This is a genomic window from Chryseobacterium sp. CS3K3.1 (assembly GCF_059515165.1).
The window spans coordinates 1-57,671 of sequence record NZ_JCAKRV010000007.1 but is presented as its reverse complement, the minus strand read 5'-3'; the positions used below and the strand labels follow the sequence as shown (position 1 = coordinate 57,671).

Annotated in this window: 48 protein-coding genes, 8 tRNA genes and 1 other RNA gene (1 of these 57 running past the window's edge); 39 read left to right on the top strand and 18 right to left on the bottom strand. The window is 36.9% G+C overall.

The genetic code is table 11. From position 1 onward, the window contains the following. The 3 genes from AC5YGI_RS08550 to AC5YGI_RS08540 form a co-directional block, all read right to left on the bottom strand. Window positions 1–562, bottom strand: partial view of a M12 family metallopeptidase gene (locus AC5YGI_RS08550; protein WP_496167992.1) — the start only. 770 nt of this gene lie to the left of the window's left edge; the window shows 562 of its 1,332 coding nt (coding positions 1–562); it begins with the start codon at window positions 560–562; its stop codon lies beyond the left edge, outside the window. A gap of 501 nt (window positions 563–1,063) precedes the next feature. Further along, window positions 1,064–2,818 carry an aspartate--tRNA ligase gene (gene aspS / locus AC5YGI_RS08545; protein WP_454511231.1) on the bottom strand — a complete coding sequence of 585 codons (1,755 nt, stop codon included), beginning with the start codon at window positions 2,816–2,818 and terminating at the stop codon, window positions 1,064–1,066. Window positions 2,819–2,956: 138 nt separating this feature from the next. Continuing rightward, a complete protein-coding gene (locus AC5YGI_RS08540) occupies window positions 2,957–3,319 on the bottom strand; it encodes an ankyrin repeat domain-containing protein (protein ID WP_227944170.1) in 363 nt (120 codons plus the stop codon). Between the two features lie 112 nt (window positions 3,320–3,431). Between AC5YGI_RS08540 and AC5YGI_RS08535 the strand changes: the two genes are divergently transcribed. Beyond that, the gene (locus tag AC5YGI_RS08535) at window positions 3,432–4,826 is read left to right on the top strand and encodes an MATE family efflux transporter (RefSeq protein ID WP_496167991.1); all 1,395 of its coding nucleotides are present in this window, start codon (window positions 3,432–3,434) and stop codon (window positions 4,824–4,826) included. A gap of 225 nt (window positions 4,827–5,051) precedes the next feature. Then, window positions 5,052–5,171 (top strand): 30S ribosomal protein THX, encoded by a 120-nt coding sequence (locus AC5YGI_RS08530; RefSeq protein ID WP_065119703.1) that lies wholly within the window; start codon window positions 5,052–5,054, stop codon window positions 5,169–5,171. A 58-nt stretch (window positions 5,172–5,229) separates the two neighbouring features. On the opposite strand, the gene AC5YGI_RS08525 is transcribed toward AC5YGI_RS08530, so the two are convergent. The 3 genes from AC5YGI_RS08525 to AC5YGI_RS08515 all read right to left on the bottom strand — a co-directional run bounded on the left by AC5YGI_RS08525 (window position 5,230) and on the right by AC5YGI_RS08515 (window position 7,737). After that, window positions 5,230–5,886 (bottom strand): DUF937 domain-containing protein, encoded by a 657-nt coding sequence (locus tag AC5YGI_RS08525; protein WP_330743822.1) that lies wholly within the window; start codon window positions 5,884–5,886, stop codon window positions 5,230–5,232. Between the two features lie 80 nt (window positions 5,887–5,966). Beyond that, window positions 5,967–7,226, bottom strand: coding sequence for a protein O-mannosyl-transferase family (locus AC5YGI_RS08520; RefSeq protein WP_496167990.1), 1,260 nt, complete (start codon window positions 7,224–7,226; stop codon window positions 5,967–5,969). Window position 7,227: 1 nt separating this feature from the next. Next, window positions 7,228–7,737 (bottom strand): DUF2480 family protein, encoded by a 510-nt coding sequence (locus AC5YGI_RS08515; RefSeq protein WP_110008267.1) that lies wholly within the window; start codon window positions 7,735–7,737, stop codon window positions 7,228–7,230. A gap of 78 nt (window positions 7,738–7,815) precedes the next feature. Here AC5YGI_RS08515 and lpxB point away from each other — a divergent pair, with 78 nt between their 5' ends. The 12 genes from lpxB to AC5YGI_RS08455 all read left to right on the top strand — a co-directional run bounded on the left by lpxB (window position 7,816) and on the right by AC5YGI_RS08455 (window position 27,917). After that, window positions 7,816–8,919 (top strand): lipid-A-disaccharide synthase, encoded by a 1,104-nt coding sequence (lpxB, locus tag AC5YGI_RS08510; protein ID WP_330743818.1) that lies wholly within the window; start codon window positions 7,816–7,818, stop codon window positions 8,917–8,919. Between the two features lie 40 nt (window positions 8,920–8,959). Continuing rightward, window positions 8,960–10,051, top strand: coding sequence for a glycoside hydrolase family 99 protein (locus AC5YGI_RS08505; protein ID WP_496167988.1), 1,092 nt, complete (start codon window positions 8,960–8,962; stop codon window positions 10,049–10,051). 141 nt (window positions 10,052–10,192) lie between these two features. Further along, window positions 10,193–11,965, top strand: coding sequence for a ComEC/Rec2 family competence protein (locus tag AC5YGI_RS08500; RefSeq protein WP_330743814.1), 1,773 nt, complete (start codon window positions 10,193–10,195; stop codon window positions 11,963–11,965). Window positions 11,966–12,110: 145 nt separating this feature from the next. Continuing rightward, complete coding sequence (locus tag AC5YGI_RS08495) at window positions 12,111–12,773, top strand: succinate dehydrogenase cytochrome b subunit (RefSeq protein ID WP_062675783.1); 663 nt, start codon at window positions 12,111–12,113, stop codon at window positions 12,771–12,773. Between the two features lie 15 nt (window positions 12,774–12,788). Then, on the top strand, window positions 12,789–14,801 hold the full coding sequence (locus AC5YGI_RS08490; protein WP_110008262.1) for a fumarate reductase/succinate dehydrogenase flavoprotein subunit: 2,013 nt from the start codon (window positions 12,789–12,791) through the stop codon (window positions 14,799–14,801). Window positions 14,802–14,825: 24 nt separating this feature from the next. Next, on the top strand, window positions 14,826–15,593 hold the full coding sequence (locus AC5YGI_RS08485; protein WP_062675785.1) for a succinate dehydrogenase/fumarate reductase iron-sulfur subunit: 768 nt from the start codon (window positions 14,826–14,828) through the stop codon (window positions 15,591–15,593). A gap of 309 nt (window positions 15,594–15,902) precedes the next feature. After that, window positions 15,903–17,444 (top strand): TlpA family protein disulfide reductase, encoded by a 1,542-nt coding sequence (locus AC5YGI_RS08480; protein WP_227944177.1) that lies wholly within the window; start codon window positions 15,903–15,905, stop codon window positions 17,442–17,444. 108 nt (window positions 17,445–17,552) lie between these two features. Continuing rightward, window positions 17,553–18,965 (top strand): 23S rRNA (uracil(1939)-C(5))-methyltransferase RlmD, encoded by a 1,413-nt coding sequence (gene rlmD, locus AC5YGI_RS08475; RefSeq protein WP_330743805.1) that lies wholly within the window; start codon window positions 17,553–17,555, stop codon window positions 18,963–18,965. A 30-nt stretch (window positions 18,966–18,995) separates the two neighbouring features. Continuing rightward, on the top strand, window positions 18,996–19,472 hold the full coding sequence (locus tag AC5YGI_RS08470) for a hypothetical protein (protein ID WP_330743804.1): 477 nt from the start codon (window positions 18,996–18,998) through the stop codon (window positions 19,470–19,472). Next, window positions 19,438–20,103: a DUF6048 family protein gene (locus AC5YGI_RS08465; protein ID WP_330743802.1), complete on the top strand. Its 666-nt coding sequence runs from the start codon at window positions 19,438–19,440 to the stop codon at window positions 20,101–20,103. The genes AC5YGI_RS08470 and AC5YGI_RS08465 overlap by 35 nt, the downstream gene beginning before the upstream one ends. A 180-nt stretch (window positions 20,104–20,283) precedes the next feature. Further along, window positions 20,284–23,319, top strand: a complete 3,036-nt coding sequence (locus AC5YGI_RS08460; protein ID WP_330743800.1) for a reprolysin-like metallopeptidase — start codon at window positions 20,284–20,286, stop codon at window positions 23,317–23,319. A 167-nt stretch (window positions 23,320–23,486) separates the two neighbouring features. Next, complete coding sequence (locus tag AC5YGI_RS08455) at window positions 23,487–27,917, top strand: GEVED domain-containing protein (protein ID WP_330743799.1); 4,431 nt, start codon at window positions 23,487–23,489, stop codon at window positions 27,915–27,917. 138 nt (window positions 27,918–28,055) lie between these two features. Here the strand turns inward: AC5YGI_RS08455 and coaE are convergent, their stop codons facing one another. From coaE to ruvB, 4 genes are all read right to left on the bottom strand, one after another. Beyond that, a complete protein-coding gene (gene coaE / locus AC5YGI_RS08450; RefSeq protein WP_330743797.1) occupies window positions 28,056–28,685 on the bottom strand; it encodes a dephospho-CoA kinase in 630 nt (209 codons plus the stop codon). 9 nt (window positions 28,686–28,694) lie between these two features. After that, complete coding sequence (locus tag AC5YGI_RS08445; protein ID WP_110008254.1) at window positions 28,695–29,561, bottom strand: MBL fold metallo-hydrolase; 867 nt, start codon at window positions 29,559–29,561, stop codon at window positions 28,695–28,697. A 13-nt stretch (window positions 29,562–29,574) separates the two neighbouring features. Then, on the bottom strand, window positions 29,575–30,186 hold the full coding sequence (locus tag AC5YGI_RS08440) for an FMN-binding negative transcriptional regulator (RefSeq protein WP_330743794.1): 612 nt from the start codon (window positions 30,184–30,186) through the stop codon (window positions 29,575–29,577). A gap of 64 nt (window positions 30,187–30,250) precedes the next feature. Then, window positions 30,251–31,273: a Holliday junction branch migration DNA helicase RuvB gene (ruvB, locus tag AC5YGI_RS08435; protein WP_110008252.1), complete on the bottom strand. Its 1,023-nt coding sequence runs from the start codon at window positions 31,271–31,273 to the stop codon at window positions 30,251–30,253. Between the two features lie 177 nt (window positions 31,274–31,450). Between ruvB and hutI the strand changes: the two genes are divergently transcribed. The 4 genes from hutI to AC5YGI_RS08415 all read left to right on the top strand — a co-directional run bounded on the left by hutI (window position 31,451) and on the right by AC5YGI_RS08415 (window position 35,445). Next, window positions 31,451–32,674, top strand: coding sequence for an imidazolonepropionase (hutI, locus tag AC5YGI_RS08430; RefSeq protein ID WP_496167987.1), 1,224 nt, complete (start codon window positions 31,451–31,453; stop codon window positions 32,672–32,674). Window positions 32,675–32,688: 14 nt separating this feature from the next. Further along, complete coding sequence (locus tag AC5YGI_RS08425; RefSeq protein WP_330743788.1) at window positions 32,689–33,090, top strand: hypothetical protein; 402 nt, start codon at window positions 32,689–32,691, stop codon at window positions 33,088–33,090. 9 nt (window positions 33,091–33,099) lie between these two features. Then, window positions 33,100–34,014: a formimidoylglutamase gene (gene hutG / locus AC5YGI_RS08420; protein WP_446104816.1), complete on the top strand. Its 915-nt coding sequence runs from the start codon at window positions 33,100–33,102 to the stop codon at window positions 34,012–34,014. A gap of 138 nt (window positions 34,015–34,152) precedes the next feature. Further along, window positions 34,153–35,445, top strand: coding sequence for an aldehyde dehydrogenase family protein (locus AC5YGI_RS08415; RefSeq protein ID WP_330743784.1), 1,293 nt, complete (start codon window positions 34,153–34,155; stop codon window positions 35,443–35,445). A 234-nt stretch (window positions 35,446–35,679) separates the two neighbouring features. On the opposite strand, the gene pyk is transcribed toward AC5YGI_RS08415, so the two are convergent. The 7 genes from pyk to ssrA all read right to left on the bottom strand — a co-directional run bounded on the left by pyk (window position 35,680) and on the right by ssrA (window position 41,589). Next, window positions 35,680–37,125, bottom strand: a complete 1,446-nt coding sequence (gene pyk, locus AC5YGI_RS08410; RefSeq protein WP_110008248.1) for a pyruvate kinase — start codon at window positions 37,123–37,125, stop codon at window positions 35,680–35,682. Then, window positions 37,118–37,591 (bottom strand): IPExxxVDY family protein, encoded by a 474-nt coding sequence (locus tag AC5YGI_RS08405; RefSeq protein WP_110008247.1) that lies wholly within the window; start codon window positions 37,589–37,591, stop codon window positions 37,118–37,120. Before AC5YGI_RS08405 ends, pyk begins: the two co-directional genes overlap by 8 nt. After that, complete coding sequence (gene rnc / locus AC5YGI_RS08400) at window positions 37,569–38,333, bottom strand: ribonuclease III (protein WP_076594972.1); 765 nt, start codon at window positions 38,331–38,333, stop codon at window positions 37,569–37,571. The genes AC5YGI_RS08405 and rnc overlap by 23 nt, the downstream gene beginning before the upstream one ends. 9 nt (window positions 38,334–38,342) lie before the next feature. Beyond that, complete coding sequence (fabF, locus tag AC5YGI_RS08395) at window positions 38,343–39,587, bottom strand: beta-ketoacyl-ACP synthase II (RefSeq protein WP_002976350.1); 1,245 nt, start codon at window positions 39,585–39,587, stop codon at window positions 38,343–38,345. Between the two features lie 34 nt (window positions 39,588–39,621). Then, window positions 39,622–39,861: an acyl carrier protein gene (locus tag AC5YGI_RS08390; RefSeq protein WP_002976354.1), complete on the bottom strand. Its 240-nt coding sequence runs from the start codon at window positions 39,859–39,861 to the stop codon at window positions 39,622–39,624. A gap of 489 nt (window positions 39,862–40,350) precedes the next feature. Beyond that, entirely contained in the window at window positions 40,351–40,806 is a 456-nt protein-coding gene (locus tag AC5YGI_RS08385) for a hypothetical protein (RefSeq protein WP_330743564.1), read from the bottom strand. A 381-nt stretch (window positions 40,807–41,187) separates the two neighbouring features. After that, window positions 41,188–41,589, bottom strand: a transfer-messenger RNA (tmRNA) gene (gene ssrA / locus AC5YGI_RS08380). 268 nt (window positions 41,590–41,857) lie between these two features. Here ssrA and rpsU point away from each other — a divergent pair. From rpsU to AC5YGI_RS08330, 10 genes are all read left to right on the top strand, one after another. After that, on the top strand, window positions 41,858–42,055 hold the full coding sequence (gene rpsU, locus AC5YGI_RS08375) for a 30S ribosomal protein S21 (RefSeq protein WP_034693154.1): 198 nt from the start codon (window positions 41,858–41,860) through the stop codon (window positions 42,053–42,055). A gap of 79 nt (window positions 42,056–42,134) precedes the next feature. After that, complete coding sequence (locus AC5YGI_RS08370) at window positions 42,135–43,022, top strand: tyrosine-type recombinase/integrase (RefSeq protein WP_330747690.1); 888 nt, start codon at window positions 42,135–42,137, stop codon at window positions 43,020–43,022. Continuing rightward, window positions 43,019–43,309, top strand: a complete 291-nt coding sequence (locus tag AC5YGI_RS08365; RefSeq protein WP_002976393.1) for an HPF/RaiA family ribosome-associated protein — start codon at window positions 43,019–43,021, stop codon at window positions 43,307–43,309. The genes AC5YGI_RS08370 and AC5YGI_RS08365 overlap by 4 nt, the downstream gene beginning before the upstream one ends. A gap of 109 nt (window positions 43,310–43,418) precedes the next feature. Then, a tRNA-Thr gene (locus AC5YGI_RS08360) sits at window positions 43,419–43,492 on the top strand. A gap of 18 nt (window positions 43,493–43,510) precedes the next feature. After that, window positions 43,511–43,591 (top strand) — tRNA-Tyr (locus AC5YGI_RS08355). Window positions 43,592–43,679: 88 nt separating this feature from the next. Then, window positions 43,680–43,752: transfer RNA gene (locus tag AC5YGI_RS08350), tRNA-Gly, on the top strand. 89 nt (window positions 43,753–43,841) lie between these two features. Then, window positions 43,842–43,918, top strand: a tRNA-Thr gene (locus AC5YGI_RS08345). An 18-nt stretch (window positions 43,919–43,936) separates the two neighbouring features. Continuing rightward, window positions 43,937–44,017: transfer RNA gene (locus tag AC5YGI_RS08340), tRNA-Tyr, on the top strand. A gap of 85 nt (window positions 44,018–44,102) precedes the next feature. Continuing rightward, window positions 44,103–44,175: transfer RNA gene (locus AC5YGI_RS08335), tRNA-Gly, on the top strand. Window positions 44,176–44,216: 41 nt separating this feature from the next. Then, window positions 44,217–44,288, top strand: a tRNA-Thr gene (locus AC5YGI_RS08330). A 356-nt stretch (window positions 44,289–44,644) separates the two neighbouring features. Here the strand turns inward: AC5YGI_RS08330 and AC5YGI_RS08325 are convergent. After that, window positions 44,645–45,421, bottom strand: a complete 777-nt coding sequence (locus AC5YGI_RS08325) for a GLPGLI family protein (protein ID WP_202841478.1) — start codon at window positions 45,419–45,421, stop codon at window positions 44,645–44,647. A gap of 268 nt (window positions 45,422–45,689) precedes the next feature. On the opposite strand from AC5YGI_RS08325, the gene AC5YGI_RS08320 reads away from it, so the two are divergent. The 11 genes from AC5YGI_RS08320 (at window position 45,690) to nusG (ending at window position 57,649) form a co-directional block, all read left to right on the top strand. Then, a complete protein-coding gene (locus tag AC5YGI_RS08320) occupies window positions 45,690–46,370 on the top strand; it encodes a response regulator transcription factor (RefSeq protein ID WP_110008227.1) in 681 nt (226 codons plus the stop codon). After that, window positions 46,371–47,735: a sensor histidine kinase gene (locus AC5YGI_RS08315; protein ID WP_330743555.1), complete on the top strand. Its 1,365-nt coding sequence runs from the start codon at window positions 46,371–46,373 to the stop codon at window positions 47,733–47,735. A 215-nt stretch (window positions 47,736–47,950) separates the two neighbouring features. After that, window positions 47,951–49,192, top strand: coding sequence for a TolC family protein (locus AC5YGI_RS08310; RefSeq protein ID WP_330743553.1), 1,242 nt, complete (start codon window positions 47,951–47,953; stop codon window positions 49,190–49,192). A gap of 4 nt (window positions 49,193–49,196) precedes the next feature. Further along, on the top strand, window positions 49,197–50,282 hold the full coding sequence (locus AC5YGI_RS08305) for an efflux RND transporter periplasmic adaptor subunit (RefSeq protein ID WP_330743552.1): 1,086 nt from the start codon (window positions 49,197–49,199) through the stop codon (window positions 50,280–50,282). Window positions 50,283–50,351: 69 nt separating this feature from the next. Beyond that, a complete protein-coding gene (locus AC5YGI_RS08300; RefSeq protein WP_330743551.1) occupies window positions 50,352–53,450 on the top strand; it encodes an efflux RND transporter permease subunit in 3,099 nt (1,032 codons plus the stop codon). Window positions 53,451–53,609: 159 nt separating this feature from the next. After that, complete coding sequence (locus AC5YGI_RS08295; protein WP_330743549.1) at window positions 53,610–54,176, top strand: hypothetical protein; 567 nt, start codon at window positions 53,610–53,612, stop codon at window positions 54,174–54,176. 2 nt (window positions 54,177–54,178) lie between these two features. Beyond that, on the top strand, window positions 54,179–55,285 hold the full coding sequence (locus AC5YGI_RS08290) for an HTTM domain-containing protein (protein WP_330743546.1): 1,107 nt from the start codon (window positions 54,179–54,181) through the stop codon (window positions 55,283–55,285). A gap of 260 nt (window positions 55,286–55,545) precedes the next feature. Then, window positions 55,546–56,733 (top strand): elongation factor Tu, encoded by a 1,188-nt coding sequence (gene tuf, locus AC5YGI_RS08285; RefSeq protein WP_110008219.1) that lies wholly within the window; start codon window positions 55,546–55,548, stop codon window positions 56,731–56,733. Between the two features lie 64 nt (window positions 56,734–56,797). Continuing rightward, window positions 56,798–56,868, top strand: a tRNA-Trp gene (locus AC5YGI_RS08280). 12 nt (window positions 56,869–56,880) lie between these two features. Beyond that, window positions 56,881–57,087, top strand: coding sequence for a preprotein translocase subunit SecE (secE, locus tag AC5YGI_RS08275; protein ID WP_002976410.1), 207 nt, complete (start codon window positions 56,881–56,883; stop codon window positions 57,085–57,087). 19 nt (window positions 57,088–57,106) lie between these two features. Further along, complete coding sequence (gene nusG, locus AC5YGI_RS08270) at window positions 57,107–57,649, top strand: transcription termination/antitermination protein NusG (protein ID WP_002976412.1); 543 nt, start codon at window positions 57,107–57,109, stop codon at window positions 57,647–57,649. Window positions 57,650–57,671 lie beyond the last annotated feature (22 nt).

The window sequence follows — 57,671 nt, the reverse complement described above, 5'->3', positions numbered from 1 at the left end:
CGATAATGGCGGGATACGTGATATTATAAATCTTAATACCGTTAACTCTGTTTTGTTGCCATCCGAGTGGAGAACTGTTGGAAGTTGTATAAGTAAAGGTGATGTATTCTGTTTGATTGGTACGTTGAACAAACTGCATCGTGGTTTGAGACGAGATCATCTCAAACGCTTTGCTGATATTGGTAAGGAACGTATTGTAATTCTGAGTGCTCATAGTTCCCTGGCTGGGTAATGTGTAATAGACTGTAGCATTAGGCCAGGTTTTAATAAATGAACTAACGATAGTGCTTTTTTCAGCTGTGGATATTTCTGAATTGGCCAGGCTCTTTAATTTAGTAAACTGTTCGGTACTGATTGTTATATCATCTGCATAAAAATATTCACCATTGACTTCATTAACATACGTGTATTTTCCGTCAATTAATAATTTGTGAATCTTCGCATTGTCCTGTTTAGTCGTTGTAAGGTCTATTGAATCTGTTTGTGGATTTTCACTATCCGATCTACATGAATTCAGTGCCAGAACAAGGCATCCTGATAAGAGTAATAGTTTGCTTTTCATATTATTTAATATTGGTTTGGTTTACAATATGAACAGCTATATTATTATCATACGCATGAGATTATAAATACATCAATTCCTAAGTTTTGATTAAGTCTTCATTATAATTCAGCTGTGTAACGTAAATATATTAATAAAAATCATATTTACATATAACATAATATAATGATTGATTTGTTATTTTTTTATTTGAAAAATGTATTTATTTCGTTGATACAATTGTTTTAATTTAATTTTTACTATTAAATTGTAAATCAAGTTATTTCATGAATGTTTGATATAGTGCGTAAAAATGCATATTTTACTAGTGTAAAGTTTGTTTTGTTAATAAATTGATAAATTATATTGGGATTTGTAATGTTTTTTGATTCTAAATAATATTACTTGATTAAGATTTGTTTTTCAAAATAGTATTGTCAGTATAAAATATCAGGAAGTTCAAGGTGAACTTAAGGGCTGTATGAGAATATAAAAAAAGCGGGGCAAATACCCCGCTCTACATTATGCTTTTAAATTCAATTGTAATTCCAGTTCGTCGAGCTGAGCATCTGCAATAGAAGCAGGTGCGTCGATCATTACATCTCGTCCTGAATTGTTCTTAGGGAAAGCGATGTAATCTCTGATCACTTCATTTCCGTCAAGAATAGCTACCAGACGGTCAAATCCGAATGCTAAACCTCCGTGCGGCGGTGCACCATATTTAAATGCATTCATCAGGAATCCAAACTGAGCTTCTGCTTCTTCTCTGGTAAATCCTAATAAATCAAACATTTTAGACTGAAGATCCCTGTCAAAAATTCTGATAGATCCTCCACCGATTTCGTTTCCGTTCAGAACCATATCATAAGCATTGGCTCTTGCTTTACCAGGATCAGTTTCCAGTAAGTGGATATCCTCTGGCTTCGGAGAGGTGAACGGGTGGTGCATTGCATGGTATCTTTCAGTTTCTTCGTCCCATTCCAACAGAGGGAAGTCAACAACCCAAAGTGGTGCAAACTCATTTCCTTTTCTTAGTCCCAAACGGTTTCCAAGTTCCATTCTCAATGCGGAAAGCTGAGCTCTTACTTTATTTTCGTTTCCGGAAAGAATCAACATCAAGTCTCCTTCTTTTGCCCCGAATTTTTCGATGATTTTTGCTAAATCTTCCTCGTTGTAGAATTTGTTTACCGATGAGGTCTTCACTCCGTCATTCTGGAATTTTACCCAAACCATTCCTGAAGCACCAATTTGAGGACGTTTTACCCAATCCACAAGTTCATCAATCTGCTTTCTTGTATAGTCTGCACATCCTTCTACATTAATTCCTACTACTAATTCTGCATCATCAAATATTTTGAAATCTTTTCCTTTTACCAGCTCATTCAGTTCCACGAACTCCATTCCAAAACGGATATCCGGTTTGTCGTTTCCATATTTTCTCATCGCATCTGCGAAAGTCATTCTTGGAAAATCCCCGAATTCCTGACCTGTAATGTCTTTTAAAAGAGTTTTAGTCATTCCTTCAAATACATTCATGACATCTTCCTGCTCTACAAAAGCCATTTCACAGTCGATCTGTGTAAACTCCGGCTGTCTGTCTGCTCTTAAATCCTCATCACGGAAACATTTTACAATCTGGAAGTATTTATCCATTCCACCTACCATCAAAAGCTGTTTGAAAGTCTGTGGTGACTGTGGCAACGCATAAAACTGCCCCGGGTTCATTCTGCTTGGTACAACAAAATCTCTTGCTCCCTCTGGAGTAGACTTGATCAAAACAGGTGTTTCCACTTCAATGAAACCTTCGTCAGATAAATAATTTCTTACTTTCTGTGCCATTTTGTGGCGGAAGATCAGTTTATCTTTTACCGGATTTCTTCTGATATCCAGATAGCGGTATTTCATTCTTAATTCCTCACCACCATCCGTTTCATCTTCAATAGTGAAAGGTGGAAGTTGAGAATCGTTCAGAATAGTCAGTTTTTCTACCAGAATTTCAATTTCCCCGGTTGGAATATTAGGGTTTTTGCTTACTCTTTCAATAACTCTTCCGGTAGCCTGAATCACAAATTCACGGCCCAGTTTTTTAGCTTCTTCCATCAGTTGGGCAGAAGAGCGGTCCTGGTCAAAAACCAGCTGGGTAATTCCGTAACGATCCCGAAGATCTACCCAAATCATAAATCCTTTATCACGGATAGTCTGTACCCATCCTGATAGTGTAACTTCTTCATTCAGATTTTTCAGAGATAGCTCTCCGTTGGTGTGTGATCGAAACATAATTATTTGTTTAAAGTTCAATGTTTAAGGTTCAATTCGGAACCTTGAATTTTTCGTTGGCAAAGATAAGATTTTTGCAGGTTTTATAAATAAAAAAAACTCCCTTTCGGAAGTTTCATATATTGTTTTTAGATTTTTTTAAATTCTGTTACCACCTTTTGCGATCAGAATTCTCTTTACTTCTTCACTGCCTTTTGTTTCATCAGCTACTTCAAGAGGTGTTTTGTTCTGACATTTTTTATTCACATTAGCCTTATTGTCCAAAAGGAAGTTGATAATATTCTTTCTGTCAGACATTACACTGAAGCCAAGGGGTGAATAAAGTATATTTCCAACAAGGAAACATTTGTTGTAATCTCCCGGAGCAAACTGTTTTTTAAATGTTGCAATATCATCAGAATAAATGGCTTTCATCTTTTCCTGAGTCATCTTCTGGGCAGATAACATACTGCCAGACAGTAACATTCCAAATAGAAAGATAGTAGAGATTATTTTTTTCATAAGGATAATTTTTAAGAATATACAAATCTAAATTAAATTTTATTACCAATTGCTAAGTTTTTCTAATAATTGGATTTGTATTTTTGGAATTACATAAATTATTAATTGTGAAATGACACGATATATTGAATTTTTGAAAAAAGCATTCAGCGGTGAAGAAACTGATTTTACGAAAGTGAATATCAGAAGTGCTGTGCTGCTTTTAGCCATTCCCATGATGCTTGAAATGGCTATGGAATCTGTATTTGCGCTTGTGGATCTCTATTTTGTCGGCCATCTGAAAGAAAGCGGTTTTGCTATTCAAACGGTGGGACTTACCGAATCTGTACTTTCCATAATGTATTCTATTGCGATTGGGATGAGTATGGCAGCCACAGCACTGGTAGCAAGACGAATTGGTGAAAAAAATCCGGAACAGGCTTCCAGAAGTGCTGCACAGGTGTTGTTGGTTTCTTTTGCGGTTACTTTTATTTTAAGTTTACTCGGAGTCATATACTCGGAAGAAATCCTGATCCTGATGGGCTCAAAACCAGAGGCAGCAGCTTATGGGAAGGATTTTACCCGGATTATGATGGGAAGCAGTACGATCATTATGCTTTTATTTTTAATTAATGGTATTTTCAGAGGAGCCGGAAACGCGATGATTGCGATGAAAAGCTTATGGATAGCCAATATTGCCAATATTATTCTCTGTCCGATTCTGATAAAAGGATTGGGGCCTGTACCTGCTTTAGGGCTTACGGGAGCTGCTTTGGCAACAACAATCGGACGTAGTATTGGGGTTATTTATCAGCTGTACCATCTTTTGATTGCAGATACTCAGATCCGTATTCTTGTTTCTTATTTTAAACCGAATTACGGATTAATCAAATCTATTATAAAAATTGCAACTCCCGGAATTTTTCAGTTTGTCATTGCTTCTTGCAGCTGGATTTTTCTTGCAGAACTGGTAGCTACTACAGGAGGAGAGAATGCATCGGCAGGTTACCAGACTGCTTTAAGACTGATGATGTTCTTTATGCTTCCAGCCTGGGGATTGAGTAATGCTGCGTCTACATTGGTGGGGCAGAATATGGGAGCGAATGAAATGTTGAGAGCGGAACAGTCGGTGATGAAAACCGTGAAATATAATGTCATTTTTATGCTGGTGGTAAGTTTAATTTTCCTTTTTATGGGGAACTTTTTAGTTAGTTTTTTTACTCAGGAAATGGCTATTAAAGATTTTGCTAAAAATGCACTTCAGATTATGAGCATAGGATTTATTTTTTATGGAATCGGGATGGTGATGATCAATGCATTCAATGGAGCTGGTGATACATGGACTCCTACATGGGTTAACCTTTTTGGCTTCTGGCTGTTTCAGATTCCGCTGGCTTATTTTTTATCAAAGTATCTTGATATGGGACCAAAAGGTGTTTTTATATCAATTCCAGCCGCAGAAACTTTAATTACCATTGTTGCTTTTATCCTATTTAAAAAAGGAAAATGGAAGGTGGTGAAAGTTTAAAAGGCTGGGTGCTGGAAGAGGGAAGTACTGGCAGTTTGAAATATTTAATCTAGTCTTTGTTAACAAAAATGAAAAAGATAGGTAATCTGCTGGTTGAGAATTGAAAATAGTAACCTGATAGTAACTTCCAGCTTCCATTCCTAATTTATAAAACTTTAACAGCTTCATTAATTGGATTTTAGTATTGTATTTTCTAAATTCGTAGAACAACAAATACATAATACTATGGGAAAAGGAGACAAAAAATCAAGAAGAGGAAAAATTAATTCCGGAAGTTATGGTAAAAGAAGACCTAAAAAAGCCTCAAAATCTTTTGCAGCTTCTGAAGAGAAATCTAAAAAGTAATCAAAAATAAAAAGACCGAAGATCATATCTCCGGTCTTTTTTATGAAAATTAAATTAATTATTTACCACCTAAAATATTGCCAAGGATGCTGCCTAGTCCGCCGCCTTGTTGTTGGTTTCCTCCGCCACCCAATACATTTCCCAGTATATCGTTCAGAGGATTTCCTGATGATTGAGATTGTCCACCACCTCCTAAAACACTTCCAAGAATGTCATTCAAAGGATTAGACTGCTGGGCTTGAGCCTGATTGGAAGCATTTCCAAGAATTCCTCCTAAAAGATCTCCCAGGCCGCCTGCTCCTACATTACTTTGTTGTTTCTGCTGTCCGATATAACCCATAACTACAGGTGCCAGCATCGCAAGAATAGGACCAATTTTGTCTATAGAAATTCCTGTGTTCTGTGATAACTGGTTTTCAACAGTACTTTTTTGTCCGCCAAAGATATGATCAAGGATCGATCCTCCTTCAGCCTGTCTTGCCTCAATTTGTGAAGCATCATTTAAAATACTGCCGTTATGGTCTTTATCTAAAGCATTATTTAAAGCTTCCGCTTCTTTAGTATCCTGAGATTTATTTCTAAGATAAGAAATGATAAGAGGTGCAGCAACGGCTAATAGGGCAATTACCTGATTTTTGCTGATCCCGAACTTGTTTTCAGCCTGTTCAGCAACCTGATTGCCGGTGTTCCCTGTAAGAAGGTCAATTAAACTCATTTTTGTGTTTATTAAGTATTAAGTAAACCAAAGTTATCAAAAAATATGCCTCAGAAAATAACCGGCTCTCACAATTATTGTTAAAGTTTTCTGATCTGCTCTTCAGTATAGCCTTTGCTTTTTAACAGCTTTATATATTCTGTTGCACTAGCGGTCATCCATTCAATGGGTTCCGGTGCCTGTTTTTTATCAATGGTGAACTCCAGAATACCTACGTTGTTATTCATCCATGGAAGTACATAATAAGAAAGTCCGCCTTTATACTCCTTAAATGAATGAAATTCTTTTCCCTTCTCTGTTAAAAAAATGACTTTATACAGTAGAAGATATCCTACAGGAATCAATAGGCAGACCCATGAAAATTTTCTAAGATTAGTATATTTGACAGAAGAAAGACCGTAGCCAATAGACAAAGCAAAAATGACATTGAAAGGCAGAAAGAAAACGTAATTGTCTGATACCGCATAAAACGTTGAAAACCCATATACACATACGGCCCCCGCAGCAAAAACAAAAAACATTTTTCTGTTGGTTTTGTACAGAGACAGGATACCTGCGATACCAAAAAATATAAACAGATTGAAATTATAAATAAGATATACGAAAGATTGAAAGAAATCCTTTATGTATTGAATGATATCTTTTTTCAGGGAGTCTTCTACCCAAGTTCCCTGATCAGAACTATAAGGAGATTTGAAAGGAAGTCCCTGGGAAATATTCAAGATGAATAAAGAACCGAATAACACAACAAATATCAATAATGAAGCTGCTGCATATTTTTTTTCATTTCTGAAATAAAATAAAAAGATCAGTAAAGCAGGGATCAGGAGAATATTCTGAATATGTACCCATAAGCTTACCCCTAGAAATAAACTGCTTAACAGGATGTAGATTTTCTTGTTTTCCGTAAAAATTTTGATAACCGAAAAGAAAAAAAGGCTTACCCAAAGCGAATTATAAGTATATACTTCCACGATTTCCGCGTTTCTCCAAAAGGTAAAACTGAAGCCAAATACAAAAGCAGCCGTAATAGATGCCCATTCTGTTTTTGAAATACTTTTCAACGTAAGATAAATGACAGAAACTGTGGCTGCTCCTGAAAAAACTACTAAAAACCTGCTTGCTTCAATAGCGTTGATGCCTGCGAGATTTTTAATGAAAATAACAGTATTAATATATAAAAAGTGACTGGTTGCGGTAGCAGTTGTTTCCCATATGCCTTTTTCTGCACTCAGCACAAATCCTACACAATCAGCAAAAGGAATTTTTGAAAAACTCCCGCAATAATAGATACCAAGAAAAATAATAAATAAAAATACGGCTGATAAAGATTTGTTCATATTAGTTCTTTACAATAGGAACATTAGAACAGGCTTCTCCGAACATCAGGGATTTTACTATTGGTTTCAGTTGTTCTACCAATTCAATATAAGCATTTTCAGGAATTTCTTTATCTGAACATCCTTTTACAAGGACTCTCTTTCCTCTCATTTCCTCAAAATCATGAGTCTGGATGGCATTATGCATTAAAATAACTTCCAGGTCTTCACGGCTTCCAAAAACAATTTTCTTAGCTACATCTGTAAGTTTTGCGGTTAAAACAAAATAAGCCCAAAGAGGAATAATGGTATCTACAGAATTGTAGATGTATATATAAGTATCTTTATATTGTTCCGTATCGATTGCATCTACCTTTTCACGGAAATCCTTTTCTTTAAGGATCATTTCCTGAAAAAGGAAATCTTTAAGGTCAATACCTTTTCTTTCCCCTTTTGGCAGTAAAGTGGTAAGGTCAAAATTGATAAGGCCGCTTTCTGCAACTTTATTCCGGATTTCAAATTCTTCTGACATTTTTTATCATTATCTTTGAACAAATTTACGAATTAAGATCATATCTGTCTTAATTTGTTCTCTATCCTTACTATAGAAATGAAGTATTATATTATTGCAGGAGAAGCTTCCGGTGATTTGCATGGAAGCAACCTGATGAAAGCCTTAAAACACAAGGATCCCCAAGCGGAATTCAGATTTTGGGGTGGTGACCTGATGAAAGCTCAGGGAGGAACCCTGGTAAAACATTACCGTGACCTTGCTTTTATGGGATTTCTGGAAGTGGTGATGAACCTCCGTACTATTCTGAATAATATTAAATTCTGTAAAGAGGACATTCAGAAAAACAGACCTGATGTCCTGATTCTGGTAGATTATCCTGGATTCAATCTGAGAATTGCAAGATTTGCCAAAGAGTTGGGAATTAAAGTTGTTTATTATATTTCTCCACAGCTTTGGGCATGGAAAGAAGGTCGCGTAGAGATTATCAAAAAATATGTGGATGAAATGATGGTGATTCTCCCTTTTGAAGAAGATTTTTATAGAAAACACGGCGTTCACTCTCATTTTGTTGGTCATCCTTTGCTGGATGCTATTTCGGATCTGCAGGAAATCAGTATTGAAAAATTCAAATCGGAGCATGGCTTGAACGAAAAAGAAATCATAGCATTGCTGCCCGGTTCGAGAGAACAGGAGGTGGAAAAAATGCTTGAAATCATGCTTTCCGTAAGACCGCAGTTTCAAAACTATCAGTTTGTGATTGCCGGAGCCCCAAGTCTTCCAAAAGAATTTTATCAGAAATATGTAGATGATAATGTTCATTTTGTTTCCAATAAAACTTATGATCTGCTAAGATGCTCAAAGGCGGCTCTTGTGACTTCCGGAACTGCAACGCTGGAAACAGCTTTGCTGAATATCCCTGAAGTAGTCTGTTATCGTGGAAGTAAAATTTCCTATGCTATTGCTAAAAGATTGGTGAAAAATATCAATTATATTTCTCTGGTTAATCTGATTATGGACAGAGAAGTCGTAAAAGAATTGATTCAGAATGATCTGAATACTAAAAATCTGGTAGAAGAGCTTACTAAAATTTTGTCAGGAGAGAAAAGGGAACAGGTTCTGAATGATTATAACCTTCTGAGAGAAAAGCTCGGTGGAAAAGGCGCAAGTGAGCATGCTGCTGAGGTGATATTGAAAGTATAGTCTTTATCAATCTTTTGAGAATTTAATCTACATTGTAACTATGAATTATTTTAACCGTTTTCTTCTATTATTAACGTTAACATTATTTTTCTCAAACAGTTTTGCCCAGCAGAATGATGAAAGAGATAAAGTCCAGATATTTTATTACGGCTGGTACGGAAACCCTGCAACGGACGGAAGTTATCAGCACTGGAACCATGAAATCCTTCCCCACTGGAGCAACCCGAAATGGAATAATATGGGCCATTACACAGGAGGAGATGATATCGGAGCAAATTTTTATCCGGCGCTTGGCAACTACAGCTCCAATGATCCGAAAACCATCGAACAGCATATGAAAATGATTAAAGACTCCGGAGTGGGAGTGGTTGTGGTAAGCTGGCTGGGAAAAGATTCGTTCACGGATAAAAGTCTTATCAAATATCTGGATATTGCTGATCGCTTTGATTTAAAAATTGCCTTTCATATTGAGCCGTTCTATAAAAATACATCAGAATTAAAAGAACAGCTTTCTTACCTTGTAAAGACGTATTCCAATCATCACGCATTTTATAAAAAAGAAGGGAAGCCTTTGTTTTATGTTTACGACAGTTATAAAATTCCCAAAGAAGAATGGATTAAAATATTATCTGAAAAAGGAGAAAAAACAGTCAGGAATACAGAGCTGGATGCTCTTTATATCGGGCTTTGGGTGGAGAAAGATGATGCTAAATTTTTTAATAACTCAGGTTTTGACGGTTTCTATACTTATTTTGCCAGTGAAGGGTTTGTGTATGGAAGTACAACAGCCAACTGGGATTTTATGGCCCGATTTGCTAAAGATCATCATCTGATTTTTATTCCGTGTGTAGGTCCTGGTTATTCCGATACAAGAATCCGCCCGTGGAATGAAGCCAATTTCAAAAGCAGAGACAACGGAAAATATTATGAGAAGATGTTTGATGCTGCTGTTAAAGTAAATCCTGAGTTTATTGGAATAACATCATTTAATGAATGGCATGAAGGAACACAAATAGAGCCTGCTGTTCCTAAAAAAGCAGGTGATTTCAAATATGAAGATTACGGTAAAGACCCTTTATTTTATATCAAAGAAACAAAGCGTTTGACGGATAAATTTCTGAAAAAGAAATAATATACTTTTAAATGTAATTTTTAAAATAAAAAATAAAGCGTTCTGTTGACATTTTTAATGAAGACAGAGCGCTTATTTAGTTCTTTAAGAGTTTATAAATTCTGCTTTAGTTACCTATTTTAAAAGGATAATTAATGGAAATTGAACAAGCAGCCTCTTCTTATTCTGGCAGTATGTTTTATTCTTGGAATTCTTTTTCAGGATAAAATAGCATTGGCGGAATGTTTTATTGATGGTGTTGCTGTAACTTGTTTGGTCCTGCTTGTTTTAATCTGCTTTCATTCTTATTTTCTACATAAAGCAAAAACTGTTTTACTGATGCTCCTAATGTTTGGAGCAGGCATTATTCTTCATTTTTATAATACCTCTTTGTCAGACGATAAGCTTCTGATAAAGAAACATGAAACAGTTACATTTAAGATCTCTCAGAAATTAAATTCTTCTGAAAAGTATAGAAAATATGAAGGAATAATCCGGAAAGGGAGTACATCTTTCAATGCAATTCTATATGTTCCAAAAGACAGGAAAGAACTGGATTTTATTCACTACTACAAAGCTGAGGCTTATATTACGCAACCTCAGGCGCCAACATATGATTTTCAGTTCGATTATGCCCAATACCTCAAAAGGAAACATATTCATTACCAGATTTATATTTCAGAAGGAATTGTTTCTGCGGAACGGAATGATTTAGCATGGGCAGACCGGCTTAAACAATACAGGTTTGAGGTTCTTAGAAAAATAGATAAAACAGCAATTTCAGAAAAAACTAAAGAATTTCTAAAAGGTATTATTCTGGCGGATAGAACAGAAATTGATGCAGGCACTGTAAGAGATTTTAATAGGTCAGGACTGGTTCATTTTCTGGCCATTTCCGGAACTCATATTGTGGTTGTTTTTGGGATTTTTTATTTTTTACTGACTCGTTTTATAACCTTAAAACTCAGAAAATACGCGGTCATTCTCAGTTTGATTTTCATCTGGTTGTTTGCCGCTTTTATCGGATTGGGTAATTCAGTATTGCGGTCATGCATCATGTTGAGTGTTTATTTTATTTTCGTCTTGCTTCAACGAAAGCCGGATCTCCTTCACTCACTGGCCTTGTCTGCTTTTTTTATTCTGATTGGAGATACCCAGCAGCTTTTTGATGTGGGTTTTCAGCTTAGCTTTCTGGCTGTTTTGGGAATTTACTGGTTGAATCAGCCATTGCTGAAATGCTTTCCAAAGCAGGATAATGATATTAAAAAACTTTTGTATAACACCATTACACTTTCTTTATCAGCACAGTTGGCAACACTTCCTCTGGTGCTCTGTTATTTTCACCAGTTTTCATTCATATCAATTATTGCCAATGTAGTCATTGTTCCTTTTTCTGAAATTATCATTGTCTTTTCATTTGTAATGACCGGTCTTATTTCTTTGGGAATTGATTTTGATCTTATAAACAGAGTGTATGATGAAGTTATTCAGGTTCTGCTGAAGATGATCCATTGGTTTGCTGAGGTTGATTTTCTTTTCTTTGAAAATATTCCAATGAGTGGAATAGAAGTGATATCAGCATCGGTGTTTGTATATTGGTTAAGGCCGGCTATTCTGAAATTCAATGTGAAAAATAGGATGAGTTTGGTGACCGCAGTTTTACTCTTTCTGATGATAAGAAGCGGAATCACGGCTTTTGAACATCAGAAAGAAGAGATATTGGTTCATCATTTTAATAAAAGCATCGTTTTTTCAGTAAAAAATGGTAGCAGAGTATGTTTCTGGATTTCGGATATGAAAAATAAGGCGGAGGTTTTACAGTATATAATCAACCCATATTGTGCATCCAGAAGAGTAGACCATTTTGAGATAAAAACCTTGTCACCCTCCATTCAAAAAGTAGTTTTCAGAGATAAGACTTATGATCTGAAATGACGGTTCTGAATTTAGCCATTTTCCTGTATTTATAACGGGTGAAAATCTTATTTAGAAAGATTACAAACTGTCTATTTGTGAGATTTCTCACTTTTCGATATTGTTAAACTTTCTTAATTTTGTGGAAATTCAAATTTAAACTTATATGGCAGGTTTAACGAGTTCTACGATAGGTAGAAAATACGCTATGGCATTATCAGCTCTGTTTTTGCTGATTTTTCTTATACTGCATTTGACAACCAATTTGTTATCAGTTCTAAACAAGGATGCATTCAATACAGCATCTGACTTTATGGGCTATAATCCTTTTGTGCAGTTCTTAATGCAGCCTATTCTTGGTTTTGCAGTAATTTTCCATTTTGTAATGGGATTTGTACTTGAGATCAAGAATAATAAAGCGCGTCCGGTAAAGTATGCAGCAAACAACGCATCTGTGAATTCTTCATGGATGTCCAGAAATATGATTATTTCAGGAGCTGTTATTTTAGCTTTCTTGGCGCTTCACTTATATGATTTCTGGCTACACGAAATGAATTACAAGTATGTAGAAGGATTGACTCCTGATGCAGAACGTTTCTGGCCTGAGCTTCATGAAAAGTTTGCTGATCTTTGGAGAGTGGCTTTATATGTAATCTCTTTTGTTTTGTTAGGATTACACTTAGCTCACGGATTCCAGTCTTCATTCCAGTCTATCGGTGCCAGACATCCAAAATATACGCCGGTGATCAAAGCTTTCGGGAAATGGTATTCAATTCTTATCCCTGCAGGATTCATCATCGTAGCAGTTTTCCATTTTATAACTCAATAATATCAATATACTAATATGAGTAAATTAGATTCAAGAATTCCAGCGGGTCCTCTTAAAGACAAGTGGAAAAATCATAAAGACCATATGAACCTTGTTGCACCAAACAACAGAGATAAGATTGATATTATTGTTGTAGGTACAGGTTTGGCAGGAGGTTCTGCAGCAGCTACATTAGCTGAGCAAGGATACAACGTAAAAGCATTCTGCTACCAGGATTCTCCAAGAAGAGCTCACTCGATTGCAGCTCAGGGAGGGATCAACGCAGCTAAGAATTACCAGGGAGATGGTGACTCTACTTACAGATTATTCTACGATACCATCAAAGGTGGTGACTATAGAGCAAGAGAAGCTAACGTTTACAGATTAGCTGAAGTTTCTGCAAATATTATTGACCAGTGTGTTTCCCAGGGGGTTCCTTTCGGAAGAGATTACGGTGGCCAGCTGGATAACCGTTCATTTGGTGGGGTTCAGGTAAAAAGAACTTTCTACGCAAAAGGACAAACCGGACAGCAGTTATTATTAGGTGCCTATTCTGCAATGAGTCGTCAGATCGGTAAAGGAAGAATTAAGATGTACAACCGTCATGAGATGTTGGATCTTGTTATTGTTGACGGAAAAGCAAGAGGGATTATCGCAAGAAACCTTGTAACAGGTGAAATTGAAAGACACTCTGCTCACGCAGTGGTAATTGCTTCAGGAGGATACGGAAACGTATATTTCCTTTCTACCAACGCAATGGGATCTAACGTTTCAGCTGCGTGGAAAATCCACAAGAAAGGAGCTTACTTCGCAAACCCATGCTACGTACAGATTCACCCTACTTGTATCCCTGTTCACGGAACACAGCAGTCTAAACTGACTTTGATGTCTGAATCATTAAGAAACTCAGGAAGAATCTGGGTTCCTAAGAAAATTGAAGATTCAGTAGCGATCAGAGAAGGTAAATTAAGACCTGAAAATATTAAAGAAGAAGATAGAGATTATTATCTGGAAAGAAGATATCCTGCATTCGGTAACCTTGTACCTAGAGACGTAGCTTCCAGAGCTGCTAAGGAAAGATGTGATGCCGGATACGGAATTGAAAATAATGATACTAAAGAAGGTGTTTACCTTGATTTCTCTACAGAGATCATGAAAAAAGGTAAAGAAGCCGCTATCGAAAAGCATATTCATAATCCTACAGATCAGCAGATCTATGATCTTGGTAAAAAGTGGGTTGAGGAGAAGTATGGTAACTTATTCGTAATGTACGAAAAAATTACAGCTGATGATCCTTACAAAACTCCAATGAAGATTTATCCTGCGGTTCACTATACAATGGGTGGTGTATGGGTTGATTATAACCTTCAGTCTACGATCCCTGGATGTTTCGTAATCGGTGAGGCTAACTTCTCAGATCACGGGGCAAACAGATTAGGTGCGTCTGCATTGATGCAGGGTCTTGCTGACGGATATTTTGTACTTCCTTACACGATTGCAGATTACCTTTCTGCAGATATCAGAACAGGAACTATTCCTACCAATTCAGCACCATTTGACGAGGCTGAAAAAGGAATTAAAGAGAAAATTAATTTCTTCTTAAACAATAAAGGAACTCACTCTGTAGACTATTTCCACAAGCAGTTAGGAAACATCATGTGGAATAAAGTAGGAATGGGAAGAACTCCTGAAGGTTTAAGAGAAGCAATTAAGGAAATTGAAGAAGTAAGAAACAACTTCTGGAAAAACGTAAAAGTTCCGGGAGAAGGAGAAGGAATGAACACTGAGCTTGAAAAAGCATTCAGAGTAGCAGACTTCCTTGAGCTTGGACAATTAATGGCTATCGATGCACTACATAGAAACGAATCTTGTGGTGGACATTTCCGTGAAGACCATTCAACTCCGGATGGAGAAGCGGAAAGAGATGACGTAAACTACAAATACGTCGGAGCTTGGGAATATCAGGGAGACGATATCAACGCGGAAGTGTTGCATAAAGAAGAACTGATCTACGAGAACATCGAGGTTAAAACTAGAAGTTATAAATAATCTCCAACCTATAAATATAACATTATGAGTGCAAAAAAAGGCTTACATCTTACGCTGAAAATTTGGAGACAAAAAAATAGTAAAACTAAAGGTCAGTTTGAGACCTATAAAATATCAGATGTATCTACAGACTCTTCATTTTTAGAGATGTTAGATATCCTGAACGAAAATTTAATTAACGAAGGAAAAGAACCTATCGCTTTCGACCACGACTGTCGTGAGGGAATCTGCGGTATGTGTTCTCTTTACATCAATGGTAGAGCTCATGGACCTGATACAGGTATCACAACTTGTCAGCTTCACATGAGAATGTTCAAAGATGGAGAGACTATCGTTATTGAACCTTGGAGAAGTGCTGCTTTCCCTGTTATCAAAGACTTGATGGTAGACAGAAGCGCATTCGACAGAGTAATGGCAGCAGGAGGTTTCATTTCTGTAAACACTTCCGGTAATACACTGGATGCTAACGCGATTCCTGTTCCGAAAGAAGATGCAGATAAAGCAATGGATGCTGCAGCTTGTATCGGATGTGGAGCTTGTGTAGCGACATGTAAAAACGGATCTGCAATGTTATTCGTTGGAGCAAAAGTTTCTCAGTATGCATTACTTCCACAAGGTAGAGTAGAAGCTAAGAGAAGAGTTCTGAACATGGTGAAAGCTATGGATGAGGAAGGATTCGGAAACTGTTCAAATACCGGAGCATGTGAAGTAGAGTGCCCTAAAGGTATTTCTCTTGAAAACATTGCGAGAATGAACAGAGAATACATGGCTGCTCTTGTAGATCAAGGATAGAATTGATTCAAATACATAGAAAATCGCCTTCATTTTTGGAGGCGATTTTTTTATGAAAAAGAAGACTCTGTTAAAGTTTGTTAACTTATGGCCGGATCTTCGTCATTCTTTATTTATTAACTATATATTTGAAAGGTAGTTGAATCGTTTTTATGAAAAAGCTTTCAAATGCTTTTTACCATCAAAAAGGTGTCATTCAATAATTGGAATACCCCTTTTGAACGGTAATAATAAATTTTTTAAAAAAAATAATTAGTGTGAATTAGCAAGCCCTAAAAAGCGTATTTTTGTGTAATATTAAAAATTGAAATGAAAAAATATCTTTTATTGTTTATCATCACATTCTTTGTGATGTCTTGTTCAAAAAAAGTAGAAGTAAAAGGAAAAATTACCGGAAGCTCACCATTGGAAAGAATTGAATTTGTAGAAGCTTCAGGAGTAGGAACCCTGCCTTTAATTAATATAGGTCTCGATAAAGACGGAAACTTTTCAGGAAGTTTTGATGCTCCTAAGGATGGGATGTACGTAATCAACTACGCAGGCAGACAAAGCCTGATCTATCTTGAAGGAGGACAAAAAGTGAATATCTCAGGAAACGGAGCTACCTTCCCAAATGAATATGTGATTACCGGAGATGCTAAAAAGAATAATGATTTCCTTACAGCTTCTCAGAAGTTTTTAGCTGAATATGGTAATAAAGTTAACTTAGGCGCTTTGATGGCAGGTGATGAAGCAGCATTTTTAAAAGGGATGCATAAAATTGAAGCGGATATTAATAAAAACGTAGATGACCTTGCTAAGAAAAATAATCCAAGCAAAGGATTATTAGAGTGGAAAAAAAATGATGTGAAAGTAACCATTCTTAATTTGCTTGCCAACTATGAAATGTCTCACGGTCCTATGTCCGGAAACCCTTCTTACAAATCATCTAAAGCTTTTAAAGATTATGAAACCCAGTTAGAAACAGACAAAGAAGCAATGGTGAAAACTATTCCTCTTTACAGACAATATCTGCTGGTAAAAATGACTCCTGATTTCCAGAAATATGCTGAAGCAAACAGCAAAGGAAAAACAGGTATTACAACTTCTGAGATGTTTGCCCAGTATTTAAAAACTAAAAAAGATTTATCTCAAACAACAAAAGATTATCTTCTTGCATTTGTAATGGCCCAGGCTGATATTCATCCAACAACTCCGGCTGCCAATATCGACAAGATTAAGAAGATCATCGATTCAGATATTAAAGATGCTACTATTAAAAGCGACCTTTTAAAAATGCAGGTAGCGATTACAGGACTTAAAATCGGAGAGGCAGCTCCCGAAGCAGCTTTAGCAAAACAAGACGGAAAAGCTTACAAGCTTTCTGAAAACAAAGGAAAACCTTATATGCTGTTCTTCTATGCTTCATGGAACCCTTACATCAGCGAAGCTACCGTACCTGTATTAAAAGAAGTCGTAAACTTCTATAAGTCTAAAATGAATTTTGTATTTGTAAACGTTGATGATACAAAAGACCAGTTCATTAAAACTAGTAATTCTTTATTAAAAGGAATTCAGGGAGTAAATGTTTACGGAGAAGGAGGATTGAACTCAGATATCGCTAAGAAATATGGCGTATACGGATTCAAATTGCCTTGCTTTGTCATCATCGATAAAGACGGTAAAATTGCCAGCAGGTCTTTCGTGAACCTTGGTGAGCAGGAATTGGTGACCATTCTTGATAAACTGACAGGTCTTTCTGCTCCGAAAGTAGATCCGAATGCACAAATGCAGCCACAACTGCAGCTTGATCCATCTGCAATGCAGCAAGCTCCACAGCCAGCAAATCCACAGCCGGCTCCAACAAAATAATAAACTTTAACACTGTATAGAAACCTTATCTTCGGATAAGGTTTTTTTTATTGTATTTTTGCAAACTGGAACGTAAAAGTTTCAATTAGGAAAATAGAAAATTTTAGAATGAGTAGGAAGAAAAAAAGAGATCTGACTCTTGAAAATATAAAATTGTTGACTGCCGGAGCAAAAGGCGTGGCAATAGGAAAAACAGAGGAAGGTAAAACAGTAATGGTAACAGGCGCAATTCCAGGAGATATTGTGAATGTGAGAGTGAAGAAAGCCAAGTCAAAATATTATGAAGGCGAAGCCATTGAAGTTCTTGAAAAATCACCTTACAGAGTAGAACCTAAATGTATTCACTTCGGTACCTGCGGAGGGTGCAAGTGGCAGAATATGAGCTATGAAAAACAGCTTGATTTTAAACAGGAAGAAGTTTACAATAATATCAAAAGAATCGGAGGAATTGATGACTTTGAAACGGTGCCGATTCTAGGATCTGAAGAACAATATTTTTATAGAAATAAAATGGAGTTTTCCTTCTCTAATGCGAGATGGCTTACTCAATATGAAATCAGCTCCGAAGAAAATTTCGGAAGCAAAGATGCCTTAGGTTTTCATATTCCGGGAATGTGGAGCAAGATTCTTGATTTGAAAGAGTGTTTCCTTCAGGAAGATCCTTCCAATGCCATTAGACTGGCTGTAAAAGAATATGGCGTTAATACTGGCCTTGACTTTTTTGATGTGAGAAATCAGGAAGGTTTCTTAAGAACCTTAATGATGAGACAGAACTCCAAAGGAGAGTGGATGGTTCTTTTCCAGCTTTACAGGGAAGAAAAAGAAAACAGAGAAAAACTTTTTGAATTCTTATTAGGCAAATTCCCGCAGATTAAAACATTGGTGTATGCTATTAATCCTAAGCAGAATGACTCTATTTATGATTTAAATATCAATGTATATTTCGGGGAAGGTTACCTTATGGAAGAAATGGACGGACTGCAGTTTAAGATCGGCCCGAAATCATTCTTTCAGACCAACTACAAACAGGCGCTGGAGCTATACAGAAAAACATTGGAGTTTGCAGATCTTAAAGGAGATGAAGTAGTGTATGACCTTTATACAGGAACAGGAACAATCGCCCAGTATGTAGCAAGAAATGCAAAACAGGTGATCGGAATAGAATCTGTACAGGAAGCCATAGACGCAGCAATAGAACACGCCGCATTGAACGGATTGACAAACACAACGTTCTATTGTGGAGATATGAAAGATATTTTCAATGATGAATTTATGGCCAACCACCCTAAAGCAGATGTGCTAATCACGGATCCTCCAAGAGACGGAATGCATCAGAAGGTTGTAGAGCAGATTTTAAAACTTTCACCTGAAAAAGTAGTTTATGTAAGCTGTAACTCAGCAACACAGGCTAGAGATCTTGCACTGATGAAAGATCATTATACTTTAGTAAAGATCTTACCGGTAGATATGTTCCCGCAAACGCACCATGTTGAGAACATTGCATTGCTTGTTAAAAAATAAATTATTTAAATTTGAATTTCAAATCTTAATATGAAGTACTTTAAATTTCTCATAGCAATCTGCTTTTTAGGAATGTTTTTTTCCTGTGGCGGAGATGATGATATCTGTGAAAGCGGAGAAGGAACCCCCAGAATGAAGGTAGGTTTCAGAACATTGGCGGAAGGAAAGGATACAACCATAGATACATTGTATGTATCAGTAGACTATGGCGGAGGAAAGGTGGATTTGGGAAAACTTGCCAACATTGATTCCAGGTTAATTCCTTTACGTGTAGACAACTCACCCTATACGGATGTTTATTTCAAAACCAGATTCAAAGGCCCGGAGTCTCATGTAAGAATCAGCTATAGTTCAAAGTCTACCTATGTATCTCCGGGATGCGGAATCAAAAAATCTTATGAGAATTTAAGTTCAGAATTAGTAACTCCGAATCCTGTTCTGAAACTGGAAGCCGGGCAAAATCAAATAGAGAATGAAGACAAGACTAATCTTTACCTTTCTTTTTAGTTTATTGGGAATAATAAGCTGGGCACAAGAGAAAAAAAAGGAAGCAGAGAAGAAAGTTCATGAGAAATATGAACCCAATTTTATGGTTGGGCTTGATGTTCTGAACACCGGAGCCGGATTCTTTTCAGACAGAAAACTGTATCAGGGATTTATTTCGTCAAAGATAAAAGGAAATCTGCATGCTATTGCGGAAGCAGGTTTTGAAAAGAATGTGTACCAGAAGAATGGTTATGATGCAAAGGCAAGCGGTCCCTTCGTTAAGTTGGGGGCTTTCTATATGCTGGCAAAAGATGCAGAGAATGAATTCAACGGATTTTATGCTGGAGGAAAAGCAGCAGGGTCATTCTATAACCAGGAATATATGGCAATCCCCGTTCGCGGATTTGGAGGTAGTAATTCCTCTGAAGCATTTCCTTCATCCTCTCAGTCTTCTTTCTGGCTTGAAGGTACGTTGGGGGGCAGAGTGCAATTGTTTAGTTCCAATTTTTATATAGATGTAAATCTTCAGCCACGATATATGGTTTACACTTCCAAACAGGATGATATTTCTCCAATGATCGTTCCCGGTTTTGGAAGAAGTTCCTCAAAGTTTAATATGGGGTTTGCATGGAATATTGCTTATAAGTTCTAAAAATAGTAATACATAAGTTTTAAAATACATAAAATACAAACTTTAGATTGTTCTAAAGTTTGTATTTTTTTTAATAAATATACTCATTGGATGTATAATGTTAAAAAATAATAACTTATTTTATTTATGTGAGTTATAAAATAGTTATATTTGGCGGAAATTATAATTGTGTTTTAATTTATGAAAAGAGTATTTACTGCTTTAATGTTAACTTGTATAGGAGGGGCAGTGTTCGGGCAATGGACACCAACTTCTCTTAAAAAAGGAGACGACAACAAAAGAAGTACAGGATTTAGAGTAGATCAATCTAATGTAAGAGGTAACGGGTACTATAAACTGGACCTTAACTTACTGAGATCTCAGCTGAAGAATGCACAGGAAATGGGAGCCAATTCCACTCCTGTAGTAATTTCTCTTCCTACTATGAGTGGGAAGATTGAAAGGTTTAATGTATACAGTTTTCCGGTAGTTGTAAAAGAGCTGGCAGACAAGTATGAATTGGGATCTTATGTTGGAACAAGTGTCGATGACCCTACCAAATATTTAAGATTCAGTATCGCTCCTAATGATTTTCAGTCAATGATTATCCATGGAGATAAATATGAATTTATCGATCCGGCATCAGCAGACAAAACCGTTTATGCTGTTCATCCTAAAACAAAAAAGGATAAAAACGGTTTCCTGTGTTCTACAGAAGAATCTCCTGCTGCTAAGAAGGATATAGATGCTTTATTGAAAAATGGACAGTCTTTTTCTAATCAGCCAACAACTTTTAACAAAAGTTCTGATAAGAAATACAGAACAATGAGACTGGCAATGTCTGTTACAGGTGAGTATACACAATACTTTATGACACTTGCAAACGTGCCTGCCACTGCTACGGATGACGAGAAAAGAGCTCCTGCTCTTGTTGCTATCAATAATACCCTAACCAGAGTAAATGGAGTTTTTGAGAAAGATTTTGCATTGCACCTGAACCTGCAGAACTTTCCCAATGTAATTTATATTGATCCGGCAACCGATCCATATGCTGCTGCTGCAACGGGATCACAAGGAGCTTGGAATACACAGCTGCAAGCAGCTCTGACAGCCAATGTTGGAGATACCAATTATGATATCGGACACTTGTTCGGTAAATCAGGAGGTGGAGGAAATGCCGGATGTATCGGATGTGTATGTATCAATCCTACAACTGCAGTTCCTAAAGGAAAAGGTTCAGGATTTACTTCTCCGGCGAATGGAATCCCGTCTGGTGACGCTTTTGATATTGATTATGTTGCACACGAAATGGGGCACCAGTTAGGAGCTAACCATACTTTCTCTCATAATCTTGAAGGAAGCGGAGTCAATATGGAACCAGGTTCAGGAACAACGATCATGGGATATGCAGGTATTACCGGCCCTGATACAGATGTTCAGCAAAACTCTGATCCTTATTTCCATAAAGCAAGTATCGGTCAGGTACAGGCTAATTTAATTGCAAAAACTTGTGATGTAGAAACTACAATCACCAACAATCCACCGGTAATTGCTGATCTTCCAACATATACCATACCTAAAGGTACTGCTTTTGCTTTAACAGGTTCTGCTACAGATCCTGAAAATGATCCAATGACTTATTCCTGGGAAGAGGTAGATGATGCTTCAGTTTCTATTGATAAGTATAATTTAGGAAATACAACATCAGGAGCTTCATTCAGATCTGCTGCTCCAAACGCAAGCCCGACAAGATACTTCCCGAAATTTACTTCTGTAATGAACGGAGTATTAAATAATGCGAACAATACATGGGAAGCTGTATCTACTAAGGCAAGAACTACAAATTTTGCATTAACGGTAAGAGATAATAATTCCAATGTAGCCCAACAGCAATCTGCTTTTAAAATTCAGACTATTGTTGTAGGAGATAATGGTCCTTTCAGATTAGCTAACCAATATGCTGATGTGAATACGCCAACGCCAATTCAGTGGATTGTTGCCAATACCAATGCAGCTCCTTATAATGTTGCGAACGTAAAAATTGACTATACTACAGATAACGGTACAAACTGGACTGTATTATCTGCTTCAACACCTAACGACGGAACTGAAAACTTTACTTTCCCTTCTTCATTGAATGGTCAGACTATTAAAGTAAGAGTTTCTTCAATAGGAAATGTTTTCTATGCAGTAGGACCTGTCACTATTGCACCTCTATCTGCTTGTAGCAGTGCTGCGCCAACTAACGTTGTGGTAAGCAATATCACCGTGTCTTCAGGAAGTGTATCCTGGATGTCTTATACTGGTGCAACTTATAAAGTACGTTACAGAAAAGTAGGTACAACAGTTTGGACTGAAGCAGATACATCAGTGCCTTCAATCAACCTGAACAGTTTAATTGATGGTACTACGTATGAAGTTCAGGTAGCATTAGTTTGTGGAAGTACAGTAGGAACATATTCTGCATCTGTGAACTTTAGTACACCTTCACTTACTTATTGTACAGCTTCTACAACAAATGCAAACTATGAGTATATTGCGAATGTAACTGTAGCAAATATAAATAATACTTCAGCAAGCAGTACTTATACAAACTATACAACGAATTCAGCTCTTCAGATTAACTTAACAAAAGGAAATACATATCCTATATCTGTTAAAGTAGGCAACCCTGATGTTGCAGATTATGATGCTGTAGCCGCATTTATTGACTTTAACAAGGATGGTATTTTCAGTGATTCGGAAAGAGTATTGAATTATCCGGTGACTTTAACACAGCCATCAACGGTAGTAAGTGGAAACTTTGCGATTCCTAGTAATGCAGTAGAAGGACAGCCATTAAGAATGAGAGTTGTAGCATTCTTCGTTGGTGCCGGTACAGGGAATGGAAACGTTGGTCTGTCATTACCTGCAGAATATGTATGTGATGTTAATTTCCAATATGGAGAAATTGAAGACTATAATGTAGTGATCACGGGTAACCTTTCTACTTCTGAAAACGATGTTAAAAATAATGGTATTCAGATTTATCCAAATCCTGCAACTGATGTTTTAAATATTACTAAAGTTTCAGATAAAGCAACTTATAAAATTTATAGTGCTGCCGGACAATTAGTAGACAGAGGAAATATCAATAATGGAAAAGTAAATGTTTCAGCTTTAGTTAAAGGTGGTTATATAATTACCATTGATGATAAAGGAATTGAACAATTCAAATCTAAATTTATCAAGAAATAAAGATAACCTTTAAATATTAGTAAATCCCCGGAACTTCCCGGGGATTTCTTTATTTAGATCATAAGTAGTTAATTTGTTATTTTTTTATAAAAAAAACATAAATGTACTTATAAATTAATAATAAAAAATGATTAGATTTGTGTGATTAATATTATAATGAAAACATTATGAAGAAATTCTTTACCTCTTTAATTCTGTTTCTCTGTTTGATTTGCACAGGCTTTGTATCCAAAGTCTCGGCTCAGGCAGGCCAGATCGGGACAGGAACGGGTACCTCTGTGTATCTCCCCATACGTTCCTATTATGGGTATAGTTATTCTCAGCAGATTTATACTGCTGCAGAGCTTACGACTGCTATAGGCACGTCAAACTATATCACGGCTATAAAGTTTTATTCCACCACCGTTGCATCCTCTCAGGCTGTATATAAGGATTGGGTGGTATATATGGGAAACACAACCCAGAATAACTTTGCCACCAATACAAGCTGGATTCCGGTAAGTTCTATGACTCAGGTGTTTGACGGAGTTTTACCTAACCTAACGAATGGAAGCTGGGTAACTCTTCAATTGTCTACACCATTTTTATGGAATGGAACAGACAACCTTGTGGTTGCTGTCAATGAAAAAACTCCTGATTATGCATCTTCTCCAGGTACGGCCTGGGGATCATACAATGCAGGAGCGAACAGGGGGATCATCTATTATGAAGATAGTGCAAATCCTGATCCTGCAGCACCTCCTTCTGCAAAAGACAGACTTGCAGATATTCCGAGAATACAGTTGGAAAGCCACGCGCTTTCAGCTTGTTCAACAGCGCCGCCTACCAATATTACAGTTTCAAACCTGACAACAACTTCTGCTAATGTAGGATGGTACCTTTCCTCAGGTGCTACTTATGTTGTAAGATACAGACCTGTATCAGGGGGAGCTTGGACAACAATCAATGTGACAACTCCTATGGTCGCAAACCAGATTATTACCGGATTAACTGAGCAGACTCAATACGAAGTTCAGGTAGCGACTATCTGTGGAGGTACACAGGGAGCATTCTCTTCCAGTGTCAACTTTACAACTCCTGCACTTACTTATTGTAATTCAGGTGCTACAAGTACCTATATTGACGGATATATCAATCAGGTTTCTGTTAATGCACAAGGTGCTCCGTCTATGTACAGCAACTCCGGTCAGAGTGGCTATACAGATTACAGTACAGATCCTGCTAGAGTAGTTACTTTGGTAAGAGGGGGTACAGCTACCGTTTCAGTTTCAAAAGCTTGGCCCGGTACTCAATATAGTTTCTTAACAGGAGTTTGGATTGACTTTAACCGTAATGGTGTTTTTGAAACAACTGAAAGAGTACTTACTTCACCAAGTAATACAACAACTCCGGTAACAGCTACATTTACAATACCAACCGCTGCCGGTGGTGCCTATACAGGAAACCTGACTACAAAAATGCGTGTTGTATTAAATGAATACAGCCCTATTAACGCTTGTGGAACTTATTATTATGGTGAAACTGAAGACTATGCAGTAAAACTTATCGATTTAGCAGGATGTTCTACAGCACCGCCATCTAATATCATGGTTAATAACATAACTCCTTCTTCAGCGAATGTTACCTGGACATCAACTACCGGAGCTACTTATATCGTAAGATACAGAGTTTCTCCTTCCGGAGCATGGCAGCAGATTGCAGTAAATACACCATTAATCAGTAACCAGATACTTACCGGATTATTGGAGCAGACTGCATACGATGTACAGGTAGCCACTGTTTGTGGAGGAGTAACAGGTGCATTCTCACCTACTGTTACCTTTACAACACCTACTCTTACTTACTGTACAGCAGGCCCTACAAGTAATACTGCAACAAGCGGATATATTAATAATGTAACTGTTACCCCTACGAATACTCCTATTATGATGAGTAATTCAGGATCTGACAATTATAAAGATTATACACCGGATGCTACAAGAGTAGTGATCTTTGAAAGAGGTTCAGCAAATAATAAAATTTCTGTAAACAAATACTGGCCAGGTTCTTCTTCTTCATATGCAGTTTCAGCCTGGGTAGACTTTAACAGAAACGGAACATTTGAAACCAGTGAAAGAATTCTTAATACCACATACAATTCAACTACTCCTGTAACGGCTACTTTCTCAGTACCTACCGTTGCAAGTGGTAACGTGTATACAGGAAATCTTCCTACCCGTATGCGTGTAGTAATGAGATATTTTGATAATGCTAACCCTTGTGGTACATTCACTCAGGGAGAGGTGGAAGATTATGCAGTAAAATTTGTAGATGCTCAGCCTTGTTCAACAGCTGCTCCAACAAATATTACAGTAAATAATATCGGAGCTACTACAGCAACGGTATCATGGGTGGCAACAACAGGAGCTACTTATAATATCAGATGGAGAGTTTCTCCGAGTGGAGTTTGGCAAACCGCTACAGTTCCTGCAGGTCAGAACTTCTATGGAATTACCGGTCTTACAGAGCAGACTAATTATGATGTTCAGGTTTCTACCACGTGTAACGGTTCTACAGGATCTTACTCTTCAACAGTAACATTCACGACCCCTCCATTAACTTACTGTCCAATGACAGGAACCGGTACGAATGATCATATTTCGAATGTAACTGTTACCTCTTCGAACCTTGGAGTTCCGCCAATGAATAATACTTCGGTACAGACTAATTATACCAGCTATACAACTCCGGAGACTCTAATTACTTTAGATGTAGATTCTCAGAATAATAAAATCTCCGTAGCAAAAGGCTGGACAGGTGCAACAGGTAACGATGCTGTAACAGCCTGGATCGACTTTGACAGAAACGGACAGTTTACAGATGCCGAGAGAATCTTAATTTCTCCAGCCAATACAACAACTCCGGTGACGGCTACTTTTGCAGTTCCTTCAAATGCTTACACAGGACTATTAACAACTACAATGAGGGTTGTACTGAAACGTACAAGTGCTCCGGTAATGTGTCAGAACGCAGTGGATGGAGAAGTAGAAGACTATAGAGTAAGAATCAGACCTTGCAGCAATGCAACTCCTAACGCACCAACATTTACAACAACACATACAACAGCTACTGTTACCATCACAGGAGCAGGAGTGAGCTATGTGGTGAGATACAGAGTTCAGGGAACAACGGCATGGACACAGGTATATGCTTCTGCACAATTAGGTAACCTGCCGTTAGTAATCAGTGGATTGACACCGGCAACTACTTATGAAGTAGAGGTTGCGGCAATCTGTGGAGATATTGTTGGAACAGCAACACCGATCAAAACATTCACTACAAGATGTGATCCTACTCCTCCGAATGTGACAGTAACTAATATTACTCCAACAACAGCATTGATTACATGGTCTCCGCTTGCAGCAAGTTCTACGTATACCATGAGATGGAGAAAAGTAGGTACTACTACATGGGCTACTATAAGTTTACCGGCAGCTCCTGCCAATACTTATGTATTAGGAAGTGCAACTCCTTTAGAGCCATATACAACTTATGAAGTACAGATTGCTAACCAATGTAACGGTGAAAGTACATTAAATCCATATTCTAACCCTAAAGTATTTACTACAGAAAGAATATGTGAGATTCCGCCTCCGGGATTAACAATTACCCAATTGCTTCCTACATCAGCGGCAATTCAGTGGGATCCGTTCCCGGGAGCAACATATGTGCTTAGATATAGAAAAGTAGGTATTCCAAGCTGGACAGAAGTACCATCATTAGTTAATAACCTTGTATTGACAGGTCTTACAGAATTAACAAAATATGAAATGCAGGTAGTAAATATCTGTAACGGTACACCAGGAAACTATACTCCTCCTTACTACTTTACAACTCCTACAGTAATCTACTGTAAGATGAAGGCTGAAAACTCAACAGGAGAGCATATCTCTAAAGTTACAGTGAAGCCTACTGGTAAGAAAACAATGGAGAATGAATCCGGAGCATCTACTTATACAGATTACACAGGAGTTCCTAAAACATTCATCGAGATGATCCAGGGATCTACTGACAATGAGATCATCATTGAGAAAAAATGGACAGGAACTACTTACAACGAAGGAATCGCAGTTTGGATTGACTTCAACAGAAACGGAGAGTTTGACATCAATGAAAGAGTATTTACTTCTTCGCCAAATTCAAATAGCCCTGTTTCAGGTAAATTCAATGTACCGGCAGATGCCTTTGTAAGTATGACAGATTATAAGTATGTAGTGATGAGAGTAGCCATGTCGAGAGACGGTATCCCTGTAAACTGTACTGACTTCAAAAACGGAGAAGTAGAGGATTACACGGTAAGAATCTCTAAACCTGTTGTTGCTAACCCGGTTGATCAGACAAGTGTTATGATTTATCCTAACCCGGTAAGCTCAGTGCTGTTTGTGAAAAATGTTAGCAAGAGAGCTAAATATAAGATTTACAATGCAGCCGGACAGGTTATCGCAGACGGTATCTTACTCAACAACCAGATCAATGTAAGCAGATTGATTAACGGTGTTTATGTAATTGATATCGACGACAACGGTAATACTACCCAAAAGAAATTTATCAAAGAATAATTATTTAAATTTCAAATAGAATAAGCCTCCAGAAATGGGGCTTATTTTTTATAAAAAGATCCTGGTTGAATAACAACCTTCCAGGAAATATTTTTGCAGAAAAAAAACTCGTTAGAAAAGCTTCTAACGAGTTTTTATTTATTCAATACTGAAAATCACTTTTTCAGTTTCTTCTTTTAATTCTTCCAGATTGGTATTATTGTAGATAATGCAGTCTGCCATTTTAATTTTATCCCTTTCGGGCATTTGTTTTTCCATGACCGCTTCTACCTCGCGGTAGGTTTTATTATCCCTGTCCATTACTCTTTTGATTCTGATGTTATCCTCGGCTGTCACCAGAAGAGATTTATAACACTGTCTGTTAAGTTTCAGTTCAAATAACAAAGCTGTTTCTTTAAAAACTAGATACTTGCTTTGTTTCTTAACCCAGTTTTCAAAATCAATTTTTACAGCAGGGTGAATAATTTCATTCAACTGCTGAAGCAGGTCTCTGTTTTTAAAAACTTTATCCGCTACAAATTTTCTGTCATACAATCCGTTTTCATCATAAGCATCTTCACCAAGAAGTTCTTTGATTTTTATTTTCAGATCCTCACTCTCATTAACTATAGCTTTTGCTCTGTCATCGGAATAATAAACCGGAAAGCCGAATTCCTCTATAAAGCGTGCTACTGTGGTTTTTCCGGAACCTATTCCTCCTGTTAAACCAATGATCTTGGGTGCTGGTTCCGGCTCTGTCTGCTGTGTTTCTGAATGTAATTCTTCCATGATTAAAAATTAATATCCAAAAACATCATTAAAGCTAAACGTCTCATCAAGTCTTACCCCTTTATCAGTCATTTTAAGACTTGCCAATTCGTTATGAGCATCATGTTCAAAGAATAATAAATATTCGTTGTCTACACACTGCTTAAGGAATTTTCCTTTTTCTTCCAGTGTTAAAAGAGGTCTGGTATCATATCCCATCACGTATACCTGATTGATATGTCCTGCGGTAGGAATAAGATCGGCTGCAAAAACAACCGTTTTTTCCTGATATTGGATTACCGGAAGCATCTGCTTTTCCGTATGTCCGTCTACGAAGATAACGTCCATCTTCAGATCAGGAGCGAAACCGTAGTTTCCGGTAGTGGGAAGCGGTAAAAAATTAAGCTGTCCGCTTTCCTGCATTGGCATAATATTTTCCTTCAGGAAGCTGGCTTTTTCCCTTGCATTAGGTTCTGTAGCCCACTGCCAGTGATTTTCATTCGTCCAGAAGTTGGCGTTTTTAAAGGCAGGTCTGTATCCGGTTCTGTCGTCATTCCATTCTATAGCTCCGCCGCAGTGGTCAAAGTGAAGATGAGTAAGGAATACATCCGTAATATCTTCCTTTATAAAGCCGTATTTTTTAAGATTTTTATCAAGAGTATCGTCTCCCCAAAGCGAATAATGTCCAAAAAACTTGTCATCCTGTTTGTTACCTAAACCGCAGTCTACCAGGATTAATTTTTTTCCATCTTCAATAAGCAGAGAACGGGTTCCCAGCTCGATCAGGTTTTTTTCGTCTGCCGGGTTTGTTTTTTCCCACAGACTCTTCGGGACGACTCCGAACATAGCACCGCCGTCCAGTTTAAATTTTCCACATTGTATTGGATATAACTTCATATGTATATTTTGATTATTTCTTTATTAATTTCATTTTCTCCGCAATTTTTCTTGCGTTATCATCAGATTGTTCAAGTTGAGTAATGATGTTGTTAAAATCATTCTCTTTTCTGTTCTGAGAAAGTTTTTGTTTGATGAATATTTCGGTTGGAATAACTTTAATCCCAAAAGCACCTTTCATTTCCTTTTCCACAAATTCCCTTCCCATGTCTTTCACCATCATTGGACATTGCTGAAAACTTTCATATTGGGACGTTAATTTATCCAAATGGGCATACAGTTCATCATGATTCATTATTTCAACTTTTCCGTGAATCTGTACCGCCTCATAATTCCAGGTGGAAACATTCATATGATCATACCAGCTGCTGGATATATAAGTGTGCGCTCCCAAAAAGTCACAAAGAACTTCATCTCCATTCTGTATGGTTTTTGCCTGGGGATTAGCCCGTGAAATATGGGTTTCAATGTAAATATTTTCAGGATTATCCTCATTAAGCATCATCATGGAATGGGTTGCCCGTATCTTATCAACAGAAGAAATCAGTAAAGCAAAAGAGTTTTCTTTGATAATCTCTCTCATCAAATCGTAATCTTCGCTTCTGTATAATTTAGGTATAAACATAAACTAATCAATTCTCATTAACCTTAAACCTTAAACTTTTAACCTTGAACTCAAAACTTTGAATTTAAAATAGCTCTCCCGGGTTTTTAGGCCTTGTAATATTCAAATGTTTGTAAGCTTTGTCGGTAACTTCCCGTCCTCTTGGAGTTCGGATAATAAAACCTTCCTGAATCAGAAACGGTTCATATACTTCTTCCAGTGTTTCCGGATTTTCGGCAATTGATGTTGCCAGGGCAGAAATACCAACCGGTTTTCCTTTAAAATTTTCAATCATGACACGCATGATTTTATTGTCCATTTCATCCAGACCAAATTCATCCACATTTAAAGAGTCCAAAGCATATTTTGTGATCTTGATCTCAATCTCACCATTTCCTTTGATTTCAGCAAAATCACGTACCCTTCTCAGTAATGCATTGGCAATCCTTGGCGTTCCACGGCTTCTTCTTGCTATTTCTATCGCAGCATCCTCATAAATAACAACACCTAAAACTCTTGCACTTCTTTGAATAATGGTTGATAAAAGCTCAATAGAATAATATTCCAGCCTGCTCTGAATCCCGAATCGGGCAAGCATTGGCTTCGTAAGCATTCCGCTTCTTGTAGTAGCTCCCACCAGAGTAAACGGATTTAAGCCGATCTGTACACTTCTGGCATTAGGACCTGTTTCCAGCATAATATCAATCTTATAGTCTTCCATGGCAGAATACAGGTATTCTTCTACTACAGGAGAAAGACGATGAATCTCATCAATGAAAAGAACATCATTTTCTTCCAGATTGGTCAACAAGCCCGCTAAACTTCCCGGCTTATCCAATACGGGGCCGGATGTAATCTTGCAGTTTACCCCAAGTTCATTAGCGATAATATTGGCCAGAGTCGTTTTACCCAGCCCCGGCGGACCGTGTAATAAAACATGATCTAGTGCTCCGCCACGTCTTTTCGCAGCGGTAACAAAAACCTCAAGGTTCTCCAGCGTTTTTCTCTGTCCCGCAAAATCTTTAAAGCTCTGGGGACGGATCTGCTCTTCCTGCATCAGCTCCTCGTTTGAGTAGTTTTCCTTATCTGGATGTAAAAAATCTGGCATTAATTCATTTCATTTACTTCAAAGATAGCAAATTTAGACAAAGGTTGAAGGCCAGATTGAGAAAACGTTGAGATTGATACAGCGGTTTAAGCCTGGGTTGAAAATGAGAACCGCTAAGATTTAAATAATTGGGATATTTTAAGTATTTTTGAGAGAAGAAATTATTAATACATATTAATGAAATTAATAGGACCATTTAAGCAGGTGGTAACACTTGCTAATTTACCATTAAGAGGAAAACTTTCTGATGAGCAGCTTGAAATTATTGCAGACGGAGGAATTGTAGTAGATCAGAATACCATTCAGAAAGTTGGAAGTTTTGAAACATTAAAAACAGAAAATCCCACTATAGAAATTGAACATATTGAAGGAGAGCAGGTTGTTCTTCCTGCTTTTATAGATTCACATACCCATATTTGTTTCGGAGGAAACCGTGCCAACGATTTTGCTATGCGCAATGCAGGGAAAACTTATCTTGAAATTGCGGAAAGTGGTGGTGGAATCTGGAGTTCTGTACAGCATACAAGAAATGCGTCAGAAGAAGAACTGTTAAAAACCTTAATAGAAAGAATCAACTTTTTGGTTGATCTGGGAATTACCACCATTGAAGTGAAGAGCGGTTACGGCCTGGATGTGGAAAACGAGTTGAAGATGCTTCGTATGATTAAAAAAGCTCAGAATGAAACTAAAGCCACTTTAGTTCCTACCTGCCTTTCAGCCCACTTAAAACCAAAAGATTTTGAAGGAAGTAACCCTGAATATCTGGAATATATCATTACCGAAATTTTACCGAAAGTAAAAGAAGAAAGCTTAGCGAATAGAGTAGATATCTTTATTGAAAAGTCTGCTTTTCAACCGGAAGAAAGTAAAGAATTCTTGCTGGAAGCAAAAGCGTTAGGTTTTGAAATTACCGTTCATGCAGATCAGTTTACCCCTGGAAGTTCAAGAATTGCAGTAGAAGTGGGAGCGAAGTCTGCAGACCATCTGGAAGCAACTATTGACGAAGATATTCAATTCCTTGCAGAGTCTGACACCGTAGCAACAGCTCTTCCCGGAGCAAGCCTGGGACTTGGTGAGAAATTTACCCCTGCAAGAAAATTATTAGACGCAGGTGCTATCGTGGCTATTGCTAGTGACTGGAATCCGGGATCTGCGCCAATGGGAAATCTCATTACCCAGGCTTCTATTTTAGCCACCTTCCAAAAGCTTACAACAACTGAAGTTTTGGCAGGGATGACCTTCCGTGCTGCTTATGCATTGAACCTTGAAGACAGAGGACAATTGGAAGCAGGGAAAAAGGCCGATTTTGTCACTTTTAAGACCAATAATTTCCAGAATGTACTGTATAACCAGGGAAGCCTTAAAGCAGAACATGTTTATATTGATGGAAATAAAAAGTAACTAAAAACATAACAATGAAAATTAAATTAGAAGAGATTAAAGAAAAATATGTCTCGCTTGGTGTTTCTGAAAAGAATGTTGAATATGCGTTGAATGCTGTAAAATCAGGAACTAAAAAAGACTTTATTATGAAGAACTTGACTTCAGATGTTAGAAAGGTAGAGTCTACTACAGCCAATAATATGTTGGATGAAATGTTTGTTGCAAATGGAGGCGAATTTAAACTTGAAAATAGAGGAGGTTATCTTTATTCTACATTTTACTTAATAGCTATTGTTGCTTTAGGTATTGTGACTTTTTATTTTAGTAAAGAAAATAGAAGTTTGCAATTTAAATTTAGTGGCGTTTTAATAGTATTTATAGTTTTATTTTTCAGAACATTTATACCTACAATAAGAGGCAGGTTTAGAGAATAATTTTAGATTATGATTTGGCAAGGCAGATTGGACGGAGAAGAACTTCTCTATCACAGAATATTTCAACGGGTAAAAGAAGAACGTAATTACGACAATATTTCTACAGGAGATTTTGCATTGCACGGTTTTGCTGTAGATGAAGGAGTAAGAAGAAACAAAGGCCGTCAGGGAGCAAAAGATGCTCCGGATGTGATCAGGAAAAATATGTCTAATTTTCCGGTGATTCTTCCTGACTTTTCCATGCTGGACTTTGGGAATGTTACCTGTGAAGACGGCAATCTGGAAAATACTCAGAATAACCTTGCCAAAAATGTGTCAAAAGTACTTTTAAAAGGAGGAAAATCTCTTGTTTTAGGTGGAGGTCATGAAGTGACGTATGCTCATTATCTGGGCGTTAAAACAGCCTTTCCGGAACAGAAAATAGGAATCATCAATATCGATGCCCATTTCGATAACAGACAGCCGGAAAAAAGAGTAGGGCCAAGCTCCGGAACCGGGTTTTGGCAGATTGCTCAGGAAGGACCTATCCATTCTTTGCATATTGGAATCCAGAGAAACTCCAATACATTAAAGCTTTTTGATACCGCTCATCAATATGGAATGAAATATATTCTGGCAGACGAATTATTTTTTGAAAATCTTACCTCCGTCTATCAGCGTATTGACGAACTGCTGGACAGTGTAGATTATGCCTATCTTACCATTTGCATGGACGTCTTTAATGCATCAATCGCTCCCGGAGTTTCCGCGGCGGCATATAACGGTATCTTTGCAGATACAGCTTTTATGCATTTTTACAGACATATCTTAAAAAATAAAAAACTGGTAGCGCTGGACGTGGCAGAAGTGAACCCTTCTTTCGATATCCAGGACAGAACAGCAAGACTGGCAGCATGTCTTGTGAACGAATGGCTAATGATTTAAGATAAAGTTATATTCTTCCGATAGAGAAAATCATTATTTTATTGACCCTTAAGGAATGGAATTTGCTGATTTCACCGTGCTTTTAAAATAAAGGCGCTTATAAATTCATTAGCTGAATTTAAAACAGAAATTTATATTATGGAACAATTAATTGAAAGCAAGCTTATTAAAGCAGATAAAGCGTTTTCAGTGTGGAGAAAAGTGCCGTTTGAGGAAAGGCAGAAGTTAATTGCAAAAGCAGCGGAAATTTTAAAGAATAATTCGGAGAAATTTGGAAAGATAATTACAACAGAAATGAATAAACCCATTTCAGAATCTATTGCTGAAGTGGAAAAGTGCGCTTTGATGATGAATTATTATGCAGACGCCGAGAATACTTTACAAGCAGAAAAAGTAGAATCGGAATTTGCTTATTCTGAAGTTCACTATGCTCCGAAAGGAGTAATCTTAGGTGTAATGCCGTGGAATTTTCCTTTCTGGCAGGTATTGAGATTTGCTACTCCCGCCATTTTAGCAGGAAATACAGTAGTTTTGAAGCATGCTTCAATTTGTTTCGGAAGCGGAAATGCCATTGAAGAAGTTCTTCTTGAAGCAGGTTTTCCGGAAGGTGTTTTTCAGAATCTTGAGGTAGGACATAAAGCGGTAAAGGAAATCCTTGAACATGATACTGTAAAAGGAGTAAGCTTGACAGGCAGCGGAAAAGCCGGAGGAGAAGTAGCTTCAATAGCCGGTTTAAATATCAAAAAATCTTTGCTTGAATTAGGAGGAAGTGATGCATTTATCATTTTTGATGATGCAGATCTTGAAGCAGCTGCCAAAGCCGGTGTAAAATCAAGACTTCAAAATTGTGGACAAACCTGTACAGCGGCAAAAAGATTTATCATTGATGAAAAAATTGAAGATCAGTTCTTGCCAATCTTTATTGAAGAATATAAGAAATATGAGATTGGAGATCCTTTAGATAAAGAAACCAAACTGGCCGGAATGGCGAGACCTGACCTTGCTGATGAACTGGAAGCTCAGTTCAACAGGGCATTGGAAAATGGTGCTGAAATTATTATTCCTCTGGAAAGAGTTTCTGAAAATGAATTTAAACCAGGTTTAATCAGAGTGAAGGAAGGAAATCCTATTTTAAAAGAAGAACTTTTCGGGCCTCTGGGTATGGTGATGATTGCGAAAAATGATGAAGAAGCTTTACAGATGGCCAATGATATTCCATTCGGGCTTTCCAATTCCGTATGGACTAGAAATAAAGACCGTCAGCTATTCTTTATTGAAAACCTTGAGTCAGGAACAGTCAATATCAACCGCATGACCAGCTCTGACCCCCGTTTTCCTTTCGGAGGATCAAAAGCTTCAGGATATGGAACAGAATTGTCTTTACTGGCTTTAAAAGAATTTGTAACAGCTAAGACGATTGTAGGAAATTAAAAGGATAAAATGTCATGCCGAGGAAACAAGGAATCTCAGAGGTTCTTCACTTCACTTCGTTGCGTTCAGAATGACAAACTACCATTTATAAGTTAAAAGTAAACTTTACACTATAAAATAAAAACTCCCGGAAACTTGTTTCCGGGAGTTTTTATGCTGTTACAAAAAGTAATTTTGCTTATTGCTTATTGCTTATTGCTTATTGCTTATTGCTTATTGCTTATTGCTTATTGCTTACACCGTAGTCAATCTCAATGTATTGGTTTTTCCACCTTCATAGGATGGAGTAGCATTGATGTTGATGACGAAGTCTCCGGTTTCGATATAACCATAGTTGTGCGTTAACATATTGACCTGAATGATCGTTTCGTCGGTAGACTTCTTCATATCATAGTAATAGGCATGAACACCCCAAAGAAGGTTCAGCATTGTAATTACTCTTCTGTTACCACTATATACGATGATGTGAGAGTTTGGTCTGTGTGCTGCAAGCTGGAAAGCGGTGTATCCGGAGTGAGTAAGCGTTACAATAGCAGAAACGTTTGTTGTTTTAGCGATTCTTACTGCTGCAAGACAAACCCTGTTGGTAATGAATCTTTCATCAATACAGTTGTAATCTTTCTCGATTGGCTCATTTTTATGTTGGTAGAAGTGAGTCGTTTCGATATTCTTTACAATTTTAGCCATGTTTTCCACAACCTGAACCGGATATCTGCCTACTGAAGTTTCTCCGGAAAGCATTACAGCGTCAGCTCCATCCAATACAGAGTTAGCAACGTCGTTTACCTCCGCTCTTGTTGGTGTTAAGCTATTGATCATCGTTTCCATCATCTGGGTGGCAATGATAACAGGTTTGGAGTAGAATCTTGCTTTTTCTACCAGGTTTTTCTGGATCGCAGGAACTTCTTCCATTGGAACTTCTACACCAAGGTCTCCACGTGCAACCATTAATCCGTCGCATTCAAGAAGAATTTCATCAATATTTTTAACGCCTTCAGGCTTTTCAATCTTCGCAATAATAGGAGTCTTGAATTTACCGTTCGGGTGGTTTGCAATTAATTCTTTCAGGTCGATGATATCCTGTGCGTGACGTACGAAAGACAGGGCAATCCAGTCAACTTCCATGTCAAGCATGAAATTAGCATCCTGAACATCTTTTTCTGTCAGGGCAGGAAGAGAAACATTTGTATTAGGTAGATTAACTCCTTTTTTAGAACTTAACGGACCTCCCTGAATGGTTTTTGCTTTTACAGTATCTTTTTCATTGGTTTCGATAACCTCCAGCATGAGTTTCCCGTCATCAATAAGGATTCTTTCCCCTACTTTTACGTCTTGTGGAAACTGCTGGTAAGTCATATACACCTTAGTGGAATCTCCTTCCATCTTTTCATTGGTGAAGGTAAGAATGTCACCCGGGTTCAGATAAGATCCTTCCTTTACAACTCCCACTCTCAGTTTAGGTCCCTGTAGATCGCCGAGGATTCCTACAGAATAACCATACTCACTGTTTAGCTCTCTAATTATTTCAATATTTTTTCGAACTAAGTCGTAATCTGCATGTGAAAAATTTATTCTGAAAATATCAACACCCGCTTTCATTAGATCTAACATTACCTCCTTCGACGATGAAGCAGGCCCTAGTGTTGCGATAATTTTTGTCTTCTTTAAATACTTATTCATAATACTGGATAATTTGATAAAGTTCCTCTTCAGAACTCAATGTATAATCTTGAATTGGAAAAACAAGATTTTCAGGGAGCAAAATTACGGAAAAATCAGGAAACTGTTCCGAACTATGCAGAATATATTCCACATCTACCTGATTATTTAATAAAAATTTAATGTTTTCTTCTTCTGTAAAGAGTTCTGTCTGGATTTTTTTTTGCTTACTTTCGGAAGATTTATTGGAAATGAAGGTAAAACAGGTCTTTGAAAACTTGTGATAGGCTTCATATCTTGGAAAAAAATAATCATAATATCCCCCATGAAAGACAAGATCTTTCTTTCTTGAAAAACTCAGGTTGTTGATTTGATTTATTTTGTAGAAAAACTCGTGAGCAGGTATATCTTTGGCTAATCTTACCAATCCTATGGCAATATCTTCAAATTCTATATCATCAAGATCATAAAGTTTTTGAATTTCCAAGTATATTTTCTTTTTTGTTTAAAATATAAAATGCCCTCTGTGCTGCTTTTTCCTCTGCCTTCTTTTTGGAAGTCTCTGTTGCATTAGCAATTTTTTCGTCTCCCAGCCATACATGGCACCTGAATACGACAGATTTATTAGCCTGTATTTCCTCGCAGGTTTCGTACTTTATATTGACTTTCTTCTTCTGGCTCCATTCGAGCAGGAGACCTTTATAGCTTACAATTTTGTTTTCAAGCTTATTGATCTCGGAAGGGGTCAGCAACTTTTCCAGAATAATCCTTTTACAGGTATCATAATGGAAGTCTAAATAAACGGCACCGATTAAGGCTTCGAATAAATTTCCAGAGATATTCTCTCCCAAAGCTGATGAGCTGTTCTGCTTTTGCAAAAGGCTGGTAAGCTTGAGATCTTCTCCTAATTTATTGAGGTTTTTCCTATTAACAATCTTAGATTTCATTTGTGTCAGATATCCCTCATTGGCCTGAGGATAAGTCTGGAACAAATGACAAGAAATAATTGTACCCAAAACAGAATCTCCCAAAAATTCAAGTCTTTCGTAATTGCTGTCTTGATTTTTAGAAGAATTTTTCAAAGAAAAAGCTTCGCGGTAAAGAGCAATATTCTGTACCTCGGTACCCAATACTTTTCTAAGCTCGGTACTGAGAAAATACTCTCTCTCCGTTAATTGTCTTTTTCTTTTTTTGAGAAGGAATTTAGAAAAGTATTTCTGTAACTCCATTCATTGAATTTAGATTTTCTTAAATAGAACGCAAGCGTTGTGCCCGCCAAATCCAAAAGTATTGCTCATGGCTACTTTTACATCTTTCTTCACAGCTGTATTAAACGTAAAGTTTAATCGGCTGTCAATATTTTCATCATCAGTAAAATGGTTGATGGTTGGAGGAACAGTACCATGAATAATAGTTCCCAATGCAGCGATAGCTTCAATAACACCCGCAGCACCTAAAAGGTGGCCAGTCATTGATTTTGTAGAATTAATTTGAATGTCATAAGCATGCTCGCCTAATAATTTTGAAATTGCATTGGATTCTGCGATGTCTCCTAATGGAGTAGAAGTACCATGCATGTTGATATGATCTACTTCATCAGCAGTTAAGCCTGCATCTTCCAAACAGTTTTTCATTACCAGATAAGCGCCAAGGCCTTCAGGATGTGGAGCAGTCATGTGATGTGCATCAGCACTTAAACCACCTCCCAGTAATTCTGCATAAATTGTAGCACCACGTTTTACGGCGTGCTCATATTCTTCAAGAACGATACATCCTGCCCCTTCACCTAATACAAATCCATCTCTGTCTTTGTCGAAAGGTCTTGAAGCTGTTTTTGGATCGTCATTTCTTGTAGAAAGTGCCATCATTGCGTTGAATCCACCGACACCACTTGCTGTAACGGCTGCTTCAGAGCCTCCGCACACAATCACGTCTGCTTTTCCTAACTGGATCAGCATTTTGGAATCAATTATAGCATTTGCTGAAGATGCACATGCAGATACAGTTGTATAATTTGGTCCGTGGAAACCGTATTCAATTGAGATATGTCCTGGAGTGATATCCGCAATCATTTTTGGGATAAAGAAAGGGTTGAATCTCGGAATTTCCGTATTGGCCCATCCTAACACTTCAGTTTCAAAAGTCTCTAATCCTCCGATTCCGGAACCCCAGATTACACCAACTCTGTTTTTATCTACATTGTCTTCAATAATGCCGGAATGCGCTACTGCTTCTCTCGCAGCAACAAGTCCCAATTGAGTATTTCTATCCATTTTTTTAGCTTCTTTCTTATCGAAATGCTGTAACGGATCGAAATTTTTTACCTCGCAAGCAAACTTTGTTTTAAAGTTTGTGGCATCAAAAAGAGTAATCGGAGCGGCACCGCTCTCACCTTTCACAAGATTTTCCCAGTATTCTTTTGCATTATTTCCTATTGGTGTTATTGCTCCAAATCCGGTTACAACTACTCTTTTTAATTCCATAAACTTTGTTTAATTTCTTTTTTGTTGAAGAATATTATTTATTTACTACTTCTTCGATGTAAGCGATAGCGTGTCCTACAGTAGTAATTTTTTCAGCTTGATCATCAGGGATCTGAATGTTAAATTCTTTTTCAAATTCCATGATTAACTCAACTGTATCTAGTGAATCAGCTCCTAAATCGTTAGTGAAGCTAGCTTCAGGAGTTACTTCTGTTTCTTCAACGTCAAGCTTATCAGCGATGATAGCTTTTACTCTTGATGCAATGTCTGACATAGTAAATTATTTTTTTAATTGTTAGATGGTGCAAATATATAAAATTCTTTACGATAAAACATTTTTTTAGTCTTTTTTGTGGACCGGAAGCTTTCATTTTAGATTGTTTCGCTTTAGTCTTTTAGTTTTCAGGAGGTTATATTGTTGTTAATGTAGAGGTGTAAATTGTTATGAAAAACCAATAAGAAGATATAGAAGATAGATCATACAAATTTCAGTATTATTAGCTTCGTGTTTTATGAAAACTAGTTTATTTATTTCTGTATAATTACCACTGATCAGCTTTTTAAATCAAAGACTTATAAAGTTTTTTTATAAATTCTTCTTAGACTATACAATTTACTATATAGTTTATCATGTTGGCTGTAATGTTATTTGAAATACCCAAACATTAATATTCGTGACTAACTGAGGATTTTGTCTCATGGCTAGTTACTTAATTAGAATGTTTTGATGAAGACTTGAGTTTGAGTCTGATTTTACCGCTGGTTATTGCTTTGTATAGTAGATAGCTGGAGAAAAATCCGGATATCTTACCATCAATGTATCATTTATTTTTTTTACCCTAAACTCGTCAGCGCTATACAGATTGCCGGTAGTTGGTTTGCGGGTTTCTGTATAAAAATATAATGTACTTGTATATCCTTCTTTTTCAATTGCCAGTACCAGATTTGCATTTTGGGATTGGTTTATTAAGTTGTTATAACTTATATTGTTAGGTAAAATGATATCATCCTGTGTGAATTTTATGTATTGAACTGGTGCAACACTAGTTTGTTTCCAGGCCCAAACACCTTGTATCCATGTTGGCGGGTGGAAATGCTGTGCCGTGGGTGGAGGAGTAGTGGTGTTTTTTTGTTCATTATTAGGTAAGTTATCATCATTTCCGGAACAGTTGAACATTAGAAATGATAATGATAAAAGAGATAATAATAAATTTCTCATGGTTTAGTTATTATATGGTTTAGTTATTATTAAGCTACTCAAATGTTGAATATTGTTATTTAGTTTAAATTCAAAATTTGGTTTGTAATTTAACTTTTTGAAACATAATAAAGAGTTTATACTTTTTTTGTCCCAATTATTAACGTAAAGATATGGTTTTTGTTGTAATTTCTTTTATGTTAATGTCTATATTAATAAGATTGTAGGAGGGTAGGTAAGTTGAGTTTGTATCTTTCTGTAAGAAAATTTTCCAACACAAATATCTATCGTTAGAGAGATAAAATCATGTAGTGGGTTTTAATGAGATGATTTTTTTATAACAGAAAACTGTAATACGGACGTGGAAATAAAAAAGGGTATCTACAATAATAGATTCCCTTTTAGTGGAGTTGGAGGGATTCGAACCCTCGTCCAAACAAGCAATACATAAGCTTTCTACATGCTTATTCTACCATTGGTTTTCGACTGGAAGCAGAGGATAGACACCCAACGACCAGCTTATCTTCTGAAATTTTCGAGCTTTAGCCAAAGCTTCTAAAGCCTTATTTCTGCATTCCTATATCCCAGGATCAAACGCCGCAGAACAGAGCATTTGTGGAATATCTTGCTTCCCTACTAAAATCTTCGGGAAAACGCTTGATCTACTATACTTCGATATTAAGCTGCAAGAGCGAACTCTTCGTTGCCAGTTAAAATTTTGTAGCAAGGGATTATAGAGATCGCGCTACGGTTCTCTGCATGCTTACTTACCCATTGGTCTTGCTGTCGAAACCAGTCAACCCCATGAATAAAGTGAATGCAAAGATAATGCTTTTTGTTTACATTTCATTAATGTTAGTGGTTTTAATAGAAATTTGGAAACAAAATGAGTATCCTGAAGTTTTAAGAATTGAATATCCGGTTATTGTGGAAAAAATATTATTGTCTGTAAATGACTTTTAATATGGGGTTTGTTAATAAAAATGAGATAGAGTAGTGATTGTTTATTGCAATATATTTTGTGTTCTGATAAAAAATGTCTACTTTTGCAATCCAAAATGAGATGTAAAATATGTTAATAATTCCAGTAAAAGATGGTGAATCCATCGACAGAGCTTTAAAAAAATACAAGAGAAAATTTGATAAAACAGGAACTGTTCGTCAATTAAGATCTAGACAACAGTTTATTAAGCCTTCTGTAACTTTGAGACAAGCTAGACTAAAAGCGGCTTACAAACAAAGAGCGCTTAGCAAAGAAGAGCAGGCTTAAGATTTTTTCTTAACCATATATTAATTCACTTCTTAAATTCTTATATTTGAGGAGTGAATTTTTATTTTTATACCCTATGATGCTGGAAAAGTTTTTAGAATACTTACAATTCGAAAAAAGATATTCTCCTCATACTATCACAAGCTACCAAAAAGACCTTGAAGACTTTTCCCATTTCTTTCTCCGAACAGAATCTTCCGACAATTTAACCAAGGCAGACAAGAAAATCATCCGGAATTTTATTGTCGAACTGAGTGAAAATAACATTTCGAAAAGAAGTATCAACAGAAAATTATCTTCTCTCCGCAGTTTTTATCTTTTTCTTTTAAAAATAGGTGAAATTACAGTTTCTCCCGTTGAAGGAATTTCTTCCCTGAAGTTTTATGCTGAAAAACAGATTCCTATGTCTAAAGAGGAAATGACAGATCTCAATGAAAGAGTTTTTGAACAGGTACATGACGTGCTTGAAAAGTGCATTATGGAGGTTCTTTATCAGACGGGAATGCGTAAAGCGGAACTTTGTGGCCTGATATTTGAGAATGTTGACTTATATGGAAATGAATTAAAAGTAATAGGAAAAGGGAATAAAGAAAGGGTAATTCCCATTTCCAATGAATTGTCTGAACTTCTGAAAAGTTATCTGGAAATAAGAAATCCGCAGACAGAATTTAAATCATATTTTTTCGTCAATAAGAAAGGGAAAAAACTCAATGAAAAATTTGTTTATGTGGTAGTTAATAAGTACCTTAGTCTTGTAACAACGAAAGAAAAAAAAAGTCCTCACATCCTTCGGCATAGCTTTGCTACCCACGTATTGGATAATGGGGCGGAGATCTCCAAAGTGAAAAAAATATTAGGGCATTCCAGCCTTGCCAGTACTCAAGTCTATACGAATGCTAATATTGAACAATTGAAAAAAGTGTTTAATCAGGCTCACCCTCGAGCATCAAAAAAAGAAGAATTATGAAGATTTCAGTACAATCAATTGGTTTAACTCCACACGAACCACTAGAATCACACATCGACAAAAAAGTAAGTAAATTGGATACCTTCTATGACAAAATTCAGGAGTGTAAGGTGTTCTTGAAAGTTGAAAATAATTCGGATAAAGCTAATAAAACTGCCGAGATTATTTTAGCGGTTCCGGGAGACGATATCGTAGTAAAGAAGACCACTACAAGTTTTGAAGAAAGTCTGGACCTTTGCGTTGATACTGCTAAAAAGCTATTAATCAAGAAAAAAGAAATGGCGTAGAAAAAAAAGTTAAAAAAAGTTTATAAAAAATTTGAGAATTCAAAAAATCCGTTCTATATTTGCACTCGCAAAAAAGGAACAGCGATCTTTTGAATTCTTTTTTATATTTGCCTCCATAGCTCAGTTGGCCAGAGCACGTGATTTGTAATCTCGGGGTCGTGGGTTCGAATCCCTCTGGAGGCTCATAAAATATAAACTTTTGGGGAGATTCCAGAGTGGCTAAATGGGACTGACTGTAACTCAGTTGCTTCGGCTTCGTAGGTTCGAATCCTGCTCTCCCCACTTTATATTTTTATAAAAAAAACTTGCAAGATTAAATAAGTTTTCTTAGTTTTGCACAGCGTTTACCAATAGTTTTGGAAACAAAATTGCGGAAGTAGCTCAGTTGGTAGAGCGTCAGCCTTCCAAGCTGAATGTCGCGGGTTCGACCCCCGTCTTCCGCTCAATAAAATCACAACATTAAGAGTGATTTTTTTAACACTGGAATGTGTAGAGTAGAGTTTCTCGATCAGTTTCAGTCCTTTATTAAAATGCCTCCATAGCTCAGTTGGCCAGAGCACGTGATTTGTAATCTCGGGGTCGTGGGTTCGAATCCCTCTGGAGGCTCCATTTTAATATAAAATATCTGGGGAGATTCCAGAGTGGCTAAATGGGACTGACTGTAACTCAGTTGCTTCGGCTTCGTAGGTTCGAATCCTGCTCTCCCCACATTTTATATTATAAAAAACTTGCAAGATTAAATAAGTTTTCTTAGTTTTGCACAGCGTTTACCAATAATTTTGGAAACAAAATTGCGGAAGTAGCTCAGTTGGTAGAGCGTCAGCCTTCCAAGCTGAATGTCGCGGGTTCGACCCCCGTCTTCCGCTCAACGAAAATCACGCTACTTAGTGTGATTTTTTTAGTTGATGCCGACTTAGCTCAGCGGTAGAGTGCTTCCTTGGTAAGGAAGAGGTCACGGGTTCAAGTCCCGTAGTTGGCTCTCGATTTTCCCGAATTTCTTCGGGATTTTTTTATGCCCAAATTTTATTTGAAAAAGAAACAGGTTGTGTACAATGTAGATAGCCAAGAATACAAGATATGGATTAAAAAATTCATGGGTTAAATGTGGTAATACCAGCCGGTATTCCATACTGTATAATTAGAACGCAAAAATGATGAAGATTGTATTTTGGTAAGATTTGAGTACCTAAGCCAATTAGTTCTAAGCCAATCCATATAGGATGGATAATATACGTAAAAATAGCTGATAGTATAATTGATCAGATAACTAAGAAAGCAGTTAGGATAGATGTAGATTTTTATACCTGGAAACATTTACTCCTTTAAGGATTATTCTTAATCAAGGAAAGTATTTACATTTTTCAAACGGTCTGTCATCATTTTAGTTTTATCATTGCCATTAGCATCTACCACTTTCAAATTACCATTATACATTGATGGATTTTCGTGAAAGTTTTTTCTTGCTTCTAAAAACTGTTGTTTATTTTTAGCTTTAACCTCATTATAATATTTTAGAGGTTCTATAATTTCGTCTGATTTTTTAATATCAGTTGCGTAAATTTCTATTGTTTTACTCTTATTGAAAACTTCCAGAACCATTCCTGAGAGTCCTTTGAAACGGAATGGTCCATCCGAAATAGTAATATCGTTTGTAAACCATGCAAAAAAAGTATCTCCAGTATCGGTGATGGTTTTTGCTAATTGACATTTAAAACCTTTGATATGTTTAGTTTGATGCAAAACCTCCCAATTGAGTTTGGGCTCATCAAACGAGAAAATATATTTTCCTACCGGTAGAAATGCATTAATAACCCCGTTGGCTTTATAAATGCTTTCTACGGCTTTAGGATATTTAGGGATATTCCCGTAATTTGTACTGATAGTTTGTGTGGAATTTCCTTTATAGTATGCTTTAGCTTCTGCACTGCAATAAATTGATTCGGTATTATTACATAATAAAGTTGATGAATAAACCTTTACTTTTTCTCTATTCAGGCTATCAGAAATTAATTTTGTCTCATAATTAATCTCCATAACCGCATTATTATTTTGAGCAGAAAATAATAGTGAAGTTAAAATGAGCCCTGATATGTATAGTAATGTGATTTTCATATAATCGTTTGAATTACAAGATAATAATACAAATATTTTTTTATTCTCTATTAGAGGAATCTGCATTTTCTAAAACTTCTTTATTATATAGAATACATACTAAGTGAAAAAGGTTTTTCGCTTCATAAAATTCTTTAATTTTATTCAAACACTTCCAACGAAGCTTCAACTGTTGGGCTTAATATATTGGAGATCGATCCGATTTTTACTTCAGCTTTACAATCACAATCATAAAATTTTCGTTAAATTCGTGTAAAATAAATTTTTGATGAATATTCTTTTACTGGAAGATGATCTCATTCTGTCTGCAGAGTTGTGCAGATTTTTAGAATCAAATAATTTTAATTGTGATAAAATCTATGACGGGGAAACTTTTCTCCGCCAGATAAAAAACAGTAGTTATGATCTGTATTTACTCGATATTAATGTTCCTAAGATAAATGGACTTGATGTCTGCCAGACGATCCGCTCTTTTGACAAAAATACCCCCATCATTATCATCTCTGCTTATGGAGATATCTCTGATAAAAAAGACGCCTTCACCAGACTGGCTGATGATTATCTTGTAAAGCCATTTCAGTTTGAAGAACTTCTGCTAAGAATCAATTCGCTGTTGAGAAGAAAGGCACCTTCTGATAATGCAGATCAGGATATTCTAAGAGTTGACGACCTTATTATCAATAAAACAGAACAGAAGGTCTATCGTGGAGGAAATGAAATAACACTTACATTAAAAGAATTCCAGCTGTTGGTTTATCTTGCGGAAGCGCAGGGAAGAACGGTTTCCAAACAACAGATTACAGAACATGTATGGGAACACAATTTTAATACGAATACCAATACCGTAGAAGTTTATATCAATTTTCTGAGGAAAAAGATTGATAAAGATTTTAAAATAAAACTGATCCACACCCGTTCAGGTTTCGGATACTACCTAAGTCCTTTATAAATGTCTTTAAAAAGAAAGATAGCCCTAACGATCAGTATCGCCTTTTCACTACTTTTTGGGATGGTGATGGCGGTCATTTATTTATCTTTTAATGATTTCAGAAGAGATGAATTTAAAGAAAGATTCAGGCAGAGGCTTGAATTTACTTCCCATTTCATTTCAAAATCCAAAGACTTTGAAGAAGAAGCACCTGTTTTTTTCAATGAAAATTCAGATAATATCCTTTTGAATGAAAAGATTTTAATTTTCAACGAAAAAAAAGAACTCATCTACAGTACGATTAAAGACCGGAATGTCATTTGGGACAGCGCCATGCTTAAAGAGCTGGATAAAAAGAAGATTATCTATACGGAAAAAACCGTCCCGGAAATTTACGCCGCGCTCAGGAATATCAATGGTGAAAATTACTATATCCTTACAAGTGCCTTTGATACAAACGGAAAATCCAAATTAGGTTATCTTAAATATCTTTTGATTACAGCGTATGTGATGAGTACTATGCTTATTGGTTTCTTCAGCTATTATTTTGTGGAAAAGTTCCTCCGTCCTTTGGAAGATCTGAACAAAGAAATTTCTGAAGTTACTGCCCATAAACTTACCACACAGATCCCGGTAGAACAGTCAAATGATGAAGTAAGCGTTCTGGCAAAATCGTTTAATACAATGATTGGAAGGCTGGATGATGTATTTCAGTCCCAAAAAGATTTTACGGCCAGTGCTTCGCATGAGATCAGAACCCCAATAACAAGAATGGCCTTTCAGCTGGAAAACCTGATTAAGTTTGAAGAACATTCTCCGGAAACATTATCATCTTTAAAGCAAATCCAGAGAGATGTATATCAACTGTCCGATCTGACCAACTCGCTTTTATTGCTGACCAAATTTGATAAAGAAAATATTCAGAGTATTTATGAGGAAGTAAGAATTGATGAAGTTATTTTTGAAGCTTTTGAAGCTGTAGAAAAAAGTTATCCACAGCTTAAACTGGATTTTCTGATCAATGAAAATAGCTTTGAAAATGCATTTTTAACCATCAGGGGAATCCAGTCATTATTGGTGATTGTCTTTATCAACCTGTTTAAAAATGCTGCCGTGTATTCGGACAATACAGAGGTGAAGGTCCTGATTACTGAAACCAATGATAATCTTTCTATTGAAGTAATTTCCCATGGTAATACGATTTCTGAAGATGAGCAGGCTAAACTGTTTGAAGCTTTCACGAGAGGAAATAATGCACAGAATATTGCGGGGTCAGGATTAGGTCTTAGAATTGTCAAAAGGATTCTGGAATATCATGATGCAGATATTGTATATTCTTCACCAGCAGATTTCATCAATAAGTTTACCATAAGTTTTAAAAAATAAATGAAAAACAACTGATATAAAACAGTTGTTTTTTTGTTAAACCTGCGATTGGTTTTTTTTAACAAAAATTCAATAATTAGAGAAAAATTCACTTGTTTTATCCGTTGATTTATTGGATAAACGGCCTGCTCAAGCCTATTTTAATATTTTTTTAAGCGTCATTTAAGTTTCTTTTAATCGCATCAAAGCAATTTTGTAATTTAAAAATAAAAATAATGAACAGAATTGCAGTGCTGTGCCTGGCCGTTTCCTCATTCATGGCGGCACAACAGCAGATGTCTCTTTTGGAATGCGAAGAAGCGTTTCAGAAGAACAACCTCCAGCTGCTCGCCGAACAGTACAATATCAATATGGCTGATGCGGATATTCTGCAGGCTAAAATCTGGGAATTACCTCAATTAAGCGGACAGTTCAATGCTTATAATCCGCAGGACAAAAAGTTTTTTGATGTAGGACATTCTAAGGGAGCAGGTATTACTCAATTGATTTATATGGGTGGCAAAAAGAAAAATGAAATTGCTTTTGCCAGGTCCAATAAAGAACTGGCCCAGCTTCAGTTTTCCCAATTGCTGGCAGATTTACGATATCAGCTTCGTTCTGCTTATTTCAATCTTTATTATGAAAAACTAAAACTGGAAAACACCAACAGGCAGCTGGGATATATGAATGATCTCTTAGATGCTTACCGTGTACAGTCTTCCAAAGGAAATGTTTCTCTTAAAGATGCTGTCAGATTACAGAGTATAGTGATCCAACTCAATCATGATAAGCTGGAGATCAACAAAAATATTCTTGATTTTGAACAGAATCTGAAAGTTCTGACAGGAGTTTCAGAAGAAATAGAGCCAACAATATCCGAAACCGAAGCTAAAGAAGCTTTGGCAGCACAGCCTTTCGGTAATGAAGAAGAGTTGAAAGGTAAAGCCCTTGAAAATAATGCAGATTACCGGTATAATCTAAAGCTTATTGATAGCAGTAAGCTGTATGCACAATGGCAGAAATCACTGAATGTCCCTGATGTTACGGTAGGAGCTGCATGGGATCAGGCGGGAGGAACTTTTAATAACGAAGCGAATCTAACCTTGGGAATTCCTTTGCCGCTATGGAAAGCGAATCAGGGAAATGTTGTAAAAGCAAACTATGCGATTCAACAGAACCAGAAAAATGCAGACTTTCAAAAGCTGACTCTGGAAACCAAAGTTCAGTCTGCCTACAAAACCTGGAAAGCACAATATGATCAGCTGCAGGATGTGAAAACGACAGATCTTCAGAATATGGAGCTTGTTTATAACGGAATGCTGAACAATTTCAGAAAGGGAAATGTCAACCTGATTGAATTTACAGACTTTATGGACAGCTACAGGGAAACAGCCCTTCAGATCTACGATATGAAAAATGAGATCATGCAGTCTGCAGAACAGCTTAATCAACTAGTACAAACGAAAATCTTCTATTAAAATCATGAAAACATATATTATTCCCGTATTGATGGTTCTTTCATTAATAGCCTGTTCAAAAAAAGAGGAAGAGAAAAATATTCACACCAAAAAAGGATTTGAACTCAGTAATACGATGCTGAGTTCTATTTCCCTGGCAAAGGTTGAAAAAAGAAATATAGAAGACGAATACAGTTTTTACGGAAAAATCTCCGCAGACAAAAACAGTTATATAGATGTTTATCCATTAGTTGGAGGAAATGTAATGAGCGTCAATGTAGAATTGGGCGACTATGTAAAAAAAGGACAGGTTTTAGCCACCATCAGAAGTACTGAGCTTGCAGAAATTCAGAAGGATGTAAGTGATGCAAAAACAGATCTGGTAGTGGCAAAAAATAACCTTCGTGTCGCGAAAGAACTCTATGAAGGAAAACTGAATACCGAAAGAGATGTACTGGAAGCTAAAAGCCAGTTGCAAAAAGCCGAAGATCAGTTACAGAGAGCTGCAGCAGTAAGTACGGTTTATAATGTAAAAACCGGGAATATATACAGTGTGGTAGCACCTATCAGCGGTTATATTGTTCAGAAAAGTATCAATAAAGATATGCAGCTGAGAAGTGACAGAAGCGATAATATTTTTGATGTGGCCAACACCACCAATGTATGGGCGATTATGAATGTCAATGAATCTGATATTGATAAAATCAGTCTTGGAATGAAAGCTCAGGTATCTACTCTATCTTATCCGGACAAAGTTTTTGACGGAAAAATTGATAAAATTTTCAAAATTATTGACCCGCAGACCAATGCCATGCAGGCAAGAGTCGTATTAGACAATGCCAACGGACTTTTGATCCCAGAGAGTAAAGCCACGATAAAAGTTTCCAGTCTGGAAAGCAACTCTACGCTTACCGTTCCCTCCAAAGCAGTGATTTTTGATGATAATAAAAGCTTCGTAGTGGTTTTTAAATCCAGGACAGATGTGAAGATCAGAGAAATCAAAGTATTAAAGCAGGTGGGTGATGTCACCTATATTGCAGACGGTCTGAAAGAAGGAGAAGAAGTGATTACCAACAACCAGCTGCTGATCTACCGTTCACTGAACAGCTAGTCTTATTAAACCATTAAGAATACTGATATTTTTCTTTAACGGCTTTTTTAGGTCATCAATGTATCTATCATGAATAAATTCATAAAAAATATAATTGCTTTTTCATTAAAAAATAAAGCATTTACCTTTATCTGGGTAGCGATTTTAGCCATCTCCGGCTTTATAAGTTTCAAAAACATGCCTATTGAAGCTTTTCCGGATGTAACCAATACTCAGATTGTCATCATTACCCAATGGAATGGGCGTAGTGCAGAAGAAGTAGAACGTTTTGTTACTACTCCCATTGAATTGGCAATGAGCCCGGTTCAAAAGAAAACAAGTGTGAGAAGTACCACCATGTTTGGGCTTTCTATTGTTAAAATTCTGTTTGACGACGGGGTGGACGATACTTTTGCCAGAAATCAGGTCAATAACCAGTTAAGAACCATTAGCCTTCCTGATGAGGTAGATCCCGAAGTACAGCCACCCTACGGGCCAACCGGTGAAATTTTCAGATATACGCTTGAAAGTAAAACCAAAGATTCCCGGGCGCTGCTTACCCTGCAGAATTGGGTAATAGACCGTGCTTTAAGAGGAGTTCCCGGCGTTGCGGATATCAATGTTTTCGGAGGACAGGATAAAGTTTTTGAACTGAGTATCGATCCGAGAGCTTTGGATAAATACAACCTTACGCCGCTTCAGGTATATGATGCTGTCACCAAAAGTAACCTGAATGTAGGAGGAGATGTCATTGAAAAAAATGGTCAGGCTTATGTGGTAAGAGGTATCGGTTTGGTAAAATCTGTAGCGGATATTGGAAATATTACCATTCAGAATGACAGTGGAAACCCTGTTTTGGTAAAAAATGTAGCAGAAGTTCACGAAAGTTCCATGCCCAGAGTAGGGCAGGCCGCTCTTAATCATCATGACGATACGGTGGAAGGAATTGTTGTGATGAGAAAAGGGGAGAACCCGAGAGAGGTTTTAGTAGGGGTGAAGGCTAAAATTAAAGAGCTTAACGAAAAAGTACTTCCGAAAGATGTTAAAATGGTGACTTTCTACGATCGTGACAATCTGATGGATTTTACCACTCATACCGTAATGCATAACCTTATTGAAGGTATCGTACTGGTAACGGTTATTGTTTTGATCTTTATGGCAGACTGGAGAACCACGCTGATTGTTTCCATCATTATCCCATTATCCTTATTGTTTGCCTTTTTATGTTTAAAACTGGCAGGAATGAGTGCGAACCTGCTTTCTTTGGGAGCAGTAGACTTCGGGATTATCATAGACGGAGCCGTCGTCATGGTGGAAGGCCTTTTCGTAATGCTGGATCATAAAGCGCATAAGTACGGGACGGAGAAGTTTAATAAACTTGCCAAGGGAGGATGGATTAAGCAAACCGGAACAGGACTGGGAAAAGCCATCTTCTTTTCAAAATTAATCATCATTACTTCCTTGATTCCTATTTTCTCATTCCAGAAAGTAGAGGGGAAAATGTTTTCTCCTCTGGCATTTACATTAGGGTTTGCATTAATGGGAGCATTGATATTTACATTAACTCTTGTTCCTGTTCTTTCGCATATCCTTTTAAATAAAAATGTAAGAGAAAAAAACAATCCGTTTGTGAATTTCTGGGACAGAATCGTTTTGAAAGGCTTTAATTTAACGTTCAGGCATAAGAAGATGAGTATGATTGTAGCGATTTCCTTTCTGGCTGTTACTTTGTTTTCGGGGAAATTCCTTGGAACAGAATTCCTACCCCAGTTGAATGAAGGTTCATTGTGGATCACAGCCGAAATGCCGATGAGCTCCTCATTAAAAGAATCTCTGAAAACAGCTGATCTTTTAAAGAAGGACATTATGAGCTTTTCCGAAGTGACAGATGTGCTCGCCCAGACGGGAAGAAGTAATGATGGAACCGATCCCAACGGATTCGGATTTGTACAGTTTGCGGTAAACCTTAAGCCAAGAGAAGAATGGAAGCGTAAGATTACTTATGACGAACTGATCAATGAAATAGACAAAAAACTCAGAAGTTATCAGGGAATTACTTTCAACTACTCCCAGCCTATTTCAGATAACGTAGCAGAGGCAGTGGCCGGTTTTAAAGCTGAAAACGGAATCAAAATCTATGGTGATAACCTGGAAACCCTTGACAAATTAGCCCACGAAGTTTTGCTTAAAATTAAAGACGTACAAGGCGTGAAGGATCCGGGAATTATTAAAAATATCGGCCAGCCGGAAGTAAGCGTGGTTTTGGACAGAGATAAAATGGCCGCTTATGGAGTGATGCCCGCAGATGCGCAGGCTGTGCTGGAGATGGCATTTGGAGGGAAAACTGCCTCTGAAATGTTTGATGGGGAAAGGAAATTCCCGATCCGTCTTCGGTATTCTCAGGAATACAGAACCAATGAAAATGACATTGCTGCTTTGATGGTTCCTACACAGGATGGAGCAAAGATTCCTTTAAAAGAAATAAGCACCATTGTTAAAGATAACGGAGCCGCATTTATTTACAGAGACAATATCAAGCGATACATCGGGGTGAAATTCTCCATCCGTGACCGGGATTTGGGAAGTACGATTGCGGATGCTCAGAAAAAAGTAGAAACGATTGAACTTCCGGACGGTTATTCAATAGGATGGACAGGTCAGTTTGAAAACCAGCAGCGTGCCTCACACAGGCTGGCGCAGGTAGTACCGGTGAGTATTCTGATGATTTTCTTCCTGTTGTTTATTCTGTTCGGCAATATGAAAGATTCTCTTCTGGTATTGGCAAACGTACCTTTTGCTTTGATTGGAGGTATCATCGCTTTGCATGTTACCGGAATCAATTTTGGAATCTCTGCCGGAGTAGGAATGATTGCTCTTCTGGGAATTTGTATCCAGAACGGGGTAATCCTTATTACAGAATTCCACCAGAATGTTAAAGACGGAATGGATATCGATACCGCTATATTAAATGGAGTAAAATCCAGGACGAGACCTGTAATTATGACAGCATTGATGGCTTCCATAGGGCTTATGCCGGCTGCCTTGTCTACAGGAATCGGATCGGAGTCTCAGAAACCTCTTGCAATTGTCATTATCGGAGGACTGATTACAGCTACAGTGCTTACTCTGCTTATTTTCCCGATTATTTTCTGGATCTTCAACAGAACAGGAAAACTGCAATCAATTTAATTTGTTATAATATTTCGCCTTTGGAAATTCCTAAGGCGATTTTTTTTAATTTCTTGTCGTCTGATTTCGAATAAAATAATTAAATTGGGCAATTAGAAAAAAACAAATGATATCTTATAATTAATCCCTCATCTCTATACACAAATGTTAAAACACAAAATGAAACGCTACAAAAAAAGAGTTCTTTTTTTGTTTGGCTTTTTAATCGTCTTGCTTCCCCTGCAACTTGTTTTTAAGGTTAATATTGAAGAAACCTATCCTTCATTTAACTTTCCGGGATTCGCATCCTATCCCATAAAAGATGGAAAATATATTAATTTTACCAAAACCACTTCCCATGTCTTTTTTAAAGACGGGTCAGACAGTATTTTGGTCAATAATGATTATCTGGGAGAAAGTATACCGAGAACCATACAGATTACCCTTATTCAGAATTTGCTTTTTCCAAGGAAATATCCGGTTTTGGACAGCCGGGTGAATTCCCTTCCTCCTTATAAAAAGAAGTTTTACCTGTTGAAAAAATCTATCCTTAACCGGAACATTAAAAAAGTGGATATGGAAGAAAGTAAAAAATTCATTGTAAACAGACTTGAGAAAAGATTTCCCGGTAAAAAAGTCGCCGCTATACAGGTGATCAATGAAACTAAAGATTTTGATATAACCACAAGAAAATTGACCCAGAAATCTGTGTATGATACTGTACTGAGTTATCGTTTTTTAAACTAATAATGATGAATAAATTAAAAGAACTTCCCTTTGTTTCTTACCGTCCCAGCTATGAGTTCCTGGCATTTTACAGAATATTTTTTTCCATGTTCCTGTTATGGTCGGGAGTAGCAGATAACAGCTGGATCCATTCTATTCCTAACAGTGCTATGCTTCCGCCCATCAGCATCCTGTCTTTCACGGATATTGTCCCTTCTGAAGCATTTTTTGTGCTTTGCAGATATATAATCTACGCATGTTTATTGTTGATACTGATAGGATATAAACCTAGAATATTTGCAATATTGTATATGATCCTGTATGTATTGACGAATAATTATGCCTATTCGTTTGGAAAAGTGAATCACGATTTTATTTATACACTTCCGATCATGATAATGGCATTCTCTCCCTGGAACAAAACCTTTAGCTTCTTTCCTGAGCCCGTAAAAGAAACGGATGAGCTGGCAAAATCGTGGCCTCTGTTTATGATAAGTTTGATTTTCAGCTTCGGAATGTTTACTGCCGGGTTTTCTAAAATTCTGGGAGGCTGGCTGAGCACTGATATTCAGTATACTCAAATATTTTTTACGCAATATAGGTTTATTATAGGGTGGAACGATCTGCTTTCGGATTTTTATGAAGGAATTAATTCTAAAATATTCTGGGAAGCCCTGGATTATTTTACTGTTATTTTTGAAATGGTTTTTATTGTAGCGTTCATGTCTCCGAAATTTTTCAGATATATGCTGCTGGTAACTATTTTCTTTCACCTTAATGTATTATTGATGCTGAATATATCTTTTATGAATTCCATAGGACTTTACAGCCTTTTTATTCCGGCATGGCTCCTGCCGTCAGGTTTCAGAAACCGAATCAAGAATGGGATGCTCAGAATATTTAATCCGGAATATAGGAAAGCAGCTATTGCAGTAGTAATTCTATACCTTTTAGTACTGAAAATTTTTAATATTAATACAATGGGATCTGTGATAAACGGTCTCTTCTCCCTTATTGCATTCTGCAAACTTTCCACACCTCTTATTATGCTGGGAAGTGCGTTTTTATTTTCATTGTATTTATTGATTCGGTCATTAAGGAAGACTGATCGGAATAATATTCTGAAATAAACACAGGTAAGAGTGAATGCTGCTTTCTGAAACTTATTTTTTATATTGGGTTTCAGGCTTTTTCATAAAAGGTTTCAGAAAGATTTTTTCAATCCGGAAAAATGTGTAAATTTGCAGTCTCAATACGTTGAAATATAAGGTTTGTCCTTCACTGGATGATAATATTGAAAGTTTTTTTAATAAAAAGTTTTTGGTATTTAAAAATTCATTATATTTGCACACCGAAAATTTGAAAAACAATAAATAAATAATTTTAAATCATGGCAAAGGAAACGTTTAATCGTAACAAACCACACTTGAACATTGGTACTATTGGTCACGTTGACCATGGTAAAACTACACTTACTGCAGCTATCAGTAGTGTATTAGCTAACAAGGGTCTTGCTGAGAAGAAAGATTTCTCTTCTATTGACTCTGCTCCAGAAGAAAAAGAAAGAGGTATCACTATTAATACAGCTCACATCGAGTACGAAACTGAAAACAGACACTATGCACACGTTGACTGTCCAGGTCACGCCGACTATGTTAAAAACATGGTAACTGGTGCTGCTCAGATGGATGGAGCTATCTTAGTATGTGCTGCAACTGATGGACCAATGCCTCAAACTAGAGAGCACATCCTACTTTGCCGTCAGGTAAACGTACCAAGAATCGTTGTTTTCATGAACAAAGTTGACATGGTGGATGATGCTGAGCTTTTAGAGCTTGTTGAACTTGAACTTAGAGATTTATTATCTACTTACGAATATGACGGAGATAACTCTCCAGTAATCCAGGGATCTGCTCTTGGTGCTCTTAACGGAGACGAGAAGTGGGTTAAGACTGTTGAAGAATTAATGGATGCAGTTGATACTTGGATCGAGCAGCCTGTTAGAGATCAGGATAAAGCATTCTTAATGCCAATCGAAGACGTATTCTCTATTACAGGTAGAGGTACTGTAGCAACTGGTAGAATCGAGGCTGGTGTTATCAACACTGGTGATCCAGTTGATATCGTAGGTATGGGTGATGAAAAATTAACTTCTACTATTACAGGGGTTGAGATGTTCAGAAAAATCCTAGACAGAGGTGAAGCTGGTGATAACGTAGGTCTATTGTTGAGAGGTATTGAAAAAACTGACATCAAGAGAGGTATGGTTATCGCTAAGAAAGATTCAGTTAAGCCACACAAGAAATTCAAAGCTGAGGTTTATATCCTTTCTAAAGAAGAAGGTGGACGTCACACTCCATTCCACAACAAGTACCGTCCTCAGTTCTACGTAAGAACTACTGACGTTACAGGTGAGATCTTCTTACCAGAAGGTGTAGAAATGGTAATGCCTGGTGATAACTTAACAATCACTGTTGAATTACTTCAGCCAATCGCTCTTAACGAGGGTCTTAGATTCGCGATCAGAGAAGGTGGTAGAACAGTAGGTGCAGGTCAGGTAACTGAAATCATCGACTAATCCACATCTAAAACAATATAAAAAGCTTCCGTAAGGAACACTCTTTACGGAGCTTTTTTTAACTACGGGCATCGTCCAATGGTAGGATACCGGTCTCCAAAACCGTTGATCAGGGTTCGAATCCTTGTGCCCGTGCAAATATAAATTATGAGTTCATTTGTCGATTTTTTAAAAGGTTCTTATAACGAATTCAGACATAAAGTTGAATGGCCAAAATGGGCTGACCTTCAGTCTTCTACAATTGTAGTTACTATTGCGACAGTTATTCTGGCTTTATTTACCTTTGGAGTTGATGAATTGTTTTCAAAAGCAATCAGCAACATCATAGGAATGCTAATCAACTTGTTCAATTAATAATTAAGTATTTTCCATAATGAGCGAATTGAAATGGTATGTGCTGAAAGCAATCAGCGGACAGGAAAATAAAGTGAAAAACTATATTGAGACAGAAATCAAACGTTTAGGGTTTGAGCAGTACGTTACTCAAGTGGTTATTCCTATGGAAAAGGTAATCCAGATTAGAAACGGTAAAAAAGTTCCTAAAGAGAGACCTTACTATCCTGGCTACTTGATGATTGAAGCTGACCTGATGGGAGAGATTCCTCACGTTATTAAAAATATCCCAGGAGTTATTTCTTTCTTAAGTTTAACAAAAGGGGGTGATCCTGTTCCAATGAGAAAATCAGAGGTAAACAGAATGCTTGGAAGAATGGATGAACTTTCAGAATTTGCAAGCGATGTTGAAATTCCTTATGTAGTAGGTGAAAACGTTAAAGTAATCGACGGACCTTTCAACGGATTCAATGGTACAGTTGAGAAGATTCTTGAAGACAAAAAGAAAATTGAAGTTTCTGTATTGATCTTCGGTAGAAAAACTCCAATGGAACTGAGCTACATGCAAGTAGAAAAAGTATAATACATTACTTATAAAATATAAA

Coding starts and splice junctions, on each gene's coding strand:
- aspS (WP_454511231.1), bottom strand. CDS start 2,818: ATGTTTCGATCACACACCAACGGAGAGCTATCTCTGAAAAATCTGAAT.
- AC5YGI_RS08540 (WP_227944170.1), bottom strand. CDS start 3,319: ATGAAAAAAATAATCTCTACTATCTTTCTATTTGGAATGTTACTGTCT.
- AC5YGI_RS08535 (WP_496167991.1), top strand. CDS start 3,432: ATGACACGATATATTGAATTTTTGAAAAAAGCATTCAGCGGTGAAGAA.
- AC5YGI_RS08530 (WP_065119703.1), top strand. CDS start 5,052: ATGGGAAAAGGAGACAAAAAATCAAGAAGAGGAAAAATTAATTCCGGA.
- AC5YGI_RS08525 (WP_330743822.1), bottom strand. CDS start 5,886: ATGAGTTTAATTGACCTTCTTACAGGGAACACCGGCAATCAGGTTGCT.
- AC5YGI_RS08520 (WP_496167990.1), bottom strand. CDS start 7,226: ATGAACAAATCTTTATCAGCCGTATTTTTATTTATTATTTTTCTTGGT.
- AC5YGI_RS08515 (WP_110008267.1), bottom strand. CDS start 7,737: ATGTCAGAAGAATTTGAAATCCGGAATAAAGTTGCAGAAAGCGGCCTT.
- lpxB (WP_330743818.1), top strand. CDS start 7,816: ATGAAGTATTATATTATTGCAGGAGAAGCTTCCGGTGATTTGCATGGA.
- AC5YGI_RS08505 (WP_496167988.1), top strand. CDS start 8,960: ATGAATTATTTTAACCGTTTTCTTCTATTATTAACGTTAACATTATTT.
- AC5YGI_RS08495 (WP_062675783.1), top strand. CDS start 12,111: ATGGCAGGTTTAACGAGTTCTACGATAGGTAGAAAATACGCTATGGCA.
- AC5YGI_RS08490 (WP_110008262.1), top strand. CDS start 12,789: ATGAGTAAATTAGATTCAAGAATTCCAGCGGGTCCTCTTAAAGACAAG.
- AC5YGI_RS08485 (WP_062675785.1), top strand. CDS start 14,826: ATGAGTGCAAAAAAAGGCTTACATCTTACGCTGAAAATTTGGAGACAA.
- AC5YGI_RS08480 (WP_227944177.1), top strand. CDS start 15,903: ATGAAAAAATATCTTTTATTGTTTATCATCACATTCTTTGTGATGTCT.
- rlmD (WP_330743805.1), top strand. CDS start 17,553: ATGAGTAGGAAGAAAAAAAGAGATCTGACTCTTGAAAATATAAAATTG.
- AC5YGI_RS08470 (WP_330743804.1), top strand. CDS start 18,996: ATGAAGTACTTTAAATTTCTCATAGCAATCTGCTTTTTAGGAATGTTT.
- AC5YGI_RS08465 (WP_330743802.1), top strand. CDS start 19,438: ATGAAGACAAGACTAATCTTTACCTTTCTTTTTAGTTTATTGGGAATA.
- AC5YGI_RS08460 (WP_330743800.1), top strand. CDS start 20,284: ATGAAAAGAGTATTTACTGCTTTAATGTTAACTTGTATAGGAGGGGCA.
- AC5YGI_RS08455 (WP_330743799.1), top strand. CDS start 23,487: ATGAAGAAATTCTTTACCTCTTTAATTCTGTTTCTCTGTTTGATTTGC.
- coaE (WP_330743797.1), bottom strand. CDS start 28,685: ATGGAAGAATTACATTCAGAAACACAGCAGACAGAGCCGGAACCAGCA.
- AC5YGI_RS08445 (WP_110008254.1), bottom strand. CDS start 29,561: ATGAAGTTATATCCAATACAATGTGGAAAATTTAAACTGGACGGCGGT.
- AC5YGI_RS08440 (WP_330743794.1), bottom strand. CDS start 30,186: ATGTTTATACCTAAATTATACAGAAGCGAAGATTACGATTTGATGAGA.
- ruvB (WP_110008252.1), bottom strand. CDS start 31,273: ATGCCAGATTTTTTACATCCAGATAAGGAAAACTACTCAAACGAGGAG.
- hutI (WP_496167987.1), top strand. CDS start 31,451: ATGAAATTAATAGGACCATTTAAGCAGGTGGTAACACTTGCTAATTTA.
- AC5YGI_RS08425 (WP_330743788.1), top strand. CDS start 32,689: ATGAAAATTAAATTAGAAGAGATTAAAGAAAAATATGTCTCGCTTGGT.
- hutG (WP_446104816.1), top strand. CDS start 33,100: ATGATTTGGCAAGGCAGATTGGACGGAGAAGAACTTCTCTATCACAGA.
- AC5YGI_RS08415 (WP_330743784.1), top strand. CDS start 34,153: ATGGAACAATTAATTGAAAGCAAGCTTATTAAAGCAGATAAAGCGTTT.
- pyk (WP_110008248.1), bottom strand. CDS start 37,125: ATGAATAAGTATTTAAAGAAGACAAAAATTATCGCAACACTAGGGCCT.
- rnc (WP_076594972.1), bottom strand. CDS start 38,333: ATGGAGTTACAGAAATACTTTTCTAAATTCCTTCTCAAAAAAAGAAAA.
- fabF (WP_002976350.1), bottom strand. CDS start 39,587: ATGGAATTAAAAAGAGTAGTTGTAACCGGATTTGGAGCAATAACACCA.
- AC5YGI_RS08390 (WP_002976354.1), bottom strand. CDS start 39,861: ATGTCAGACATTGCATCAAGAGTAAAAGCTATCATCGCTGATAAGCTT.
- AC5YGI_RS08385 (WP_330743564.1), bottom strand. CDS start 40,806: ATGAGAAATTTATTATTATCTCTTTTATCATTATCATTTCTAATGTTC.
- rpsU (WP_034693154.1), top strand. CDS start 41,858: ATGTTAATAATTCCAGTAAAAGATGGTGAATCCATCGACAGAGCTTTA.
- AC5YGI_RS08370 (WP_330747690.1), top strand. CDS start 42,135: ATGCTGGAAAAGTTTTTAGAATACTTACAATTCGAAAAAAGATATTCT.
- AC5YGI_RS08365 (WP_002976393.1), top strand. CDS start 43,019: ATGAAGATTTCAGTACAATCAATTGGTTTAACTCCACACGAACCACTA.
- AC5YGI_RS08325 (WP_202841478.1), bottom strand. CDS start 45,421: ATGAAAATCACATTACTATACATATCAGGGCTCATTTTAACTTCACTA.
- AC5YGI_RS08320 (WP_110008227.1), top strand. CDS start 45,690: ATGAATATTCTTTTACTGGAAGATGATCTCATTCTGTCTGCAGAGTTG.
- AC5YGI_RS08315 (WP_330743555.1), top strand. CDS start 46,371: ATGTCTTTAAAAAGAAAGATAGCCCTAACGATCAGTATCGCCTTTTCA.
- AC5YGI_RS08310 (WP_330743553.1), top strand. CDS start 47,951: ATGAACAGAATTGCAGTGCTGTGCCTGGCCGTTTCCTCATTCATGGCG.
- AC5YGI_RS08305 (WP_330743552.1), top strand. CDS start 49,197: ATGAAAACATATATTATTCCCGTATTGATGGTTCTTTCATTAATAGCC.
- AC5YGI_RS08300 (WP_330743551.1), top strand. CDS start 50,352: ATGAATAAATTCATAAAAAATATAATTGCTTTTTCATTAAAAAATAAA.
- AC5YGI_RS08295 (WP_330743549.1), top strand. CDS start 53,610: ATGAAACGCTACAAAAAAAGAGTTCTTTTTTTGTTTGGCTTTTTAATC.
- AC5YGI_RS08290 (WP_330743546.1), top strand. CDS start 54,179: ATGATGAATAAATTAAAAGAACTTCCCTTTGTTTCTTACCGTCCCAGC.
- tuf (WP_110008219.1), top strand. CDS start 55,546: ATGGCAAAGGAAACGTTTAATCGTAACAAACCACACTTGAACATTGGT.
- secE (WP_002976410.1), top strand. CDS start 56,881: ATGAGTTCATTTGTCGATTTTTTAAAAGGTTCTTATAACGAATTCAGA.
- nusG (WP_002976412.1), top strand. CDS start 57,107: ATGAGCGAATTGAAATGGTATGTGCTGAAAGCAATCAGCGGACAGGAA.